A 56163-nucleotide genomic window follows, 5' to 3' on the forward strand; every position below is an offset into this window, starting at 1 on the left:
CACTCAAAACTCGACTCTTGGTCACATCACTGCTGATACCTCTTGAATGGTATCTTCAATCTCCGTTCCTCGGCGAGGGCGTTCCCGCCCTTCGCCTCGCAGTATCCGGTTCTGAAGGTTCCCGCCGTCCGGCCCCTCGCTTCCAGCTCGGCGCCGCGCGGCAGGGAGATATACTGCCACACGCCCCGGGCCCCGGGAAGGGGCGGATCCGGTCTCCACGGTTTGCACACAAGTCGCATTTGAGATCCGCTGTCATCCTCGGGGTCTTCCCTTGCTAATATGGACCCGCTCCCCTCTCTGTCAGATAAGGCTCGAAATCCTAAATTACGGGTTTTCGAGCCTTATCTGACATGAGGCTATTTTATTGATTGACCAGATAAGGGCCGAACGTGCCGAAATTGGACTTTTCGACCCTTACCTGACATGTCGTCTCCCGAAACCGGGCTAGTCGCGCGTCAGCTTGCGGTGGATACGGTGCGGACGGGCGGCGTCCTCGCCCAGGCGCGCCACGCGATTCTCCTGATAGGCCTCGAAGTTACCCTCGAACCAGTACCAGTTGCCCGGATTCTCGTCCGTGCCCTCCCAGGCCAGGATGTGCGTGGCCACGCGATCGAGGAACATACGATCGTGGCTGATGACCACGGAACAGCCGGGAAACTCCAGCAGCGCGCTCTCCAGCGAGGAAAGGGTCTCCACGTCCAGGTCGTTGGTCGGCTCGTCCAGAAGCAGCAGGTTACCGCCCTGCTTGAGGGTGAGCGCCAAGTTCAGGCGATTGCGCTCGCCGCCGGAGAGCACCCCCGCGCGCTTCTGCTGGTCGGAACCCTTGAAGCCAAAGCTTGCCACGTACGCGCGGCTGGGGACCTCGCTCTCCCCCACCTGCATGACGTCGAGCCCGTCGGAGACGACCTCCCACAGGTTCTTGTCTGGATCGATACCCGAGCGCATCTGGTCGACGTAGCTGATCTTCACCGTCTCGCCGATCTCCAGCTCGCCCGAGGTGAGCGGCTCCAGGCCGGTGATGCACTTGAAGAGCGTCGTCTTGCCCACGCCGTTGGGACCGATCACGCCCACGATGCCGTTGCGCGGCAGGCTGAACGAGAGGTCGTCGATGAGCACGCGGCCGTCGAACTCCTTGTGCAGGTGATGCGCCTCGAGCACCTTGGAACCCAGACGCGGGCCCACGGGGATACGGATGTCCGTGTAGTCGAGCTTCTGGCTGGCGCGCGCCTCGGCCTCCATCTCCTCGTAGCGAGCCAGACGGGCCTTGTTCTTGGCCTGGCGGGCCTTGGGCGAGCTGCGCACCCAGTCGAGCTCGGCCCGCATGCGCTTGGCCAGGCGCTCGTCGCGCTGACCCTGGGCTTCGATACGCGCGGCCTTGGTGTCCAGATACGTTGAGTAGTTGCCCTTGTACGGATAGAGGTGACCGCGGTCCACCTCGCAGATCCAATCGGCAACGTTGTCCAGGAAGTAGCGGTCGTGGGTGACGGCGAGCACCGCGCCGGGGTACGTGTGCAGGAAGTGCTCGAGCCAGAGCACGGACTCGGCGTCCAGATGGTTGGTCGGCTCGTCAAGCAACAGCAGGTCGGGAGCCTCGAGCAGCAGCTTGCAGAGGGCGACGCGGCGACGCTCGCCACCGGAGAGCACGTTCACCGGCGTGTCGGAGTCGGGCAGCTGCAAGGCGTCCATGGCAACGGAAAGCTTGGAGTCGATATCCCAGCCGTCGGCGGCGTCGATCTCGTCCTGGAGCTTGCCCATCTCGGCCATGAGCGCGTCCATGTCCGCATCCGGATCGCACATCTCCTCGCCGATCTTGTTGAAGCGGTCGACCTTGGCGAGGATGTCGCCGAAGGCCTGGCGCACGTTCTCGATGACGGTGGCGTCGTCATCCAGCGGCGGCTCCTGCTGCAGAATGCCCACGGTGTAGCCGGGAGTGAGGCGAGCATCGCCGTTGGAGACCTCCTCTAAGCCGGCCATGATCTTGAGCAAGGTGGACTTGCCCATGCCGTTGGGACCCACGACGCCGATCTTTGCGCCGGGATAGAAGGAGAGGGTCACGTCGTCGAGGATGACCTTGTCACCGTGCGCCTTGCGCGCTTGGTACATCTGGTAGATAAACTCTGCCACTGTTCTTTTCTCCTTATCTAACTGCGGAAAGCCATTCTCATTTGCATTCTGAAGAAAAGCAGAGAAGTAAATCCGCGCGTTCTAATAGAAAGGGGCAGGTTGCCCACCCCCCCCTAATACTACCTGGGAAAAGTCCCCCAGAGCATATTTTGACCTGCGTACGCTAGTTTTCCGCAACCTTAGCGAACGGCCCGCTGAGATTTACGCCACAACAGGTACGAGTAGACATACGAAGCCCCGGCAGACCCAAACGCCAGCACCGCAATCACTGCGGCCGTGACCTCACTCGAAAGCGCGCCGCCGGCAACGCCCATCACAATGAGGCCGACGCCCAGCACCATAAAGCAGGCGCCACCAAAACGCTGCGTGCGACGCCAGTTCTCGGGATCGGAAAGCGCCCAGGGTGTCTTGATGCCAAGCGTGTAGTTTTGCTTCACGCGCGGCAGATAGTTGCCCACGCCAATGAATAGCAATCCGACCGCACCGGACACCAGCAGGTTAACCGCGCCGGCCGCAGGCATAACACCCCACACCGTGAGCTCCCCCAGCCAGCTTATGCCGCACATGAACAGCGTAAAAGCGATCACGAAGCCCTGATAGAACCCGCCCGAGGTCCGATACGCCTCTCCCTTGGGGTCGATGCGCGGCACCACATAGAACAACGCGAGGAGCACTAGGGGCAACGCACCAAGCGCCGATGCCATCCAGCTAGGGCCCCAATCGTTAACGACGCCGTTCGCTCCCCAGTGCGTGGGAATCTGCGCGGGCAGACTCGGCATCACCAGGAGGTGCGCCGCAACGTTAACCACGCACAGCGCAGCAAGCACGACCCACACGCGAGGCGATACTCCCGTGCAGTGAATGCCCCTGTTTTCGCTATTCATTCTTATCACCTTCAGTGTTGGTAAACCCCATAAACCAGCCGATCAAATCCTGCATGACGGTGGTGTTTAAGCTGTATACGATATTTTGACCATGACGCTCATCGGTCACCAGGCCAGCATTCTTAAGCGTCGCCAAATGGTGGCTTAAAGACGGCTTGCTGATATCGAAATGCTCAGCAAGCTCCCCCGCCGTGCAATTGCCCTCTCGCAGCAGCTCCAAAATACGTCGTCGCGTTGGGTCAGCCAGCGCCTTAAAACCCTCCCCCGGCATAGAACCTCCTTTCGCAATCACCTACGACGCGCACACTATACTCGATATTTAGATGTCTGTCTAATTATCTAATCTTAAAGTCATAATAGTAGCCGCCCCCGCGTAATGCGAAGACGACCACTTCTCACGCTACAAACGTGTTTTGGAGTTGGCCAACCCACCGCAACGGGTGCCCTCTGCTTCGATCTTATGCGAATGCCAGCATCATTTAACAAGCCCCTCGGCCTCAAACGGAATCGTGACAATACCTATAAAGGCGATAGCTAAAACACGATTCGCTTCCCCATCGGAGGATCAACATAACCGAAAACGCAGATGCCGCCCCTGTCGAGACGCGCGACAGCAAGCTTGAAATCACCATGGGCCGCGAAGCCCTCGACAGGCTCGCCGATGCCACGGTACTCGTACTCGGCTGCGGCGGCATGGGCTCCAACTGCTGCGAGGCGCGCCCGCAGCAGAATCGGCCATTATATAATTCTGGACAAAGACGTCATCGCGCCTAGCAATATCAACCGCCAGGCCATCGCCTTCCGAAGCACCATCGGCAAGCGCAAAGTGGACGTCATGGAAGCCATGATCCACGACATCAACCCCGCCGCTTCCGTCATCAAACGCACCGAATACCTGTTCACTGATAACATCGACGAGTTCTTCGCCAGCGTTTTGGAGCAGCCGGGCGGCAAGCTCGACACGTCGTCTTGGGGCGAGGTTCAGAGATCGAGCAGGCGGAAGCTGGTTTGTGCGATGAGGGCGGCGAGTTCGGCGCGCTCGCTGCCGCGAAGCCCCGCAAGCTGGTCGAGGGTCCGCTCGAGCGCGAAGGCGATCTGGTCGGCCGGGCAGGGCGTATCGAGCTTGGGCGGGTAGTCGGTCTCGAGCAGCAGGCGGTCCTCGGGCAGCTGGCGCGCATACTCCCGACCTTTGCGCGTGGCGAGCATCATCTCGTTCACCGAGAAATAGCAGCCGAGTCGTCGTGCCCGGGCAAGCTCATCGCTTGTACCGGAAAACCAATGGAAGACGCAAGCAGCATGGCCTGTCAGCCCGAAGCGCTCGAGCACGTCGAGTACCTCGCCCGCGGCATGAACGGCATGGATGGAGAAAACGCGACCGTCCACCGCGCGCTCGGCACAGGTCTGGCAGATCCACTTGAACGCCTCGAACTGCTCGGCACGCGAACCTGTGTGGACGCGGCCGAAGTCCAGCCCTACTTCGCCGACCCAGCGGCTGCGCGCCGCCATGCTCGCCGCACGGGCAGCATCCTCCGCATTGCAGCTTCCATCGTCGATCCACCAGGGATGCAGGCCCGCTCCTATGCGCACGTTGGGACACGTGTCCAGGATCCGTTTCGCCCGCTCGGAGTCGTCGGGGCAGACTGGCGCGCAGAACAGCGCCAAGCCGAGGGCCTCGGCATCGCGCGCCACGAACGCGGCATCTGCGATGCGGTCCAGATGGCAGTGCATGTCGTACAAGCGATAGCGCGGCGTGCGTTCCCCGGACTGCGCCCTGCCCGCCACGGTAATCACCGCCTGCCGGCCCGCGAGCCTTGCAGCGCCACGCCGTCGCTGCGCACGGAATCGGCTCCCACGCCCGTGATCTGACGGATCACGTAACCGGCGATGGTCTGCCCCATGATAGGCGGCATGTAGGGCATGGTCCCCATCCCGCTGCGCTCGCGCCGCTCCGTTCCCGGCTTGGAGGTGGCAGCCTTCACTTCCTCGCAGGAATAGAGCACCGTCAGATGGCGGATGCCCCGGCGGCGGCACTCCTTGCGCATGATGCGGGAGAGCCGGCAGTTCACCGTATCGTAGATGTCGGCCACGCGCAGGCACTCCGGATGCAGCTTCATCGCCCCGCCCATGCTGCTGATGAGGCTGAAGCCGCGCTCCTCGGCGAGTTGCGCCAGGGCGAGCTTGGTGGAGATGGTGTCGATCGCGTCCACCACGAAGTCAACGCGCCCGCCAAGTTCGGCGATGACGCCGTCAACCACCTCGGCCACGTTCTCGGCCAAGACGAAGTCGTCGCGGATAATCACGCGGGCGGAGGGGTTGATGTCGAGCACCATGCCGCGCATGACATCGGCTTTCTTTTTGCCGATGGTACTCGTGAAGGCGATTGCCTGACGGTTGAGGTTGCTCGGCGAAACCACATCGCGGTCCACGAGCGCGAGCGTCCCCACGCCGCCGCGCGCGAGCGCCTCCACGCACGAGGAGCCGACGCCGCCACAGCCGAGCACCAGCACGCGGGCCTGGGCCAAACGGTCCACGCCCTCCTCCCCCAACACGGGAATGAGCTTGGTCGTGGGGGTGTCTTCTGCCATGGGCGTCCTTTCAACGCTGAACGGTACATTGGGACTGTCCCACTGTACCAGTTACAGGAGTTTCTCCAGTGCGGCGGCGACGCCCTCGTCGTTGTTGGAGAGGGTCACCATGTCGGCTGCTTGCTTGAGTTCGGGAATCGCGTTGCCCATGGCCACGCCCGTACCCGCGAAGCGGATCATCGCCAAATCGTTCTGACCGTCGCCGAAGGCCACGAGCTCGGAGGCATCGATTCCCCGGCGAGGCAGCGCGCCCGCGAGCGCGCGACCCTTGTCGATACCAGGCGCGGTGAACTCAAAGTAGAAATCCGCCGTGAACATGCCCGAGAGCCTGCCCTTGAACGGCTCGTACATCTCGCGCCAATGCTCCTGAAGATAGGTATCGGTGCCGGCGGTGAGGATCTTGCTCTCCGGCCCGTGGCAGAACTCCGCCAAATCGCCCACCTCGCGCACGAGCAGGTCGCAGGCACGCGCCTCGTAGCGGATGATGTTCACCGGCTTGCCGCGGTGGTAGATGGGGCCGGCGAAGGCGTCGGTCACGCAGAGCTCGCGGCCGTGCGTCACCATGGGGATGACGTCGAAGCGCTTCATGTGGGAGAGCACCGAGCGTACCTCGTCCGCTGTCATGGCCTGGTCGAAGAGGATCTCGTCCGTGGTGGCATCGATGACGCGGGCACCGTTGAACGAGATGAGCAGGCCGTGGTGCCGGTCGAGTTCGAGCTCGGCCGCCAGGCCCTTGAGCCCATAGGCGGGCCGGCCGCTCGCGAGGATGACGGTGATGCCGGCCTCCTGCGCCGCGAGCAGCACCTGCTTCGTGCGCCGGGGGATCACCTTCTTGTCCGTGGTCAGCGTGCCGTCTATGTCGAGCGCTATCGCCTTGATAGCCATGCGAATCATCCCCTCACCCGCGGTGCGCGGGAGCCCTCTCCCCGCACCATAAGCAAATCCGGAATCTGGTCGATGATACTATCCGCCCCGGCTTGGCTGAACCCAAATCGCTCCTCGCGCTTGGCGATGACCGTGAGGCCCGCTCGCTTGCCGGCCGTGATGCCGGGCACGGAATCCTCTACGCAGCAGCAAACGCTCGCGGGCAGGCCGAGTACCTCTAGGGTGTGCAGATAGATCTCGGGATCGGGCTTGCTCTCGCGGAACTGCTCGCCCGAGGTGACCACCTCGAAGCGGTCGAGGATGCCGCAGGCCGCAAGCACCTCGTGAATGTTCTTCAGCTGCGACGACGACGCTACTGCGAGCCGGACGCCCCGGGCTGCCAGAACGTCGAGTGTCTCGGGCACGCTGGGATTCATCAGCGCGGCGTAGTCGATGGACCGCTTGTCCTCCCACGCGCGCTCCCGCGCCAGCGCCTCGTCCTCGGAGAGGTCAACGCCCACGCGCCGCCACCAATCGCGCATACTCGCGCGAAACACCTGATGCGAGGCACCGACCATGCCGTGAATCTCCTCAAGGGGCACCGGCATGCCGTGCTCCGCCGCGTAATCCACGAGCATCTGCGCATAGTAGAACTCGGTATCCACCAGCACGCCATCCATATCGAAGATGACGGCGGCGAAGGGGAACGTCTCCGATGACTGGTCGGTCATAATATCCTTCCCGGCGCGAGTCCGCGCCGCACTTCACGCATCGGGCGAATCAATCGAGCGCGAGGCCCTACTCCCCGCGCTGGATCTCGAGCTCGATCTCGGGGATGCGGGCAAGGTCCGCGAGCGTCACGCTATCCACGTAGGTGTCGATGGCATCCTCGAGGCCCGTCCAGAACTTGACGGTGGAGCAGAGGTCAGAGCGCAGGCACGAACCCTCAAGGCCCTCGCATGCCACGGGTGCGGTGTCCCCCTCCGCCGCACGGAGGATGTCGCCGGCGGTCATCTGATCCGCGGGCCGGCTCAGCACGTAGCCGCCGCCCTTGCCGCGCACGCTGTCCAGCAGGCCGGCCTGCATGAGCGGGCGCACGAGCTGCTCCAGGTACTTGAGCGAGATATGCTCGCGCTCGGCAACCTCGCGCAGGCTGATGCGCCCCTCGCGATCGCCGAAAGCAGCGATGTAGATCATGAGCCGAAGGGCATAACGACCCTTGGACGAAACGAGCATCCGAACTCCCACCAAAACGGAACGCGGGACCCTTGCGGCCCCGCCGTCCCCTCGATTGTACCTCGAGACACCCGTACGGGCGCCCCCGCTAAATGGTCTCGAGTGCCTGGCGCAGATCCTCCACCAGGTCGGCCGTATCCTCGATACCGATGGAGAGGCGCACGGTGTTGTCGTAGACACCGGCAGCCGCACGCTCCTCCTTGGTCTGGCTGAAGTGCGTGGACGAGGCCGGGTGTACGGCGAGCGACTTGGCATCGCCCACGTTCACCATGTAGTCGAAGACGCGCAGGTTGGCGAGCAGCTTGAGCGCCGCCTCCTGCCCGCCGGCAACGTCCAGCGAGAGGATGGCGCCCGGACCCTTGGGGAAGTAGCGCTTCGCCAGCTCGTGATAGCGGTTGCTCGGAAGCCCCGGGTAGTTCACGCGCTCCACCTTGGGATGCGCGTCCAAGAACTCTGCCACCGCCTGAGCGTTCGCCACGTGCCGGTCCATGCGCAGCGACAGCGTCTCCATGCCCTGCAGCAGGAAAAACGCGTTCATGGGGCTCATGTGCCCGCCGAAGTCCGTGAGGCTCCGCATGCGCAGGCGCTTGGAGAACATCTCGCGCTTAAGCGCCTCAACCCCGATGGAGCCCTCGAAGTCGCGGTAGAACTGCTCGTACTGCGGGAAGTTGCCGTTCAGCCAGTCGAATCCGCCGCGCTCCACCACGAGTCCCGCGATGATCGTGCCGTGCCCCGCCAGGTACTTGGTGGCGGAGTAGCACACGATATCGGCGCCGAAGTCGAAGGGACGGAACAGATAGGGCGTGGCGAAGGTGTTGTCCACCACGAGCGGCACGCCGTGCGCGTGCGCGATCTTGGAGATGGCCTCGATGTCCACGATGTTCATGCCGGGGTTGCCCAGGCACTCAACGTAGACGGCGCGCGTGCGGTCGGTGAAGGCGGCCTCAAAGGAGGCGGGATCGTCCTCGTTCTCCACCCAGTTGCAGGTGATGCCGTAGTCGGGCAGCACGCTCTCGAGCAGCGAGGTCGAACCGCCGTAGAGGGTCTTCACCGCCACGATCTCGTCGCCCTGCTGACAGATGTTGAAGAACGTGCCCGAGATGGCGGCCATGCCGCTCGCGAACGAGACGGCCGCCACGCCGCCCTCGAGCGAGGAGATGCGCCGCTCCAGCACCGTGTTGGTGGGGTTCGAGAAGCGGACGTAGGAGTGGCCCTCCTCCGAGTAGTCGAAGAGGCGCACGCAGCGGTCGTAGTCGCCCAGCTCGAAGGCGGCCGTCTGATAGATGGGAACCGCCTTGGAGCGATCGTGCTCGGTGGGGTCGTACCCCGCGTGCAGCTGTCGGGTCGTGAACCCGAGCGAATCGTCCTTGAAAGCCTCGTACGTCATGCTAATGCACCGTCCTTTTCACGATGACGCGTTCTACCAACTTCAACAGGCGATCGGCCACCACGGCCACGAGCGCGCAGAGCAGCGTCCCGCCCACGATCTTGTACTGGTTCATGGTCCGAAGACCGGAGAAGAGGATGGTCCCCAAGCCGCCCGCGTTGATGGTGGCGGCGATGGTGGCGATGCCGATGGTGGAGATGGCCGCGAGCCGGATGCCCGCGAGGATCATCGGCGCCGCGAGCGGCAGCTTCACCCGGTAGAGCACCTGCCAGGGACTCATGCCCATGCCCACGGCCGCTTCCACGATGTCCGGATCGATGCCGTCCAGCCCCTCGAGCACGTTGCGGAGCAGGAGGTACTGATTATAGGCCACCATCACGAGGACCGCCGTGGTGGCGCCCAGCCCCGTGACGGGGATGAGCAGCGAGAACAGGGCGAGGCTCGGAATGGAGTAGACCGCCGAGAGCAGCTGGACCGAGATGTGCTCGGCGCGGCGCGAGCGCATGACGGCGAGCGTGAGCACGGCGGCGAGCGCGAGCGACCAGAGGAGCACCATGCCCACGAGCGCGAAGTGCTCGAGCAGGGCCTCGCCGAAGTCGTCCGCGTGGCTCGCCCAGTAGTCCAGGTATTCGTTCAGGGGCGCCATCCTAGATCGCCGCCCCGCCCGTCACGTAGCCGCGACGCTCGAGCCATCCACCGGATTCCAGCAGCGCGCGCACGAACGGCGTGGCCGGGCTCTCCAGCACCTCACGCGGGGTGCCGTACTGCTGCACGCGCCCCTGGTCCAAGACGAGCACCTTGGTGCCGAGCTTAAGCGCCTCGGCGATGTCGTGCGTCACGAAGATGAAGGTCTTGCCGCTCCCGCGGTGGATGCGCAGCAGCTCGTCCTGGAGCGTGGCGCGCGTGATGGCGTCGATAGCGCCGAAGGGCTCGTCGAAGAGCATGAGCGACGGGTTGGCGGCGAGCGCGCGGGCCAGCCCCACGCGCTGCTGCTGGCCGCCGGAGAGCTGACGGGGATAGCGGTCCTTGAACTCGACGGGGTCGAGCCCCACCAGGTTCAGGAGCTCGTCCACGCGCGCGGTGATGCGGGCGCGGTCCCACTTCAGGATCTCCGGCACGCAGGCGATGTTCTCGGCAACGGTCATGTGCGGGAAGAGCCCCGTCTGTTGGATCACGTAGCCGATGCCCCGGCGAAGCTCCACCGGGTCGGCCTGGGCCACGTCGCGCCCCTCTACGAGCACCTGGCCCGCGTCGGGATCGTGCAGGCGGTTGATGAGCTTGATGAGCGTGGTCTTGCCGCCGCCGGAGGTGCCGAGCACGCAAACCAGCTCGCCCTCCTCGATCTTCAGGCTCACGTGGTCGAGCGCCGGGTGCGACATACCCGGGAAGCTCTTGGATACGTCCTTGAACTCCACAGCGGTGCTCATGAGGCGCTCCTCTCGACGAGGGTCAGGGCGGATACGGGACAGGTGTTGGCGCAGATGCCGCAGCCCACGCAGGTCGAGGTGTCAGCTTTGACCACGCGGCGGCGCAGTCGCCTGGGGGCGTCGCCGGCGCTGACAGCGGCTTTAGGGGCATCCACCAGGGTGAACACGCCAAAGTGGCAGCGCTTCACGCAGCGCCCGCAGCCGATGCACGCGTCCGCGTCCAGGTGGATGATGTGCGGGGCGATGGGCCAGATGCCCAGGCTGTCGCGATAGCGCTGGCCGCGGAACAGGTAGCAGCAATCCCCGCAGCAGTTGCAGATGCCGTTGGGGTTCGCCGTGTGCATGAGGCCCGCGCGGTCCGCCTCGCGCACCACGTCCTTGGCCTCCTCTTTGGTGAGCGCCTGGGAGAGCCCGCGCCCGCAGAACGAGTTGGGGCCGTCCTTGTAGGTGAGGCAGGTGCGCGTGGGCAGTCCGCAGTCGCCGGCAAGGCTCCGGCAGTCGCAGGTATTGAGGTAGATCTGGCGCGGGTCGGCGTCGATCTTGGCGAGCGTCTCCTCGAGCGAGAGAACCGCGTCTTCCGTGGGCACCACGGAGCGGTCGGGATCCATGCCCTCCATGTAGGCGTCGAAGTACCACTCGTCCATGGCCCGGCGCGCCTCGCGCGGAATGATCTGCCACAGCTCCTGCTCGGAGATGGCGAAGACATCCAGACGGCTGTAGAACGTTCCGATAGCGTAGCAGGGATCCTCCGCATCGCGTTCGGTGCCATCGGCGTCTGCCAGGTCCACCACGCCGCGATGATGCGCCGCCCGCAGCAGCTCCGCCGCCTGGACCGTAGTCACGGCGTCACCCAGCACGCGGGAGACGTCCTGGGCCGTGAACGGCGCCCCGGGCAGGCGCGCTGCCAACGCGAGCTCCGCCTCGGAGTAGAACACGTCCGCGTACGGGAGTGCGACGGCCGGCACGCCGAGGCACGCAAGGGCGTGCTCGCGTTCCTCGGGCGTCAGGCGCACTTCGCACGCCGGCACCGAGGCCTCCTCCGTCTTCATCGTCTCTGCCATCTCCCCTCTCTCCGCGCGATTCCTACTTGATGCTCTTGTAGAAGTCGGCGGCCACGTCCTCGTAGTCCTCCTTGTCGATGTCCACGCGGGCGTTCAGCTTCACGAGCTCCTCGTTGGTGATCTTGGCGCTCACCGCGTTCAGGACATCGGTCACATCCGGGTACTTGTCGACGATCTTGGCGCGCACCACGGGAATCACGTTGTAGGGCGGCCAGACCTTCTTATCGTCGTCGAGCAGTGTGAAGGCCTTGTCCTTCAGATAGCCCTCGGTGGTGTAGCAAGGCGTCACATCCGCCTCATCGTTGCGCAGCACCTCGTACTTGAGGCCGTTGTCGTAGACGGCGTGCTCCTTCCAGTTAAAGGGGCCGTACGCCTTCTCGAGCGCGGGCATGCCGTCCTCGCGCTCGTCGAACTCTCCCTGCGAGGCGAAGCGCAGGTTGGTAGCGTTGGCCTGGAGCTCGGTGATGTTCGAGATGCCGTACTTCTTGGCGGCCTTGGTGGTGATGGCCAGGCCCTGCGAGTCCGATGCCTTCGCCATGTCGAGCACGTCCAGGTCGAACTGCTTCTTATAGGCGGCCTTCACCGTGTCGTAGACCTCCTGCGAGTCCGTGATCAGGTCCTCCTTCAGGATGGAGAGGAGCGCGGTTCCGGTGTACTCGGGATAGAAGTCGATATCGCCCGAGGTGAGCGCCGTGTGAACCACGGAGCTCGAGATGTCGAAGGAACGCTTGACGGTGAAGCCGGCGTTCTCGAGCGCGAGCGCGTAGACCTCAGAAAGGATCTCGCCCTCGGTGAAGTCCTTGGACCCCACGACGATCGTGCCGGTCGCGGTGCCCTCGGAGCCCGCCCCGGAGCCGCCGCCGCTGCAGGCGGCGAGCGTGGCGGGGACGACGAGGGTGCCAAGGCTCGCGAGCGCCAGGGAGCCCAGGCGACGACGGCTGAGCGGGCGCTGGAGGAGCTGGTTCACGGAAGCGTTGTTCTTGTTGTTCGACATGATGGTTTCCTTCCCCTATGGGTGTTGCCCGAATGGAATCGGTTCTACGTTGTCTCGGTGCGGTTGGGACTGCGGCCGTTCAGGTACGGGCGCGCATGCCGCAGCGTGCTAGGCGCGCTCGTACCGGCGCATTCGCCGATCCACCACAGAGAGCAGCTGGCCCACGGCGAGCGAAAGGATCGCAACGGATGCGCCGCCGATACAGAGCAGGTCCGTGCGCATGAGGCCCATGCCGGTGAAGATGATCTCGCCCAGACCGCCGGCACCGATGTAGGACGCGAGCGTGGCGCTGGCGATGACCTCCACCGCAGCCGTGCGAATTCCCGCGAAAGCGGCCGGGAACGCCAGGGGCACCTTCACCTTGAAGAAGACGCGGGCAGGGCTCATGCCCATGCCCACCGCGGCCTCGAGCACCTCGGCCGGCAGCGTGCTGAACGCCAGCGCCGTGTTGATGAGGATGGGCGGCACCGCGAGGATGCAGAGCGCCACCACGGCGGGCAGCACGCCCGTGCCCAGGATGGGAACCAGAAAGATGAGGATGGCGAGGCTCGGGATGATGCGGAGCACGGTGGCGATGCCCACGGAGATGCGGTCGATCAACGGGCTGCGAGCGCAGAGCACGCCCAGGGGCACCGCGATGACCGCGGCGATGACGAGCGTGAGCGCGCTCACGCCCAGATGCTCCCCTACCATCTGGAGGTACTCGGCGCCATGCGTCGAGAAGTACTCGATGATTGCCCGCATCCCGCCCCTCCTTTAACTCCTATTTTCCCATTAGGTTTATAGGTTTTACTTTGCTAAAGCAGCAGTATGGCCATTTGCCGAGGGATGTCAACCCACATACGAAAAAACCGACCGCTCGAAAAACCAAGCGGTCGGCGTACGTGAGCGACGGCCTGAGCGGCAAGGTGCCGTGCCTCAGGCGGCTACAGCATGGAAGACAGGGTGCGCCAGGCAAGCTCCGCGCACTTGACGCGGGCGGGCATGTGGCTGATGTCCTTCAGCTCGGCAGCCTCGTCCAAATCCTCGTAATCCTGCTCGGACAGCTTCTCGCCGCGGATCATCGCCAGGAAGAGCCCGGCCAGGCGCTTGGCCTCCTCCACCGTCTCACCGGTGATGAGGTCGGCCATGATGTCCGCGCTCGCCTGGCTGATGGCACAGCCGTGGCCGGTAAAGCTGGCCTCCTCGATGACGCCGTTCTCCACGCGCAGCTGCAGGTTGAGCTCGTCGCCGCAGCTGGGGTTCACGCCATCGTGCGTGGCCGTGGGGCGCTCCATCTCGTACTTGTAGTCGGGATGGCTGTTGTGCTCCATGAACGTCGTGGAACTGTACAAACTAGGCATGGAAGGTCTCCCAAACGTGCTCGAGGCCCTCGATGAAGGCGTCGATGTCGTGCTTGTCGTTGTAGAATGCCACGCTCGCGCGGCAGCAGGCAAGGTTCTCCACGCCCAGCCAGGTGAGAAGCGGCTGCGCGCAATGGTGGCCGGCGCGGATGCAGACGTCGTCCATGTCCATGATGCTCGCCACATCGTGCGGGTGGATGCCCTTCACGTTGAAGGAGACGACGCCGTGGTGGTTGTCCCAGTAGATGGAGCCGATGAGCTCCACGTACGGCAGCTGGGTGATGCGGCTCATGAGGTAGTGCACGAGCGCGGCCTCGCGCGCCTGCAGGGCCTCGTAGCCCACGTGGTTCACCAGGTAGTCGAGTGCCACGCCCGTGGCGTAGATGCCCGCGGCATCCTGCGTGCCGGCCTCGAACTTCTCGGGCACGGGCGCCCACACGGCGTCCTGCTCCGACACGGAGTCGATCATCTCGCCGCCCGTGAGCATCGGGGGCATCTGACAGAGGAGCTCGTGGCGACCCCACAGCACGCCCACGCCCATGGGGCCGCACGCCTTGTGGCCTGAGAAGGCCAGGAAGTCGGCACCGAGCGCAGCCACGTCCACCGGCATGTGCGGCACGGACTGGGCGCCGTCCACCACCAGGTAGCCGCCGTGCGCGTGCACCGCGGCCCCGAGCTTCTCGATGGGATTGCGGCAGCCGAGCACGTTGGAGACCTCGGTGGCGGCCACGATCTTGATCTTGGGACCGATCTTGGCGGCGATCTCCTCGTCCGAGAGCGCACCCGTCTTGGTGGGATACAGGTACACGAGCGTGGCGCCGGCCGCGCGACAGGCCTGCTGCCAGGGAATCAGGTTGCTGTGATGCTCCATGATGGTGATGGCCACCTCGTCGCCCGGTGAGAGCACCGTGGACGCGAAGGACTTGGCCACCAGGTTCAGCGACTCGCTCGTGTTGCGCGTGAACACGATGTCGTGGCTGCGCGGGGTGCCGTCGACGGGAGCCGGCGCGTTGATGAGACGCGCGATCTGCTCGCGCACCTGCTCGATGGCCTCGGTGGCCTCAACGGACAGCTTGTACAGGCCGCGGAGCGGGTTGGCGTTCATCGTCTCGTAGAAGCGGCGCTCGGCGTCCAGCACGCAGGCGGGGCGCTGGGCCGTGGCGGCGCTGTCCAGGAAGGCGACCCCAGGATGGCTCGCGAGCAGGGGGAAATCGTGCTTGTAGGGATTCACCTCGATGTCCACGCGGGGCCAGGCGCGCGAGGCCTCGTCGGAGGCGTCGAGCACGCCGGGGGTCGGCGCGGTGCAGGTGTCGCAGGTCACATGCTCGGTATCGATCATGCCAGTTCCTCCTCGAAATCAGGAACGATAGCCTCGCCCAGGCGCACCACGCTCGCGCGGATGCGCTCGTCGGGCGCGGAAAGGGCCGCGTCCTCCAGCTTGGCGGAAACGAAGAGCGCCTCCGCCTGCGCCTCGGAAAGACCGCGGGAACCAAGGTAGAAGAGCTGCTCGGGGCGGACGTGCCCAATCGTGGCGCCGTGGTTGCCCGCCACGTCGTCTTCGTCGCAGAGAATGACGGGCACGGTCTTGTTCTCCACGCCGTCGTTCGCCAGAAGCACGGTCTCGCGCTCCGCACCCTCGGCACCCTTGGCGCCGTGCATGAGGTCGATGGTGCCGCGCAGGATCTTGGACGAGGTACCCGTCAGCACGCCGTTGGCGTCCATGTTGCTGACGGTCCTCTTGCCCAGATGGCGAATCTGGTAGTTGAAGTCGTGCAGCTGCTCGCGCGCGCCCAGGTAGCTGGTATCCACGTCGATGCGGGAGGCGTCGCCGCGCAGGTCGGCGGCAAGGCCGGTATAGCTCCTACCCGCGCCCAGCACGGTGTGGGAGACCTCCACGCGAGCGCCCTCGTCGGCAAAGACACCCATGTCGTCGATGACCAGGAAGGCGTCGTCGGCCGTCTGAACGCTCGCGACGTTCACGCGGGCGCCGCGGGCGGCGAACACGCGCGCCGCAAAACCCACCACGCCGGCGACCGCGTCCGGGTCGGCCGCGCCGTCGAGGGCGAGCGTGAGGTCCAGGGTCGCGTTCGCGCGGACCACCACGTCCAGGCTCGCCGCCGCAGCGGCGCCCGGGCGCCCGTCAACGCGCACCGTCACGGCGGCGCGCACGCCACCGGGCACGTCGATGACGCTCGGCTTGCCGGAAAGCCCGCGCAGGTAGGCGTAGGCCTCGCGCCCGCAGCCGGTCAGGAAGGCCTCTGCCGCGGAGAGCTCCTCCTCGGCGCGGACGGCGCCCCGCTGATAAGCGGAGAGCGCGGGCACGTCCATGGTGTCCAGCTCGCCGGCGGCCAGCTTGGCGCGTTCGGCGGCATCCCCCGGCGCCGCGGCGCGGGAGCGGGCGGCGTAGCGCTTGGAGGCGGCGACCATCTCGGTGTCGAAGGCCTCCACGTTACCGGTCACCACGTTCTCGGAACCCGGCGCGGGCTCCACGGAGACCGCATCCCGGGCAGGCGCCAGGCCAGCCGGAACCTCCACCTCCGCCGCATTCATCTTGAGCCAGCTCCACGTGGGCGCCGGCATGGCGTTCACGTTCGTGAGCTTCTTCGTCTCGCCCATTAGCCGATCGCCCCTTCCATCTCGAGCTTGATCAGGTTGTTCATCTCAACGGCGTACTCCAGCGGCAGCTCCTTGGAGACCGGGTTGGCAAAGCCGTTCACGATCATGGTACGGGCCTCCTCCTCGGAGATGCCGCGGCTCATGAGGTAGAAGATCTTGTCGTCGCCGATGCGGCCGATCGTGGCCTCGTGACCCACGTCCACGTTCTTGGCGCGGATGTCCATGGAGGGGATGGTGTCCGAACGGGACTGGTCGTCGAGCATCAGGCTCTGGCACGACACGCTCGCGCGCGAACCCGTGGCGGCAGGCGTGGCCACGATGGAGCTACGGAAGGTTTGCACGCCGCCGGACTTGCTGATGCCCTTGGTCTCTACCGAGGCCGAGGTCTCGGGAGCGCCCAGCACCACCTTGCAGCCGGTGTCCAGGTTCTGCCCCGCGCCGGCGAAGGTGATGCCGGTGAACGAGCAGCGGGCCTTGCGGCCGGCGAGAATGCTCATCGGGTACAGGTAGCCCACGTGGCTGCCGAAGGAGCCCGAGATCCACTCCACCTCGCCGCCCTCGTCCACGCGGGCGCGCTTGGTGTTCAGGTTGTACATGTTCTTAGACCAGTTCTCGATGGTCGAGTAGCGCAGGTGCGCGTGCTTCCCCACGAAGAGCTCGACCGCGCCAGCGTGCAGGTTGGCCACGTTGTACTTGGGTGCGGAGCAGCCCTCGATGAAGTGCAGGTCGGCGTCGTCCTCCACGATGATGAGCGTATGCTCGAACTGGCCCGCGCCCTTGGCGTTCAGGCGGAAGTAGCTCTGCAGCGGAAAGTCCAGCTTGGTACCCTTCGGCACGTAGACGAAGCTGCCGCCGCTCCAGACCGCGCCGTGGAGCGCGGCGAACTTATGGTCCGTGGGCGGGATGAGCGTCATGAACTTCTCGCGGATCATCGCCTCCCACTTAGGCTCGTGGAGCGCTTCCTCGATGCCGGAGTAGACGATGCCCATCTTGGAGGCCGTGTCCTGCATGTTGTGGTACACGAGCTCGGAGTCGTACTGCGCGCCCACGCCGGCCAGGTAGCTGCGCTCGGCCTCGGGGATGCCCAGGCGCTCGAAAGTGTTCTTCACGTCGTCGGGCAGGCTCTCCCAATCGGACTTCTGGTCCGTGTTGGGCTTCACATAGGTGACGATGTTGTCCATATCGAGCCCGGAGATGTCCGGACCCCACGTGGGCGTGTGCATGCGCTTGTAGATGTCCAGCGACTTCAGGCGAAACTCGAGCATCCAGTCGGGCTCGTCCTTCTTAGCGGAGATCTCGCGAACGATGTCCGGCGTGAGGCCCGCGTCCAGACGCTCGAATCCCTCCTCACCATAGGTGAAGTCGTAGAGGCTGCGGTCGATGTCCGCAACCTCGGTCCTCTTCTTCTCGGCCATGGGCTATTCCCCCTGCGAGGCCGCGACGGCCTGGGGGTCTGCGGCGGCGCCATGGCCGGCGACCTGCTCGAAGGACTCGAAGCCGTGCTCGTCGATCCAGGGGATGAGGTCGGCGCCGCCCTCCTTGACGATGCGGCCGGCGACCATCACATGCACGCGGTCCACGTGCAGGTGCTCCAGGATGCGCGTGTTGTGGGTGATGATGACGAGCGTGCCGTCGGTGGCCTTCTTGTAGGCGTCGATGCCGCGCGAGACCACGCCGAGCGCGTCGACGTCCAGGCCGGAGTCGGTCTCGTCCAGGATGGCGAGCTTGGGCTGGAGCAGCAGCAGCTGCAGCATCTCGACCTTCTTCTTCTCGCCGCCCGAGAAGCCCACGCCCAGCTCGCGGTTGAGGTAGGCGGTGTCCATGTCGAGCTGGCCGGCGAGCTCCTTCACGCGGCGGCGGAACTCCTTGCCCTTCATCTCGAGGCCGGGGCGGCCGGCGATCTCGGCGCGCAGGAAGCTGGAGAGCGGCACGCCCGGGATCTCGACCGGCGCCTGGAAGGACAGGAAGAGGCCAGCGCGCGAGCGTTTATCGGGCGTGAGCTCGGTGATGTCCCGGCCGTCGAAGCTGATGGACCCCGACTGCACCGTGTAGGTGGGGTCGCCCATGATAACGTGGCCCATGGTGGACTTGCCGGCGCCGTTGGGGCCCATGAGGACGTGTGTCTCGCCCGCGGTGACGGCAAGGTCAATGCCGTGAAGGATGGTCTTCTCGTCGGCCGCGGCCGTGACGCCGCGCAGCTCGAGCAGCGGGGCGGCTGCAGTGGTATCGGTCATATGCTCCCTCTTTCAAAATACAGGCACCCGGGCGTCGGGTCCGGGTTAAACCCTAGCTTTTCACTCGGGTTAACGATACCCACTTGCACCGGCCGGTCAAGCGAAATCCGACCGATTCACTAAGATTTGGGATAGCTGGGAAACCGGGGGCCGGCAGCGGCTCAAACGCCCGGGCGGGAGGCCTTCGCGCGCAAAACGCCGCACGAACGAAGGTGTGAAACGAGAAATGCGTTTTAGTCGTTCGATGGTGCGGCGTTTAGAAGTCGAACGCCGCCGCGATGTCACAGGAGATGAGCAGGTCGGCGTCTGCATCCTGCGGCGTGGGATCGCGATTGACGATGCAGAGCTCATCGCCCGAGAAGTACCGGATAAGGCCTGCCGCTGGATACACCACGAGCGAGGTTCCGCCCACGATGAGTGCGTCGGCCGAAGCGATATCCCCCACGGCACCCTCGTTCACCCGCTCGGAGAGCGGCTCCTCGTAGAGCACCACGTCTGGCTTGATGCGGCCGCCGCACGTCGGGCAGAACGGCACGCCGTCCTCGTTATCGTGGCTGCGGTCGAGCACCCAGGCGGCGTCGTAGACAGCCCCACAACGCTGGCAGATATTCCGATGCACCGAGCCATGAAGCTCCCACACTCGCTCGCTTCCTGCCATTTGGTGCAGGCCGTCAATGTTCTGCGTCACCACCGAGAGCAGCGTGCCCGCATGCTCCAGCTCCGCGAGTTTCTCGTGGCAGCGGTTGGACCGGACCGCGGGCACGATCATGCGTGTGCGGTAGAACTCGAAGAACTCTGCCGGGTGCTCCACATAGAAGGAGTGAGAGAGCATCGTCTCCGGAGGATACTTGAAGTGCTGGTGGTAGAGCCCGTCCACACTGCGGAAATCCGGGATACCGCTCGCCGTGGACACCCCGGCCCCGCCAAAGAAGACCACGCGGTGATGGGTGTCGAAAAGCCGCTTCAGCGCCCGTTGAGCGGCAGTCGTATCCGTTATCGCAGCAGCCATAGCAACCGCACCGTTCTCCCGTAGTCCCTACACCAGGCGCGCGTAGTCCTGGCTCTGATGGAACAAATGGGCGATGACCGACTCATCGCCCTCGTAGAAATAAAGCATCACATAGTTGTTGACCTGGCAGGTATGATAACCCCGCTCCGCGAATTCGGGTAGGCGCGAGAGGCCGTAGTCGACGGTACCGAACGCAATGAGCTGAACCTGGCTGCGAAGCTTGCCGGTAAAGGTGCCGACCGTCTGAATGCCGTACTTCCCCAGGTAGCTGGCAATCGATTCGATGTCCTCCTGTGCCGTCGAAAGCACGCCCACCTTATATGCCGTGGCGCGCCTCTATCTCATCCATGAACTCAGAGAAGTCCCGCCCCGCGTGCTCCGCCCGTTCGCGCTCCGCCACGGCCATCCGCTCCCGCAGATGCGTCAGCGCTTGGACATCCGCCAGGGCATCGTAGTCGGCAGCGCGCATGACCACGAACTTGCTGTAGCCGTTCTTCGTCACCGTCACGGGGCCGGGCGCGGTCTCCACGAGTTCGGCGAACTTCGCGGTGTCGCGCATATCTTTGATGGGAACGCATACGGGCATGATGGGCCTCCTTTGCAAAATTGTGTACATGATTATTCGAGCGCGTTCAAGAGTGTCCAAGCGCGCCGAGCGCACCCTCCTCACCTGAAGTTCACCCTGGTAAACATGCCGTTTATCGAATACCCCTTGCTAGATGAGCGCTATCATGGGAGCGCATGTCAGTGCCCGGAGGGACGTTTTCGCCTGCGCCCCCCTCGGGATTGCTACGACAGAGAGGAGAGGCATGCAGTACTCAGCAGAAGTGGAACACATGTGCCCGGTCGCCAAGGGCGCATACCACGGCCCCGCGCCCATCCCCGAGGAGGGCAAGTGGGTCCAGGCCAAGGAGGTCTCCGACATCTCCGGCCTCACCCACGGTGTGGGTTGGTGCGCCCCCCAGCAGGGCGCCTGCAAGCTCACGCTGAACGTCAAGGACGGCATCATCGAGGAGGCGCTGATCGAAACCATCGGCTGCTCCGGCATGACGCACTCCGCCGCCATGGCTTCCGAGATCCTTCCCGGTAAGACCATCCTCGAGGCGCTGAACACCGACCTCGTCTGCGACGCCATCAACGTGGCCATGCGCGAGATCTTCCTGCAGATCGTCTACGGCCGCACCCAGACCGCGTTCTCCGAGGGCGGCCTGCCCGTGGGCGCCTCCCTGGACGACCTGGGCAAGGGCCTGCGCTCCCAGGTGGGCACCATGTTCGGCACCAAGGCCAAGGGTGCTCGCTACCTGGAGCTCGCCCAGGGCTACGTCACCCGCATGGCGCTGAACGAGCATGACGAGATCATCGCCTTCGAGTTCCTGAACCTCGGCAAGTTCACCGACGCCATCAAGGCCGGCAAGAAGCCCGAGGAGGCCATCGCCGGCGCCATGGGTCACTACGGCCAGTGGGAGAACGCTGCCAAGTACATCGACCCGCGCACGGACGAGGAGACCCACTCCGTCGCCAGCACGTTCCCGGTCAACGAGTAGAAAGGGAGGGAAACAAACATGGCTGTTACGTTTGAGGGCTACGAGCGCCGCATCGACAAGATCAACGCGTGCCTCGCTGAGAACGGCATCTCCTCCCTCGAGGAAGCCGAGCAGATCTGCCTGGACAAGGGCGTCAACCCCCGCGAGATCGTGAACGGCGTTCAGTCCATCGCGTTCGAGAACGCCAAGTGGGCCTACACGCTGGGCTGCGCGCTCGCCATCAAGCAGGGTGCCAAGAACGCCTCCGAGGCCGCGGCCATCATCGGCCAGGGCATCCAGGCCTTCACCGTGCCGGGCTCCGTCGCCGAGGACCGCAAGGTCGGTCTCGGCCACGGCAACCTGGGCGCCATGCTGCTCGGTGACGACACCGAGTGCTTCGCCTTCCTGGCCGGCCACGAGTCCTTCGCCGCCGCCGAGGGCGCCATCGGCATCGCGCTGAATGCCAACAAGGCCCGCAAGAAGCCGCTGCGCGTCATCCTGAACGGCCTTGGCAAGGACGCCGCCCAGATCATCTCCCGCATCAACGGCTTCACCTACGTGAAGACCCAGTTCGACTACTACACGGGCGAGCTGAAGATCGTGGAGACCATCCCCTACTCCGACGGCCCGCGCGCTTCCGTGAACTGCTACGGCGCCGACGACGTCCGCGAGGGCGTGGCCATCATGTGGCACGAGAACGTGGACATCTCCATCACCGGTAACTCCACCAACCCCACGCGCTTCCAGCACCCCGTGGCGGGCACCTACAAGAAGGAGCGCCTCGAGGCCGGCAAGAAGTACTTCTCCGTGGCCTCCGGTGGCGGCACCGGCCGTACCCTGCACCCGGACAACATGGCTGCCGGCCCCGCCTCCTACGGCATGACCGACACCATGGGCCGTATGCACTCCGACGCGCAGTTCGCCGGCTCCTCCTCCGTGCCGGCGCACGTGGACATGATGGGTCTCATCGGCATGGGCAACAACCCCATGGTCGGTGCCACCGTGGCCTGCGCCGTGGCCGTGGAAGAGGCTCTGAACAAGTAGTTCGACCCTCCTTCGCGAGCATCTTTGGTTGAAGAGAACCGCCGTCCGGTTTTTCCCGGGCGGCGGTTTTTCATGGGCTGGTGCGGTGCGGGTGCCGTGTAAGGGGCGGACGCGCAGATGCGAAGCCCCTTATCCCCGATGCGGTATCTTCTCGTGGATCGTCTTCAGGTTCTCGAGCGCCGCGCGCAGGGTCTCGTCGCGCTTCGCGAAGTGCAGGCGCACGTAGCGGTTCTCGGGCTCCTTGAAGAAGCTCGAGCCCGGTACCGCGCCCACGCCCACCAGGCGCGCCATATCTTCGCAGAAGGCCAGGTCGCTCTCGTAGCCGAATTCGGAGATGTCGACCATCACGTAGTAGGCGCCCTGCGGCACGCTGTGGGCAAGGCCGATCTGGTCGAGCCCCTGGCAGAGCAGGTCGCGCTTGGCCGCGTAGAGCTCGCGCAGCTCATCGTAGTACGAATCCGGAAAGCGCAGCGCCACCGTCACGGCCTCCTGCAGAGGAGCCGACGCCCCCACCGTCAGGAAATCGTGCACCTTCTTGATGCGCTCGGTTACCTCGGGCGAGGCGATCGTGTAGCCCAGGCGCCATCCGGTGATGGAATAGGTCTTGGAAAGCGAGCTGCAGCTGATGGTCCGCTCGAACATCCCCGGCAGGCTGGCGATGTAGGTGTGCCGATACGGCTCGTAGACGATGTGCTCGTACACCTCGTCGGTGATCACGTAGGCGTCATACTTCCGGGCGAGCTCCGCGATGAACTCCAGCTCCTCGCGTGTGAACACCTTGCCGCAGGGGTTCGAGGGATTGCAGAGGATGAGTGCCTTGGGGTGGTTCTCGGCAAAGGCGCGCTCGAGCTCGGCACGATCGAAATCGTAGGTGGGCGGCACGAGCGGCACGTAGACGGGATCGGCGCCGGCAAGGATAGTGTCGGCACCGTAGTTCTCGTAGAACGGACTGAAGATGATCACCTTGTCGCCGGGGTTGGTGACGGTCATCATGGCCGCCATCATCGCCTCGGTTGATCCGCAGGTGATGACGATGTTTCCCTGCGGGTCAATCGGAATCCCCATGAAGCGGCTCTGCTTCTCGGCGAGCGCGTCGCGCATAGACTGAGCGCCCCAGGTGATGGAATACTGGTGATAGAGCGGGTTCGGATCCCCGGCGATGCGCGTCAGCTCGGCAAGGAGCGGCGCCGGCGGATCGAAATCCGGGAACCCCTGCGAGAGGTTGACGGCTCCATAGCGGTTGGAGATGCGCGTCATACGGCGGATGACGGAATCGGTGAAGGAATCGGTGCGCGTGGAAAGCGGTTGCATGGGACCTCCCGGGCTCGGCTGCATCGCTCCCATCCTAGTACGACCGAGTGCCGGCGCGCACGTGGTCGCCCGTCCGTTCGGGATTGTTCACGGTGCCGCGGCCGAGAGACCGTGGGGGCATCAGCGCGCGTGCGCCCGCCATATCGTGAAGCCTGCCAGCACCAACGCGTAGAAGCCGATGATCGCCCAGCGCACGGGCTCCATCAAGCCGGAACTCGCCACGAACACGCAGCCGAGCGCCGCGATGACGGGAGCCACGCGCCCGCGCAGGGCGCCCACCTCGCCCACGGGAAGCCCCAGCACGCGGAGGAGCAAGACGGCGGTCAGCAACATGTTGAACGAGACGGCGAGCTCGGAGATATCCCCGTTGGGAAGGAGCCCCAGCATCGTCACGGCGGCGTGCGCGGCCATCCAGAAGAGCGAGAGCGCCACGCCCACGATGGCACTCGCCACCGGAAAACCCAGGCGCCCGTTCACCCGGCCCACCGCGGCGGCGCCGGGGATGTCTCCCCGCTGTGCGAGTGCGTAGGGCATGCGCATGGCAGAGAGCACCACGCCGTTCACCGTTCCCATGACCGAGATGAGCGCGACCACGTTGGGCAGCGTCTGCGCCCCCGACCCGAAGAGACGCGCGAAGAAGAGCCCGAGCGAGGCGTCGCCCGCCTCCATGACGGCGGCGGGACCTAGCATCGTGGAAAGGCCGATGAAGTAGAGCAGGTAGAGGGCGAGGATGACAAGCGGCGCCACGCTGAGCGCGATGGGCAGGTTCCGGCGCGCGTTCTTGAGCTCGGGGGCGATGCTCGCGCTGATGGTCCAACCGTCGAAGGAGAAGGCGATGGGCGCCGCCGCGAGCAGCCAGCCCAGATGCGTCGGCGCCGCGGTCGCTACGGTCGCCGCAGCCGTGGCCGTGGCCCCCGTCCAGCCCAGGCCCAGGCCGGGCGCGGTACCGCCCCAGCCCGCAACGCCGAACACCACGCCCGCCGCTCCCACGGCCAGGAGCGGCAGGATTTTGATGAACGTCGTGACGTTTTGGAACCAGCCGGCTAGCCGCGGGGCGAGCACGTTCCACGCGGCACAGAAGAGCAGGTACACAACGCCGATGAGCATCTGCTGCGCAAAGGAACCGGCAAGGCCGAACACCATGCAGGCGTACACGCCCACCACCCAGCAGAGCACCGCCGCGATGCCCGGCAGGTACAGGATGGCGAAGTTCCAAGAGAAGATGCGCGCGAGGGGGCGCGGCAGGTACTCGTCCGCGAAGGCGAGCACCCCGCCCGTCCCCTCGCTACGCGCGGCGTAGACCGAGAGCGCGAGCCCGCCGAACACGATGACCGCGCTTGCGATGCAGAACATGGCGACACCGAGCTCCACGCTGCCGCCCGTGGCGATGAGCACGTTGTCGGCCTTGAAGTAGATGCCCGACCCGATGCAGATGCCGATGATCATGCAGAGCGCCGTCACGAGCGAGTAGCGCTTCTGGTGCATGGCCTCCGCAGCAGAGGTTGGGAAGACGCCCGCCGCGCCCTTCGTCGTATCTTCGTTCAAGGAACACTCCGCCCTGTCAACTCACAAAGATTGCCATCATAGCAGCTCGGCGAGAGGACAGGGCGGGCGAGTCCCCCGCTACCTGCGCCACGTGGCGGCAAAGATAATGGGAAGCCCGACAAGGCACACCACAAAGGCGACGGCCGCGATTGCAAGCACGATGGCCACGTTCACGAAGACATAGGCCACGGCAATGAAGACCAGCGCTAACATGCAGGCCAATAGCTCGGCCACGTAGCACAAGACCAGGTTCGAGCTCGGTCGTCTTCCAGCCGCGGTTGAGTCTGTGCCCGTCGGTCTTTCCGCTGGAGGCGGGAATGGGAGCTGCGCCGCGGATCGAAGCGAGCTTTGCTTCGTTCGGAATTTAAGTGCACTGCACTTACAGTTATTGTGTTCCCCGAACCAGTCTGAAAGCAAGCGTATCAAGCTACAACTTGTTAAACCGGAGACGGCCCCAAAGCCCAGGACAATAACATATCCCTCAGAAGCAATGAATGATTAGGCTAAAGAAGCGTTGCGTAAATTAGCAGGCAAATTATCGCCCGCCAACCTACTCCAGCCCTTGCCCGCTGTACTTCCCTGTCTCCGAGTCGTAGCTCAGTACGGCGACCTCGCCGTACTCCATCACGTTGCCGTCGATGAAGTAGTGGCTCACACCGTCGCTCCAGATTCCGCGGTAGCCTGCGATGCCCGAGACGGCCTCGGTATTGATGTGCCCGGCGATAACATCCAGACAGAACTCGCGCCCCACATAGTCAGGCATCATCATGGTAAACGACTCGGTAGACGTGCCCATCTTCCAGTAGTCCCCGGCCTCCTCTTCAATGCCGGCGTGCACAAATACCTGGCCAAAAGGACTCTCGTAAAAGTACGGGAGCTTGCGGACCCACGTGATGACGTCCGCATGCTCGGCCTTCATATGCTCAACCGTAAAAGCATAGGCCTCCTCGAACTTCCTAAGCCTCAGCAGTTGTTTAACGTGTCTGAATGCCTCGCCATCCAAGAAACTCTTGGCCGTTGCCAAATTGCTGTCGGCAAGTATCCAAGCCTGCGTGAAATTAGGGTTCTTCACCTCGTCGATGTACTCCAGGAACATCTCCTCGTGGTTGCCGCGCAGTGCCACGACGCGATCGCCGTAACGCTTTTGCAGTTCCATGACGAGCTCGAAGACACCGAGCGAGTCGGGGCCTCGGTCGCAGTAGTCACCCAGAAGGACCAGCTTAGAATCCTCGGCATCGAGATCGATGGTGGAGAGCGATGCCTTAAAAGCATCAAGGCATCCGTGAATGTCACTCATAGCGAAGATATGCACTTATGACCCCCTGTTTGCGCGGGGCCTCGCCCGTTTGCGCCCGTGCGCTGCTGCGGCCCCTCTAATCTCGCGGGCGACGGACACCCTTGCCCGTCACGCCCCCCAGTATCTTAAAAGTAAATCTCGCCGTGCGGACACACATTAACCTTGGATCCCGGCCGCTCGGTCCACGGACGCCCCAAAGGCACGCCCCCCTTCCACGCACACCCAAAAACTCATCCAACATTAATCTTGGCTCAAGAATCGCTTAATCTATAACCTGCACTATAGAGTTCGACCAAGGGCGGGGCGGCACCGCGCAATGCAGGCCGCCGAACGCAACGCTCGCGCCCGGGCAGATTGCCCAGCGTCACGCCCATCGAACGAAAGGACAGGTCATGGACGACCTCGAAAAAGTTGAAACCATCCGCACTAAGTGCAACGTGAGCTACACCGACGCCAAGGCCGCGCTCGACGCCACCGACGGCAACGTTCTGGATGCCATCATTTGGCTCGAGTCGCAGGGCAAGACGCAGGCCACGTCGGCGCACGTCGCCACCGAGTCCGCGCCGGTCGATGAGCCTTCGGCCGAGATGGTCGCCGCGCAAGCCGCCTATGAGAAGTCGAGCGAAAAGACCGACTTCTCCAAGAAAATGGACAGCGTGTGGGAGTACCTCAAAAAGCTCTTCCGTCTGAGCCTGGACACCAAGTTTATCGCCACGCGCCGCGATGCGATCGTCCTCAACATCCCCATCCTGATTCCCATCATTGCGCTGTTTGCCTGGGGCGCTACGATTTGGCTGATGCTGATTGGCCTGTTCTTTGGCATGCGCTACCGCATCGATAGCGACGGCGACGTGCCCGGCAGCATCAACAACCTGATGAATCACGCCGCCGACGCCGCGGACGGCATCAAGCAGAATCTGAACGACGATAAGTAATCGCAGGCGGGGGCACGTATGGCACGAATCCTGATCGTAGAGGACGAGGAGAAAATCGCGCGCTTTGTGACACTCGAGCTGGAGCACGAGGGCTACCAGGTGGAGTACGCAGCCGACGGCCGCACCGCCGTGGACCTGGCGCTGGAGCGCGACTACGATCTGGTTCTGCTCGACGTGCTGTTGCCGCAGCTCAACGGTGTGGAGGTGCTGCGGCGCATCCGCAAGCACAAAGATGTGCCGGTGATCATGGTCACCGCGCGCGACGCCGTGATGGACAAGGTGGCCGGGCTCGATGCCGGCGCCGACGATTACCTGACCAAGCCATTTGCAATTGAGGAGCTGTTCGCACGGATCCGCGTGGCGCTAAAGCGCGCGGAAGTCGTGCGGGCGGCTTCGGGCGCTGGCGGCGTCGGCGCCGGGGCGGGCATGGCGGGCGGCGCGGCCGGGAATGCCGCTGCGATGTCCCCGACCAGCGACACGGCCCAGGCCCTCGCCTCGCCCTCCCCCGCCACGCTCACCGTGGGCTCGGTCGCACTCGATCCCGACCGCCGCGAGGTCACGGTCGCGGGCTCGCCCGTCGTGCTCACGGCCCGCGAGTTTGACGTGCTCGCCCTGCTTATGATGCACGCCGGCACCGTGCTCACGCGCGAGCGCATCGCGCACGAGGCGCTGGGCTACGAATACGTGGGCGACACCAACAACGTCGATGTCCACATCGCGCACCTGCGTGCCAAGATCGAGGACGCCGGTGGCGCCCGCATTATCCAGACCGTGCGCGGGGTGGGCTATGCCTGCCGCGCGTAACGCCGAAACCAAACGCGTCACCTCCATCGCTCGCGCCATCAACTGGAGCTACCTGTGGCGCCGCCTGGTGAGCTACGTCTGGCTCGACCTGCTGCTGCTGGTTGTTGCGGCGGCGATCCTCGTCTATGGCTACAACCAGACGCTGCCCGACGGCGCGTTTACCGCAGGCTGGATCCCCGGCGCTGCCGTTCACGGCATGTCGCTGACGCCCGTGCGCGGCTGGGACCTGGCCACGCTCACCTATACCGTCGAGCTTGCGCGCGGCGCCAAGACCTTCCCCCTCGGGCAGGACCTCATCGCGCTGTGGCCCCTCTATCTCGTCGTTGCGGGCGGGCAAGTCATCAGCGTGCTCGATATGCTCGGCGGCGCCCGTCGCGTGCGCCGCACCATGGCGCCGCTCAACGACCTGGCCCTGCGCGTGGACGAACTCGGCCGCATGCAGCTTGCCGGCGGCAAGATGGAAACGCTGGAGCAGGCCATCGAGCGTGCGAGCGTCGACTCGCCGAGCGTCACCACCGGCGACGCCGACCTGGCGAGCATCGAGGTCGCGCTCAACCGTCTGCTGCGTCAGATGCAAGAGGCCAAGTTGCAGCAGATGCGTTTTGTCAACGATGCAAGCCACGAGCTGCGCACGCCCATCGCGGTGATTCGGGGCTACGTGAACATGCTCGACCGCTGGGGCAAGGACGACCCGGACGTGCTGGCGGAATCCATCGCCTCGCTCAAGGCCGAAAGCGAGCACATGCAAGAGCTCGTGGAGCAGCTGCTGTTTTTGGCGCGTGGCGATGCCGGCCGCACCGTGCTACGGCGCGCAAATACCAACCTGGCCGCACTGGTTGGCGAGGTATGCGAGGAATCGCAGATGATCGATACCGAGCACACGTATCGGCTGGCGTACGACACCGTGCTTGCCAGCGACGCGCGCTGCGACGCGCCTATCGACGTGGCGCTCGCAAAGCAGGCGCTGCGCGTGATCGTGCAAAACGCCGCCAAGTATTCGGACGCGGGAACGGCCATCACATTTGGCGTAGCGCCGGATACAGGCGCGGGCGCGATCGAAATAAGTGTTGAGGACGAGGGTATCGGCATGAACCAGGAATCCGCAGCTCGCGCGTTCGAGCGGTTCTATCGCGCCGACAATGCGCGCGACGCCGGCGCGCAGGGTTCGGGCCTGGGGCTTGCCATTGCCAAGTGGATCGTCGATAGCCATGGCGGCGTCATCGACGTGACCTCGGTCGAAGGCGTCGGCAGCCGCTTTACCATTCGCCTGCCACGGTAGTGGTGCTCCGCGCGAATCGAAGGTGAATGGTTTCCCTAAAAGTGAACGACTTATTTTGCCCATTACAGCCAGAGATGAGCTATTCGATACCCCGTTGATGCATTTCCCCGGTGTCGGATACGATGCAGGCAAGCCCGTCTGGGCCGCCGATCGGGCGCCTGCGTACGGCCGTCTGCCCCTGCCCCGAAGAGGGCCCGGGGGGTGGTGCCGACGCGGGCGTCGCCGTTTCAGACGACTGATAGGAAACTGCCGGACCTCGGGGAGGATGTCCACGGCCGGGTGATGCGGGTGTCGCGGGAAACGGCTTCCGATCGACCGACTATTGGAGGACGCCATGGCCGACAACGCAGCGCCCGCGGGGAGGGCCGTCCTCGGGCTCGACGTCGGGAAGGCCTCCCGCTGGGCCTGCATGCTCACCCGGGACGGGGAGGTCGCCGCCAACCGCCCCGTCGCGAGCTCCGAGCATGGGCTCGACAGGCTGCTCTCGCAGGCCGGAGAGGGGACCCCGGTCGTCGTGGGCCAGGTCCGCAACATCGGCGCCCTGCCCATATCCAGGGCCGGGAGGGCCGGGCCCGACGTCGCCTACCCGCCCGGCATGGCGGCGCACCAGGCCTCCAGGATGTTCGCCGGCGACGCCAAGACCGACGAGCGAGACGCCCGCGTGATCGCCAGGACCGCCATGGGCCTGCGCGACGCGCTGCCGCCGGTCCCGGAACGCGACGGGGACCTCGAGGCCGCGAGGCCGCTCGCCTCGCAGCGCGACCGCATGGTGACGTGCGCCACGAGGGACAAGAACCGGCCGCGCCCCATCCTCTTGGAATCCCGCCCGGCGCTCGAGGCCCTGGCGGGCCCCTCGGACCCGAGGTGGCCGCGCGTCCTCGCCCGCCTCGGCGGCGCCCGGGGCGCGGCGGACGCGGGGAGGGCGTCGCTCTCTGCGCTCATGCGGGGCGCGGGCGGATCGGCGCGCGCGGACGCCTGGACGGCGATAAACTCGTCGACCAGGCCTCCCGAGGTCATGGTGAGGGCCGAGAACCCGCAGGTGAAGATGCTTGCGAGGCGTATATCGGAGGCGATGGGGGAGGCATCGCGCCTTGACGCCGAGATCGCGTCCCCGCCCGAGTCGGACGACACCTACGCGTGCCTGCTGACGATCCCGGGCACAGCCCGAGGACGGCGTCGGAGCTGACGATAGCGATCGACATATCGTCGTTCCCCGACCACGACCACCTGGCCTCGTACCGCGGCATCGCCCCGAGGAACCGCAGGTCCGGGACCCCGATAGCGTCGGTGGCGGCGTCGAGGCAGGGAAACAAGAGGCTGAAGAACCTGCTCATATTCTCATGCAACTCGCTGACGAGAAGCGCGGACAGGTTCGGCGAGTACTACCGCGCGTGCAGGGGCCGCGGGATGTGCCACGGCGAGGCGCTGAAGGCGGTCGCGAGGAAGAGCCCGAAGGTGATCTACGCGGTCATGCGGGACAAGGCCCCCTACGCGGCCTAGCGAGCCGGGAGACAGAAAGGCGAACAGGCCCCCAGAGGGGCCCGCGCCAGCATTGCCAAAAGCCCCGGAACTAGGGCAAGAAACTAGTTGGCAAAACTATAGGAACACCCTATCCCTGGCGAAACATCGATTCCCAGCCATTACACAAACTGTTGAAGTACCTGTTGATAATACGCCTCGGAGTCGACGATAGCACCATCCATATCGAAGATAACGGCCTTGAACGGATAAACAACGCCCATGTTCAAACGGTCCTTTCACGTCCACCAAAAGCGGGCGCACCGGGAAACCGGCATCACATAGTGAAGGTGTAGCGCGATCCGATGATATACTGCCTGCCCACATACAAGGGTTTTCCAAACTGATCGTGATAATGACCGAGCAGGTAGAAAAGCGGCTCCCCGATCGCAACATCAAGGAGCTCGGCAAGATGCTCATCGGCGAGCATGATGCTGAGGGACTGAGTGCTCCCACGCACCGCATGCCGCCCCGTTTTCTCCACAATCAGGCTGAAAAACGATACATTGTCCAGAGGAGCACTCTCCAGAAACTCCAGACCGGGCGCTGCGAACAAGTTTGACTCGACCATAAGCGGTCGGCCGTCCGCCGTACGCACGCGGCCCACGGCGATCACCCGGTCAACGTCAGGCCCGAAGAAGGCTCTCTCATCCTCGGGCACCGCCGCAACAGACCGAGAAAACAGCACGGCCCCGGGAACCACGCCGTTTGCGCGGCACGACTCCGAGAAGCCCATTACCTTCTTGCTGCGGTCGTCCCGAATCTTGCGGGAGGGACCACTTTGGCAGACAAATGTGCCCTTCCCCTGGAGCTTGGACAGCAGACCGTCCTCCACAAGGAGTTGGATGGCCTTGCGAACGGTGATCCTGCTCACCGCGTACAGCTGACTCAGCTCAGGCTCCGGGGGAATCTTCTGTCCGGCACGATAGACGCCGCGCTCAATCTTTGCCCTCAAATCGTTCGAAACCTGTAGGTACAGAGGTATCGAAGAGTCTTCCCGTAGCTTGACAGCCATACCACTAATATCCCTTCAGATCCCTTCAGCGAGGTGCCGGTTCGCTCATTTTATACACAATAGAATGACATAATACTAATGGCGGCAAGGTTTGTTCTCCGAAGAAAAGACCTTGCCGCCACGTCATCAAAGCCAGTCAGACAGAAGACGAACCGCTACCTGTATCAGGCAAGGACGCCCGTGAAGGCACCGAGCACGCCCACCACCATGGTGATCACGATGAGGACCATGGGGCTCACCTTGTGGCTCAGCGCCCAGTAATACAGCCCGAGCGCCACAAGCGCAAGCGTACCGGGAAGAATGCCGTCGAGAACGCTCTGGATGGTCTGAACGCTCTCACCCTGGCCGAACTCAATCGGAATGGAAACAGAGGTCATGGTCACCGTCATAGCGCCGATCACCATGACGCCGATGATGCCAGCCGCATAGATCACCTTATCCATCAGGCCGCTCTCCTGCGCTTTCGTCAGAAACGACACGCCGAGCTCATAGCCTTTATGGGCACCGATGATACGTGTGAGGAACGTCGGGATGTTGTAAATCAACAGAAACGCGATGGGGCCGAACGGGTTGCCGTTGACGGCAAGACTGATGCCCACGGCTGCGGCGATCACGCGCAGCGTGCCCAAAAAGAGCGAGTCGCCGATACCCGACAACGGACCCATAAGCGCAGCCTTGACTTGGTTGATGGTCTCCGGGGCCATCTCCCCTTTCGCCACGCGCTCTTCCATCGAGGCGACCACGCCGCCCACAAACGGAGCGAAGTACATCGTGATGTTGAAAAATTCAAGATGACGCTGCAGAGCCTCTGAATATCCCTTCGGGTCATCCTTGTAAATCTTCTTCAGAAGGGGGTTGAGCATGAGGCAGAACGGAACGCTCATCTGCTTGGGGTAGTTCCAGGAGTACTCCATTCCCAGGGCACCGGGGTTCACCGCCATGCGCGTGAGGTCTTTCTTGCTGATACTGCCCCGGTACGCATCCTGCAGCGTCTTGTCGGACATCTTAGAAGTCATCATCGTCGCCTCCATCTATGCCTACAGCCGCCCTGGCAACCATCGGGCGCTCATCCAGGAACTCCAGCTTCTCGATTGCAATCACGACCGCAAAAATCGCGACGGCGAGAACGGAAAGGTTAAGGAAGGCCGCCAGCGCGAAGCCCGCAACGAAGAAGGGGATGAGCTTCTTGTTGACGATCATGCGCATGAGCATTGCGAAGCCCATGGCGGGAAGAATACCGGCGGCGATTCCGAGACCGTCGAACACGAAGGACGGAACGGAGTTGAGCGCAGCGGTTACCACATCGGAGCCAAGGAAGAATGCGAAGAACGTAAGCGTGAACGTCCAGATCGTCTTCCCGAAAAGGCCCAACAGCACATACGTAAGCTTGATTTTTCCGTCATCGCCCTCTTGGGCACCATGATCGGCTATGGGCAGGATGAGCGGAAGAATCGCGTAGAAAACGTTCTTGATACCAAGTGCCGCAAGTCCGATGGGCATGGCGAGCGCATAGGCGGCCTCGAGGCCTGAACCCGTTGAAATCGCGAAGGCGGTCGCCAGCACGCCTCCGGTGATGACATCGGGCGGAATATAGGCACCGACCGAGATGGCACCCATGAAAAGGAGCTCAAGGTTTGCCCCGATAATAAGACCCGTTTGAAGGTCTCCCAGCACCAGCCCGACAAGCGGACCGAGCACGATGGGGCGCTGGATATAGCTGGTTCCCAGCGCGGTGTCGAGCGTTCCGAACGCCGCGACGAGGCCAATCAGCAATGCCTGCATCAGCATGATTATCTCCTCTCAGAATGATACAGCTGTCTGTCGTGTGTCGAATAGAGGCGGAAGGCTGCGGGCGGGCACCGAGATGCCGCCAGGCACTCGCCCGCTCAGCCCTAAAGCAAGGGAATCACGTTCGTCTTGAAGTCTGCCGCCATCGGCCGAATCTCGCATTCGACCCCGCGGCCATCGAGCTCCCTCAGCATCTCCATCTCATCGGGCTCAAGGAAAATCTGACGGCTTACCTGTTTTGTAGTCGGGCTCTCCTTCGTGTTGCCCAGGTTGATGCTCGTTATGGAAGGGCATCCGTCAGCCAGGCGCTTCGCGTCGGCAATGGTCTGAACAACGACGATGAGCTTGTATTTATCGGTCACCCCGCTGTTGATGGCCGCGATGGAATCCGCGATGTTCTTCATCACCAGCTTGCAACCCGAGGGCTTGCCGAGCTTGAGCGTGGTCTTCCATACCGGATCGTTCACCACCGTGTCGCTTGCAACGAGAATGCAGTCGGCACCGATACCGCTAACCCACGAGACGGCAACCTGCCCATGAAGAAGTCGATGATCGACACGTACGAGTTTTATCATGAGAAAGCTCCCCTCCGTTTAAAAATCCTCATCCTCACCTGCATCTGTGCGAAGCTCATCGTTGCAGTAGCGGGGCGCTATGTCATCCGAGGCGATCACCGTGCGAATCAGCTTCTCCGTATCCGGCTCAGATGAGAGAAAGAGTGCGATGAGCATCGGCAGATTCATGCCGGCAATCAGGTGGACCTGCGGATTAGCGGGCAGTGCATTGAGGAACTCATTGTTCACGCTGCCCCCCAGAATGTCGGTGCATACTACGATATCAGCACCTTCGGGCTCCGCATCCAAGGCATCTTGAACCAAGGCCTTGATATCGCTTGAACCGTCGACGAACGCGCAAACCGTGGCGATGTTCTCCTGCTCGCCGAAGACCAGCTCGAGGCTCTCCCGAATGCCCGCTGCGAAATGCCCGTGAGTCGCCAAGATAAAACGCCGCATGACGCGAACCTCACTCACGTTTTAGTACGAGAACTGACGATAGTACCGACGATAGGCGAGGTTGTGTTTGGTTTCGCTCTCGTAATGCTTGGACAAGCGCTCGTGAAGCGTCGCCGCGGCAATCATAGGCGAGACGAGGGGGCGGAACTCGGAATCGAGCCCATCGATCGCGTACTCCGCCGTATCGATGACCGCGAACTTATCGGTATATTGACGGCAGAAGGTCTCTACGCGGTTATCAAGCTCGCGGCATTCATCCTCACCCTTGGTAAGAATAACCGGCACACCGGGCTCGACGAGCTCGAGCGTGCCGTGGAAAAACTCTGCCGAGGTGACGGCGCGTGTGCGAATCCACTGCATCTCCTCGAGAACGCACATGGAGAACAGCACGTTCTCGCCCCAAAGCGCACCGGAGGCAATGAAGATGGTGTAGGGCTCGTGCGCGAACTGCCGGGCAATCTCCTCCGCACGCGGCTCAAATTTGATGCGAATGTCCACCAGGTCGTGGAAGATGCTCTTCGTCTGGGCGATGAAGTCATCGTAACGGTCGAAGTCACCGCGAAGGTTGAGCAGGCGCAGCGCGAACGCATCGAAGAGCAGGTAGGTAAAATCGCAGCGACCCGTTGCGACGGGGGCGGCGATCACCTTGGTGGCGAGCTTGCCGAGGGGGGTCTCTTTGCGTGTGAATGCGATGACGCGAATGCCCTGGTTAACGATGGTGTCGACTGCCCGCACGATCTCTTTGGTGTCTCCCGATGCCGACGCCGTCACGACAAGCGAGTTCTTCTTAAGACGGTTGCTGCCGAGCACGTTGAACTCGGCGGCGTTGATGAGGTGGACCTCCACCTCGGAGTACTTGTTCATGAAATAGCGGACCATCTCGAGCTCATCATAAGTTCCCCCGATACCGAGCAAGAAGATGTTGTCATAGCCCTGCTCGTGGATCTCGTCGGCCACAGCCTTCGCGTCGGTGCACGCCGCGACCGTGGCGTCGCCGTCCCGAAGATACTCGTCGATGTCGAACTTCGAGAGCTGGATGGTTTCGGCTTCTGCCATAGTGTTCCCCCTTTGGAACTATCGTTATATGACGATATGGACTATAGCAACTCATTAGTCTAATACGTTGTAGAACATTATATGTTCCGGTAAACGGTATGAAATCGTCTACAGACGTAATATGCCTCCGTGGACCAGCGGCTCGCTCTTAATCCTGACGCCGTCATATCGTCGCTGTTATCGGGCGCTACTTGCGATGTGCTCGATAGAAGGCGATGAGCGAGCGGGTGGGGGCATCCTGTTCCGCCAGCGCCTCTTCGTCGTGGAAGGCCGGGGTGATCTGCTTGGAGAGCTGCTTGCCAAGTGGAGTGGTCAAGGTTTTCTGGACATTTTTTTAGCATCTTCAGGCGGCATCTCGCTCTTAGTCGCAAGGCGCCACATATCCGTTCTAGGAATGCAACCGCCGCCTGTTGTAGTAGAGCTCGATGTATCTGAGCACCTCCCGCCTCGCCTCGTCCCTGGATTCGTGTCTTCTGTCATTTATCAGCTCTCGCTTGAGCGCCTTGAGGAACGACTCGGACAGCGCATCGCCCCGCGGATCTCCAGGCCTTGGCATCGACCGGGCCATCCCGTGTGACTCGAGGCATCCGGCACGTTCGTGCGCGAGAATCCGGAATGGCAAGCGAGCGTATAATCGCATCCAATCAGCTTGACGACCCTGAGCGTGAGGAGCTCGCATGGCATATCTCGACCACACCAAGATCGGTTTCATCGGATTCGGCAACATGGCGTCCGCGCTGGCAGACGGCTTCATCGCGAGCGGCAAGGTTCCCGCGGAGCACCTCTACGCCTGCGCCGGCCACTTCGACGCGCTCAAAACGCGTACCGAGGCCCGTGGCATGCATGCCGCAGGGGACGCCGCCGCACTCGTGGATGCAGCTGACCTCGTGGTCATCGCCATCAAGCCCGTCATGATCGAGCGCGTGCTGGCGCCGCTCGCGGGCGCGCTCGCGAACAAGCCGATGATCTCGGTTGCCGCCGCTTGGGACTGCGCGGCCTACGAGAACCTGCTTCCCGGCACGCGCCACCTCTCGACCGTGCCCAACACGCCCGTCTCCATTGGCGAGGGCGTCATCGCCTGCGAGCGCGAGCACACGCTCACGGCCGACGAGCGCACCCTTGCCGGCGAGCTCCTCGGCAGCGTCGGCACCGTGGTGGAGGTGGAGAACCGCCTGCTCTCCGTGGCGGGCACCGTGGGTGGCTGCGGCCCCGCCTTCATCGCGATGGTGATCGAGGCCCTGGGAGACGCCGCGGTGAAGCACGGCATCCCGCGCGCCGTCGCCTACGAGATGGTGAGCCAGATGGTCGCCGGCACCGCCAAGCTGCAGCTCGCCACCGGCGCGCATCCCGGTGCCATGAAGGACGCCGTCTGCTCGCCGGGCGGCACGACCATCAAGGGCGTGGCGGAGCTCGAGGCCTGCGGGCTCAGAAGCGCGTTCATCCGCGCCATCGACGCGATCGAGGGCTAACCGGGCTTCATTCGAAGGCGCAGCAAGAAGACGCCCCCTGGTGCGAACATCTCTCGTTCGCGCCAGGGGGCGTCGCCATACCACGATCGGAGCAGGTAGCGGCTAGTTCGCGAAGGTGAACGTCGTGACGTCGAACATGCCCTCGGGACGAATGCGCAGCTCGGGAATGACCGGCAGCGGCAGGAAGATCATGCCCATGATGGGATCGAGCGGGGGCTCGATGCCCATCTCGCGGCCCTGCGCGATGAGCGCGTCGTGCTGACGAGCCACCTCTTCGGCATCGCCGTCGGACATGAGGCCGCCGAGCGGTAGGTCGAGGCGCGCGGCGACCTTGCCATCGCGCACGGCTACGAAGCCGCCCTGGCCCACGGCCTCCACCGCGGCAAACATATCCGCCGGGTTGTCTCCCACCACGCACACGTTGTGGGAGTCGTGGCCCACCGTGGAGGCGATGGCGCCGTGGACGGGGAAGCCGCGCACCCAGCCGCAGCCGATGTGATGGCCCACCAGGCTCGCCCCGGGGAAGATCTCATCGTCCGCATCCTTTTGGGCCGCGACGCCGCGCCCGTGACGCTCGATGAGCATGATGCGGCGCAGGCCGTCGGCCGACTCGGGGCGAATCAGACCGGTCACGGCCTTGCCCGGAATCACGTCGATCACCGCCTCGCCGGGACGGAACTCGTAGTCGAACACCTCGGGCGAGAGCTCGGGCAGGTGCACCGAGCCGCGCAGCGACGCCTCGAGCTCGTCCATGCGCTCGCTCGCCGGCGCGATCTTGCCCACGAAGCGGCCTTCCTCGGCCACGAGCGCACCGTCGGCGTACACGGCATGGGGTGCCTTCTGGAACGACAGGTCATCCAGAACCAGCAGGTCGGCACGCTTGCCGGGCGCCACGGCGCCGCGCCGGCCCCACTCCCCCGCCGCGGGACCGTGGTCCAGCCCGAAGCACTCGGCAGTGGAGAGCGTGCCCATGGAGATGGCGACCACCGGGTCGATGCCGGCCTCGATGGCCACCCGCACGGCGTTGTCGATCATGCCGAGCGCGAGGGCGTCCGAGGGGGCGCGGTCGTCGGTGGCGAGGCAGCAGCGGCTCGCGCGGGCCGGGTTCTCGCGCAGCATGGGCGCGAGGTTGGCGAGGTCGTGGCTGCAGGTACCCTCGCGGAGCATCACGTACATGCCGCGGGAGAGCTTGTCGAGTGCCTCCTCGGGCAGCGTGGACTCGTGGTCGGCGATGATGCCCGCGGCCGCGTAGGCGTTGAGGTCGCGCCCCGCCACGAGTGGCGCGTGCCCGTCCACCAGGCCGGACACCGTGGAGCGCGCGGCGTCGATGCGCGCGCAGGTCTCCGGATCCGCCATGAAGACACCGGGCAGGTTCATCATCTCACCCAGGCCGAAGACGTCGCCCTTGTGCGCCCGGAAGAAGGCACGCATGTCCTTGGCGGTGATCTGGGCACCGGCCTGCTCATCGGGGAGCGCCGGCACGCAGGACGGCATCATGAACTTGAACGAGATGGGCGCACGACGGCCATCCTCGATCATGAACTCCAGGCCGTCCAGGCCGCAGACGTTCGAGATCTCATGGCTGTCGGCGATGGCCGTGGTGGTACCGCGCGCGAGCGCCATCCGCGCGTACTCGACGGGGCGCACGTTGGAGCTCTCGATGTGCAGGTGGCCGTCGATGAGGCCGGGGGCGAGGTAGCGCCCGCCGCAGTCGATGACCTCGGCGGCCTCGTAGCCGGCGGCGCGGTCGGGCTCGCGGTCACCGAAGAGCACGCCCACGATGAGACCGTCCTTCACCGCCACCTGGCCGGGGACCACCCGAAGCCCGTAGACGTCCACGATCTGCGCGTTGACGAACAGCTTGTCCGCGGGCACGCGGCCCTCGGCAGCGTCGATGACGGCGCGAAGCTTCTTGGTTGACATAGCGCTCCTCCCTCTAGGGAATATCGTCCGTGTCGAACAGTCAGAGAACCATCTTACCCGCACCGGCACCACCGGCAAAGCCGCGGCGGCATCTTTGGCAAAGGTATGGGGGTCCGGTAAAGGTTCGGGTAGGAAACGGACCCCGTTGATTAGCTTAGCTGCCCGCACGGGTATGCTCGTCGCGAGCGCAAGCTGCGGCACCCCCGATTCGTGAAACCACCTGCGCGGGCTGCCGCCGAACGACAAGACAAGGAGTTTCATGATCAAGCTCATCGCATCTGATATGGACGGCACGCTGCTGAACGAGCGCGGCGAGGTGCCGCCCGAGACCTTCGACCTCATCCGCGCGCTCCGCGTGCACGGCGTCCACTTCGCCGCCTCATCCGGTCGCCGCTACGACCGCCTCTGCCAGTTCTTCGAGCCCGTGCGCAACGAGATGGACTTCGTGGCCAGCAACGGGGCGCAGGTGTACGCCGACGGCGAGCTCATCGACCGCGAGGTGTACTCGCACCTGGCGGTGAAGCGGCTCGCGAGCACCATCGCCCTCTTCGACAACATGCACCTGGCCCTCTTCGACCGCACCAAGTCCTACCTCCTGGACGACGAGGACAAGTTCGTGCGCGAGGTCGACAAGGACCTTCCCAACGCCGAACGCATCTGGGACCTTCCCGCTCCGACCGTCAGTATCGTCAAGGCGTCCATCTACTGCGACGACGGCAACGTCATGGACAACGCCTACGTGCTCCAGCGCGAGCTGGGCGACCTCTTCACCTTCGCCCCCTCGGGCAACAACTGGATCGACTCCATGCAACCCGGCATCACCAAGGCATCCGGCGTCTCCCAGCTCATGGAGCTCTACGGCATCGAGCCCGAGGAGGTCATGGCGTTCGGTGACTCCATGAACGACTACGAGGTCATCCGCCTCGCCGGCACGGGCTGCGCCATGGCCAACGGCCGCCCCGCCCTGCAAGCCGTGGCCGACCGCGTGATCGGCTACAACCACGAGCAAGCCGTGCAGGCCGAGATGCGCCGCGTGCTGGAAGGGCTGTCCTGATTCGACAGGGCGGGACGGGCGCACCTCAGATGCATCTCGAACGTACCCGAACAGCCACCATGACCCCTGCCACAGGGCAGTTGCTAAGCAGAATTGCCACGAAGAACACGTTGCTAAGCTAAGAGGACGCTAAGAGCCTGAAAACAGGTCCTTCGCGTCCTCTTTGCTTAGCAACTACCCCTTGGTGGCGCATCTGCTTAGCAACCGCCCCTCAGCGTCGAGTCTGCTTAGGGGCGGCCCCGCAACGGTCCGCAAGAGGGGGCGGCAGCGTCCCGTCTACGCCAGGCGCGCGAAGTGGCGCTTGCCCACCTGGAGCACGGCGCCCACCTTGAGCAGCGCGGGATCGACGTTGTAGCTCTTGGGCGCCAGCGCCTCGCCGTCGATCTTCACGCCACCGCCGTCGATATCGCGACGGGCCTGGCCGGCGGAGGTGGAGAGTCCGGCCGCCACGAGCACGCGCGGCAGGTAGACGAGGCCGTCCTCGTTCACCTCGATCGAAACGGCCACCTCTTCCACGTCCTCGGGGATCTCGCGGTTCCGGTGCACGAGCAGGAACTCCTCCTGTGCGCTCCAGCCCGCACCGGCCCCATGGTAGAGGTCCACGATATTGCGGGCGAGCGCCTGCTTGAGCGCGTACGGGTCGGCGGTGCCGGCGGCGAGCTCGGCGTCGATGGCGTCCACCTCGTCGATGGTGAGCGTGCTCGCCAGACGATAGTACTTGCCGATCATCTCGTCGGGGATGCTCATGAGCTTGCCGAACATATCGGCCGGCTCATCGGTGAGACCAACGTAGTTGCCGTAGCTCTTGGACATCTTGCGCACGCCATCGGTGCCCTCGAGCAGCGGCATCGTGAGCGCCACCTGCGGCTCCATGCCCATCTTGTCCATGAGGTCGCGTCCGGCGAGCAGGTTGAAGAGCTGGTCGGTACCGCCCATCTCGACGTCGGCCTTGATCTCGACGGAGTCGTACGCCTGCATCACGGGGTAGAGGAACTCGTGCAGCGCGATGGGCGTCTGGCTCTGGTAGCGGTTATGGAAGTCGTCGCGCTCGAGGATGCGCGCCACGGTGAACTTGCTGCAGAGTTCCAGCAGGCCCTTGAGGTCGAGTGAGAGGATCCAATCGCCGTTGTGGACGATGGTGGTCTTCTCGGGGTCCAGAATCTTCATGGCCTGGGAGACGTAGGTCCGCGCGTTGGCCTCCACCTGCTCCTGCGTGAGCTGCGGGCGCGTGGAGTTCTTGCCGGAGGGGTCTCCGATGAGCGCGGTCCCGTTACCGATGATGAGCGTGACCTTATGGCCGAGGTCCTGGAACTGGCGCATCTTGCGCAGCGGCACCGCATGGCCCAGGTGCAGGTCGGGGCTGGTGGGGTCCACGCCCAGCTTGATGTTGAGCGGCACGCCCCGCTCGAGCTTCTTTCGGAGCTCGGCCTCGGGAACGATCTGCGCCGCCCCGCTCGAGATGATGCGCATCTGCTCGTCAACTGATAGCACTGCCATCTTCCTTTCGTGTGTATAGCGCCCTCGCCGAATCCGCCGCAACCAGGCAGGAGGCGGTGCTTGTTTTCGCAACCCTTATATAGTAGCGAAGTCCCGCGCGCGTGTCCCCCGGGAACCGCCGCCGCCCCGCCCGTCCGCGCCCGGCCCCGGTTGCCCCCACCGACTTTCTGAGCGAGCTGAGGAAACACCGCGCCGAATGCCTGGAACGAAGCGCGGCTCCGTCCGGGCTGAAAGTGCGGGGACATCTTCGTTCGCTTCGTTCCAGCGCGTTCGGCGCCGTGTTTTCCAGCTTCGCGAAGATGAGGTGAGGGGCAACCGGGGCCGGGCGCGGGCGGGCGGGGCGGCGGCGGTTCCCCAGGCGCAGCATGGAACTTTACCGCAGGCACGGGCACCAGACCCGCGCCCTGCGCTCTTTGCGCTAAGGTGTTGGCATCTATTGTGTTTTCGCACCTACGTTGGAGGTTCTCATGGGCCCTCGCGAACGCCGCAAGCATTCTCGCTCTAAAACGCACACCGTTCCCATCATCATCGCTTCCTTCTTCGGCTTCATCTTGCTCGCCGGCATCGCGTTCGGCGTGGGCATGCTCGCAAACGTGAGCCGCTGGCTCTCCGACCTGCCAAATTACACCGATAAGAACCAATATCTGGTGAGCGAGCCCTCGACCATCCTCGACGCCAACGGCAACGAGATCGCCACGCTCTACGTCCAGAATCGCCAGAACGTCGCCCTCGACCAGGTGTCGCAGTACGTGCGCAACGGAACCGTCGCCACCGAGGACGAGCGCTACTACGAGCACGGTGGCATCGACCTCGTGGGTATCGCCCGCGCCGTGGTGGTGCAGCTCACCGGCGGCTCCGAGGGTGCCTCAACCATCACACAGCAGCTCGTGCGCAACACCATCCTCTCCGAGGAGCAGTTCGACCAGACCATCGAACGCAAGGTCCGCGAGGCCTGGATCGCCATCAAGATGGAGGAGATCTTCTCCAAGGACGACATCCTCGAGATGTACCTCAACACCATCTACTACGGACACGGCGCCTACGGCATCCAGGCGGCGGCGCACACCTACTTCAGCAAGAACTGCTCCGACCTCACCCTGGCGGAGGCCGCGCTCCTGGTGGGCATTCCCAACGCTCCGAGCACCTACGACCCCACGGTGAACCCCGATCTTGCCAAGCAGCGCCGCAACATCGTGCTCGACCGCATGCTTAGCAACGGCTGCATCACCCAGGAGGAGCACGACGCCGCGCAGGCCGAGGACATCGTCCTGAACGTGACCGAGACGCCCGAGAACGGCACGCTCGCCTATCCTTACTTCGTGGACTACGTGAAGTCCGTCCTGCAGGAGGAGTTCTCCACAGACATGATCTTCAAGGGCGGGCTCACGGTGAAGACCACCATCGACCCCACCATGCAGGCCGCGGCGGAGCAGGCGGTCGACGAGACCTATACCGCCCAGCGGGCCGACGAACTCGATTGCGGCGCGGTCGCGATCGATCCCAAGACCGGATACATCAAGGTCATGTACGGCGGGCGCAACTACAACGACGCCGCGGGGGCGCACACGAACCATGCGCTCGCGCGTCGCTCCGTGGGCTCCACCTTCAAGGGCATCACGCTCGCGGCAGCCATCAAGGCCGGCATGGACCCCAGCGTGACGCTGAACTGCTCCTCGCCCATGACCATCAAGACCTATAGCGGCGGGACCGTCACGATCAAGAACGCCGGCAACCACAACTACGGCGTGCGCACCCTGGCGAGCGCCACGGCCGTCTCCTCCAACACGGCATACGTGCAGGTGCAGGCTGCCATCGGTTACAACGCGCTGAAGACCATGGCGTCCGACCTGGGCATCGACACCGAAAACGAGACGGCGGAGTTCCGCGGCCAGGACAACCTGACCCTCGGCACCTGCTACCTCACCCCGCTCGAGATGGCCGAGGCGTACGCAACCTTCGCGAACGGCGGCTACCATCGCGATGCCGTGGCCATCACCGAGGTACTCTCGCGCGACGGCTCCCAGCTCTACGCGCACCAGGACAACCCCACCCAGGTGCTCACAACCGGCCAGGCCGAAGCCGTGACCAACGTGCTCGAGACGGTCATCAAGAGCGGCACCGGCACCGGTGCCCGCCTTTCCGTCGACCAGCCCGTGGCAGGAAAGACCGGCACGGCGTCCAATGGCGACGACCGGACCACCGATGTCTGGTTCGTGGGCTACACACCGCAGCTGTGCACCGCCGTCTGGTCCGGCCGCTCCAGCTCGAACGAGCCGATCGGCTACGGCACGACCCAGCTCCCCATTCCCATCTTCCGTAAATTCATGAACGCGGCGCTCAAGGACGCGGAGCACGAGAACTTCCCCACCGGCGAGAAACCTACCTTCAAGCAAAACAGCTCTTGGAACTTCTCGGGCGGCGGTGGCGACACCGACAGCTCTAGCAAGTCGGAGAACACCGAGAGCACGGACAGCACGGTCACCGAGGAGGGGGCGACCGAGGGCGGCACGACGACCACCGAGCCCACGCCCAATCCCGGCACGGGCGGCGATACCGGCGGCTCGACCGGCGGGTCGACCGGTGGCGGCGGCTCGACCGGTGGTGGCGGCACGACCGGCGGCGGGTCGACCGGTGACGGCACCGGTGGTGGCGGCACGACCGGTGGCACCGGCGGCGGGTCGACCGGCGGCGGCACCGGCGGCGGCTCGACCGGCGGCTCGACGGGCGGCGGCACGGGCGGCGGCACGGGCGGCGGCGGGACGACCACCACGCCGTAGACAGGGGCCCGTAGGCTATACAGAACAACGAAGAGGGGAGGCTCTGGCCTCCCCTCTTCGTTTCCCTGCCCGGACGCCGCGGCGCCTGGGCGCAATCGACGAATGTACGCGCTCCAGTCCGGTGGCACCGAAACCGGAAGCAGTCCTCGTTCCTAGTTGCTCCTGCTCCTCCGCGACAGTATGAAGTACCACACCAGCAGTGCCACGAGCGCGATCGGCAGCAGCAGTACGAGCGAGATGAGCACGATATGGATGAAAGCTATCATTTGCGAACACTCCTCAACTTGGAAACCATGCCCTCGAAGCGCTCTCCGTCCTCGGGGGTCTGGGCGATGACCAGAATGGTGTCGTTGCCGGCAAGGGACCCCAACACATCGGGCAGCTCGGCCGCATCGATAGCGGCGGCGATACCAGACGCGGTGCCGGGCTGTGCCTTGACGAGCACCAGGTTCTCTGCGCGGTTCACGCCCGTGACGAGCTCGGAAACCATGCGCTGCAGATGCAGGTCCTCGGCGAGCACGTACACGCCCTCGGGAAGCTTGCGCAGACCCATATCGGCGATGTCGCGCGACACCGTCGCCTGCGTGCAGTCAAAGCCACGCGCGCGAAGCTCCTCCACGAGCATCCGCTGCGTTCTCACATCCTCGTTGCGCACGATGTCACGGATCGCATCCTGCCGTCCGTTACGCTTCTTTGCCATCTCACACCGCCTCGATAATCAACTTGTATCAGGATAGCGCGGTGAGGAGCAGCCTTGCCGGGCAAAGGCATCAGTTTACAAACGTGACTCAAATCGATTTGCCAACGGGGAGGATGCCAGCAGTCCTGCATAGTTCAAGGAAAAAGCAACCTTGCCGTGCATATCAGGGAAATCAGCGGCAGGCGGCGCGAGCAGGCGTGAAAGGCGCCAGGGTGCGCTCGACGATGTCCTGGATGCGCGCGCCCATACAGCATGCGGCGGCACTTCTGCGCGCGATGGGCGCGAACATGATGCCAAAATCCCGTGCCTGGGGCCGCAGGGCCTCGATGGAATCACGCGTCGACGGGGCATCGATCATCCCCTGCACGGCGCGACGGCGCTCGATGGGAGAAAGGCTGTGGGAATCGACCGCGACCTCTCCGATGCAGCGGATAACCTCGGAAAGGTGCAGGCGATGCACCTCCTCCATGCTCTCTGCATCGTCGATGAGCCCCCAGCTCCGATACAGGGAGAGCACGCGCTCGTAGTCGCGCTCCACCTGCTTGTAGGACAGCGGGCCCGGACCCGTTCCCCGGCACCAACCCGTCGCGGAGGCGCTCACATGGCAGCAGGGTCCCTGCACCACGCAGACGCGCTCGACGTGGCGCAGATACGATGCCATCAGGTCGAAGTCGCCATTTGCCTGGGAGAATCTCAGGTGCTGGTCGCGCAGGCGAGAGACGCGCATCAGCTTGCCCGCAGTGTTCAGGAAAAGCCGGTCGGCAAGCAAGCGGCCAAAGTCCTTGCGGAACGAGCGTGCATCTCCCCATACCTGCGAAGCCGGGGCGCAGACCATCGAGGTCCGGCTCCCATCCGACCGCGTGGAATCGATCGAAAAAGCCGGGATCGCCAGCTGGGCGGAGGATTCCTCCGCCGCGGCGACCAAGCTGTCCAGGCAGCCGGAAGCAAGCCAATCGCCCTGGTCCATGAACAGGGCAAAGGTACCGTGCGCGGCAGCCAGGGCGGCGTCGCGGCCCGCGGCCACATCGGCGTCATCAAGACGAAGCAGCTCGACACGGATATCGCGCTCGGCATAGCGCTGCAGAATGGTTGCGGTGTAATCCCGTGAGGCGCAGTCGGCGACGATGAGCTCGAGATCACGGTATTCCTGATTGAGGATACTCTCAACCGTTCGCGCCGCTACATCCCTGGCATCGTGAACAGCCAGAAGAATGGATACGCGTGGTTGTCTCGCAGCCTTGTGCGTCACAAGCACCTCCTGCTTCGAATCTGCTTGCATGGTATCCCACGAACAGACCCGGAGGCGGCGTGCAAAAAGGGGCGCACATCAAGAACAGACGGTCAACACGCCCTCGTCATATGTCACGCTCATAAAGCAGAGACCACGCGCCGGAGCGGTCGGTCCGGCGGCGCGGCGATCGCAAGCGGCAAGCGCCTCGGCCATCCAAGCGGGGTCGCGCCGACCGGACCCGACCTCCACCAAGCTGCCCACGATGGTGCGCACCATGGAGTGGAGAAAGGCGTTTCCGGTGATGGTGAACGCGAGCAGCTCCTCGCCCAGCTGCGTCTCCGTGGAGAACCCGACAGCGTGGACATTCCGGCAGGTGGGCTTGCCCACCGCCGAGGCAACCTTGCAGAAGCTCTTGAAGTCGTGCTCCCCCACCAGGCAGCGCGAAGCCTCCTCCATAGCCGCAATGTCGAGCGGGGTGCGATGCCACCAGGCGTACTCCCGGCAGAGCAGGGGACGCGCCTCGCCCGTCCCGATGCGATAGGTATAGGTGCGCGCGCGGGCGTCGAAGCGTGCAGAGAAACCCGGCGCGGCGTGGAAGACCTCCCCCGCCGCCACATCATCGGGAAGCAGGGCCGAAAGCGCGCGCATCCAGCGCGAGCGGGTTATCGCGAGTTCATCGGCCGTGAGCGGCACGCTCACATACTGCGCCCGCGCATGCACGCCGGCATCCGTCCTGCCGGCGCAGGTCAGATCGATGGAACGCCTGAGGAAGGTCTCGAGTGCCCGGCGCGTCTCACCGGCGACCGTCCGCTGACCGGGTTGCTCGGCAAAACCGGAGAACCCGGCCCCGTCGTAGGCAAGGCGCAGCACGAGCGTGCCGTCGAGGGTGTCTATGGGCTGCGTGGGCATGGAACCTCCTAGCGGGCGAGCGTGATCAGCGCGATGCAGACGATGATACCAGCGGCGAGCACCAGCCGCTCGCGCAGAGTGAGCGGGCGGGCGGGCACGTTCCCGCCCCCATCGGTATACAGACGCGCCGCCATGGCATCCCCCAAGCGGTCAGCACACCGGAACAGGCTCACCACGAGCGGGGTGAGCACGGCGGCGTACGCGCGTACCCGGGCGAGCGCGGCCCCCGTGTCGAACCGGGCGCCGCGGGCGCGCTGGGCCAACTGGATGCGCTGGAACTCCTGCGCGGTCACGGGGATGAAGCGCAGCGCGATGGAGAGCACAGTCCCCACATCCCCCACGGGAACGCCCACGTGCGCCAGGGGGCGCAGCAGGCGCACGCATGCCCGGCAGATCTCGGGCGGGGTGGTGGTACGCGCCACGCCCAGGGAGGCGGCGAGCAGCAGCACGATGCGCGCCACAGCCGTGAAACCGCGCAAGCCGCCCGCCGGGTCGAGCCCCACCTGACCGGCAAGGTGCACGCTCGCACGCCCATCGCAGGAGACGAGGTTCGCGAGCAGGGTGAAAGCCAGGATAACGACCACGGGTTTGAGGGCGCGGGCAACGGCACCCGCTCGCAGCCCCATGCGAGGCGCCAAAATGGCGAGCACGGCCGCCCCTGCGGGGATGGCGATAAGCGGGTTCGCGGCGAAAAGGGCCACCGTGGCAGCCAGGAGGAGCACGATCTTCACACGGGCGTCCAGGCCGGGAGCGGAAGGGCCGTCGGCCGCGTGGGCGGGCGCTACCGTCGACGAGGCTGTGGCGACATCCGGAGCATCCGCGGCCACGATCCCATCGCGCAACGCGACCACGCGGTCCGCCTCCCCGCGCCACGTCTCCACGTCGTGCGTGATGAGGAGCACGGCCTTGCCTTCGGCCCGAAGCCTCCCGATCAGGCCGCTCAGGGAGCGGGCACCGTCCGCATCGAGGCCGGCGGTCGGCTCGTCGAGGATGTACGCCGGCGCATCGAGCGCGAGCACGCCGGCAAGTCCCACGCGGCGTTGCTGCCCGCCCGAGAGCTCAAAGGGATAGCGGTCGAGCAGGGCGGAGTCGATGCCGGTCAGTTCCGCCGCGGCGCGCACGCGCCGATCGACCTCGCCCGCATCGAGCCCGGCGTTCCGGGGCGCGTAGGCCAGCTCGTCGTAGACGGTATCCTGGAATATCTGGTCCTCGGGGCGCTGGAACGCAAGGCCGACCATACCGGGCCGCACGGAGGTGCCGTCGAGCTCGACGGTTCCCCCACCCGGCTCGATGAGGCCGGCGGCGATGCACGCGAGCGTGGACTTCCCCGCACCCGAGGAGCCACGCAGGAGCACCACCTCTCCCGGACGCACGGTCAGGGACGCGCCCCGCAGCACCGATCGCGCCGCGGCGCCATCTGCCGCCTGAAGCGGCGTGGCCCCCGCGGCGGGATACGCGTAGGAAACGTCCCGCAGGCAGAGTCCGCCGGATGCGCGAGGCACGCGCGGCCGGGCATCGGCCACGGAAGTCCGAAGATCGGTTGACCGGTGCTCACCGCATGGCGCCGAGCATGGGCGCTCCCGAAGCACGCCGTGCTCCAAGAGCAGCACGCGATCGGCCAGCGCAAGGTCAGCCGGATCGTGGCTCACGAGCACCACGCCCAGACCTTCTTCATGTGCAAGATGCACGAAGAAGTTCCGCAGGCGCGGGCGCAGGTCGGGGTCGAGATAGGCGAGCACCTCATCGAGCACGAGGTAGCGCGGCTCCATGGCGAGCACGCCCGCAAGGGCCAGGCGCTGGAGCTCGCCGCCGGAAAGCTCCGAGACATCGCGCGCCTCGAATCCAGTAAGCTCGGCGCGTGTGAGGGAGGATGTCACGCGCCGGCGAACCTCGGACTCCGAGAGTCCGAGGTTCCTCGGTCCAAACGCTACCCCATCGAAAACCTGCGTGGAGACGATCTGATCGACCGGATCCTGCCCCACGAACCCCACGCGGCTCCGTACGAGGCGGCGGGCATGCGGACCAGCTGCAGGATCCTCGTCGTCCACCCGCACCATGCCGGGCTCTGCGAGGTCGGACGCGCAGAGCAGGCGGGCGAGCGTGGACTTGCCCGCGCCGTTCCCGCCCACAAGCATCACCAGTTCGCCGGGGCGCACCGCGCACGAGGCCCCGGCAAGAACTGACACGCCCCCGCGCGTTACGCGCACGTCGCGTGCCTCGATCATGCCGTCTCCTCTTTTCCCGTGAGGCCTCGCCCCACGACCCGAAAAGCCCTCGCTACCAGCATGCTAGAGGGGGCGAATCGAGACTTGCGCCGGGTCGAAGGCGCGTTCCTCACCCGTGCCGTCGTCCAGGCGCACGAGCGCGCGCCCCCACAGGTCGATACCCGTGAGCGTGCCCGCGGCGTACGCGTTACCGGAACGGTCGATCAGTCCCACGTAGGAGCCCATGAAGGCCATGCGGTCGTAGAGCTCGCTGCCCAGGCGCCCGAGCGGCGTGGCCGCGGTGCCGGCCCGCTTGACATCGGCCGCCCACTCCTCGACGGTGCCGGCGATGCCCGCGCGCAGCGCGTCGGCGAGCACGCCAAGGTCCCGCGCAGGGGCATCCCCGGCCAGAAGGGTCTCCAGTCCGGTAGCGGGAAGGGCGCGGGGAGAAGGGTCCTTCACCTGCGGGGAGGTCATGTTCACGCCGATGCCGCACACGGCGTAGACGCCCTCGGGCGACCAGCCCGCCTCGGTCAGCATGCCCCCGAGCTTCGCGGCACCGGCCACGAGGTCGTTCGGCCATTTGATCTTGACGTCGGTGATACCAAGGCCCTCCAGGGCGCGCGCCGCCCCGATACCGCATACGAGCGGCACGCCCGTCATCAGATGCTGGGGCACCCCGGGCTTCAGCACCACGGATAGGTAAAGCCCACCCGCGGGCGAGGTCCACCCGTGCCCGCGCTGCCCGCGCCCCGCGGTCTGCACATCGGCGCGAACGGCCCACCCATGCGGCACCGAAGCGGCGCGCTCACGCGCCACATCGTTGGTGGACGAGACCTCACCAAGATGCTCAATAGGAACGCCGGAGTAATCGGCCATGGCCACCCCTCAAATCAATCACCACACACAACCGTTTTACCCTATCAGGTTGAGTTTTCTTTTTAAAGTGCGGGAAGCGGCCCTACACCCCAGGTCCCCGGCACACCATGCCGCGCGCAGTTACGCAGAAGGGCGGCCTACGGCCGCCCTTCGAGTATGGTTGAGCACGGGAGGGATGGTGCGCCGGGGACCATAGGTCTCGAGGCGTGACTACTTCCCAATCGCCTCGCGGACGCCCGCGGCCACCCCGGCCCCATCGAGCCCGTAGTGCGCCATGAGCTCCATTCCGGCACCAGACTGGCCAAAGGTCGTCATGCCCAGGCGCTTCACGCGCACGGGCTGGCGCTCGGCCAGCAGCTCGGCCACGGCGGAACCCATGCCGCCGTAGATGCTGTGCTCCTCGACGGTTACCACGAGACCCGTCTTGGCGGCGGAGGCGAGGATGACGTCCTCGGCCAGGGGCTTCACGCTCATGACATCGATGACCTCGGCGGAGATGCCCTCGGCGGCAAGCGTCTCGGCGGCCTCGAGCGCGGGCGCGACCTCCACGCCGCAAGCGCAGATCGTCACATCGGAGCCCTCGCGGAGCACGCTCGCGTACGCCTCGCCGTCCAGGTCGAAAGGCTCGGTGTACACGTCGGCCGGGGTCTCGCGGCCCAGGCGCACGTAGAAGGGACCGGGGGTCTTGGCGGCAAAGCGAATGGCGGCCTTGGCAGCCTGATAGTCGGCGGGCACGAGCACACGCATGTGCGGCAGCACGCGCATGAGCGCGATGTCCTCCAAGCCCTGGTGTGTCTCGCCGTCGGCGCCCACGGTAATACCCGCGTGCGTGGGACACACCTTCACGTTGAGGTTGGAGATGCAGACGGTGTTCCTGATCTGCTCCCAGCAGCGGCCGGCACCGAAGACGGCGAACGAGCCGGTGAAGACCGTGCGGCCCGTGAGCGCCAGGCCGGAGGCCACGCCGATCATGTTCTGCTCGGCGATGCCCACGTCCACCAGACGGTTGGGATGGGCGGCGCCCAGCTTGCCGAGCGTGGTGGAACCCGCTAGGTCTGCATCCACGGCCATGACGTCCAGGCCCTCGTCCACCAGCTCAACAAGCGTCTCGCCGAACGCGGCGCGCGTTGCCTTAGCCATCGTCTACTCCCCCTTCACCGCGGCCGCGAGCTGCTCGCCCACCGCGTCGATCTCTGCCAGAGCCTCGGCGGCCTGCTCAGCCGAAGGCGCGTTTCCGTGCCAGCTTGCCTTGTCCTCCATGAACGAGACGCCCTTGCCCTTGATGGTCTTGGCGATGATGACGACGGGGCCGGCGCTGTACGCCACGGCCTCCTGGAGCGCGGCGCGCACGGCGCGAACGTCGTGCCCGTTCACCTGGATGACGTGCCACTTGAAGGCCTCGAACTTGGCCGCCAGCGGCTGCACGTCGTTGACGTCGCTCACGTGGCCGTCGATCTGCAGGTTGTTGTTGTCCACGATCGCCACGAGGTTGTTCAGATCGTGGTTGCCGGCGAACATGAGGGCCTCCCAGTTCTGACCCTCCTGCAGCTCGCCGTCGCCCGTCAGGGCGAACACGCGGCGGCAGGGCTCGCCGGTGGCGGCGGCGTCCTGCTTGAAGCCGAGTGCGATGCCGGCGGCGATGGAGAGGCCCTGGCCCAGCGAGCCGGTGCCCACCTCAACGCCCGGGCAGATGTTGCTGTCGGGGTGCCCCTGCAGACGGCTGCCGAGCTTGCGAAGCGTCAGCAGCTCCTCGCGGGACAGGAAGCCCGCCTGCGCCAGCACGGCGTAGAGCGCCGGCGCGATGTGGCCCTTGGAGAGCACGAATCGGTCGCGGTCGGGATTCTTGGGATCGTCGGCGTCCCAGCCCATCACGCCCGAGAAGTACAGCGTGGCGAGGATATCCGCAGACGAGAGCGAGCCGCCCGGATGACCCGTTCCCGCCGCCTCGAGCATCGCGATGATGTCGTGCCGCATATGGTTGGCGATGAGGGCGATCTCATCATCCGTGCGCACGTGTGCGTCCCTGAGCTGTCCTGTTGTCATGACCATCCCTTCACGCGAAGCATTGGAACCATTGGATCCGCAGGCGCGAAACAGATGGTGGAACCCGCCGCGGAGACCATCCAAGCATACAACGCGCCAGGGCGGCACGCTTGCTCGTTTCCAAATATGCGCAGCTTTGGAAGGATTTCGGCACGGGCCGAACGGAGGCGCGCCAGCCGCCTACCCCGCCAGCTTCTCGATCTGGTCGAGCGCGTGGTTGAGCTTCTTCTTCGCCTCGGCCTTGGTGCGCTCGGCTTCCTCGTGGGCGCGCTTGGCGTCCGCGGCCTTCTTCTCGGCCTCGGGATCGGGCACCACCAGGGCGGCGGCATCGTGCTCCTCGAGCGAGAGCGCATGGTTCGGGCACACCTCCGTGCAGAGCCCGCAGCCGATGCAGTACTGGGCCTCCACCTTGAAGCGGCCTGCCCCCACCAAGTCGCACGCGTGCACGGGGCACTGGCGCACGCACTCGCCGCACATGGTGCAGAGTGCGTAATCGCAGGTAGGCGTTCGAACCGCCAGGTTCTCGGCAAGCTCGGGGTGCTGCTGCAGCGCGGTGAGCACCAACTGGCGGCGCTGCATGAGGATGCGCCGGCGCTTCTGCTGGTTGGTGCCGCACGCCACCGAGAGCATGCGGTCGAGGTCCGAGATGCGGTTCGAGTGCTCCTTCAGGCGCTGAGACACGCTCGCGACGGCCGCCGTGGCGGGGTTCAGTTTGCTCACCGCGAGGCCTGTGGTGCGGACGATGTTGTCCATGAATTCCTTGCGCTCGTACTCGCGGCGTTTATGGCACACGAGGTCGCGCGGCTCCACCTCGAGGCCCATGCTCCAGCCCGACCACTCCTCCGCCGTGGCGATGGCCTCGCCGAGTATCTCCTCGCCGCCGGCGTTCCGGCAATGCGTGCAGATGTCGAGCGGCAGGTAGACGCTCACGTTGGGGTAGTCCACCATCACGGAGAACCAGACCTCGGCGGGAACGTCGCCCACGCAAGCGAGCAGCACCTCGTTCTCGCGCGGCAGGCGCTTGAGCGCGCGCGTGCACGTCACGTAGGCGGTCTCGTGCGCGGCGGCGGCGCCGGCGATCTTCTCGTAGAGCTTCTTGGGCTGGATGCGCGGGGACACGAAGGCCTCGGTGGGACAGACGGCCGCGCAGAGACCGCACTTGCGGCAGGAATCCTTGATGTCAATGCCGCCGTCCTCGATCTCGATCGCGTTCACGGGGCACACGTCCTGGCAGGCCCTGCAGGAACTCTTCTCGTACTTGCAGGCCAGGCAGGGAATGGTGTTGGCGCGCGGCTTCTCCTTGTAATCCGCCGGGTTCCACGTGGGCGTCTCGCTCGTGGCCACGCCCATGAGCGAATCGGTGATGCCGCCAAACGGGTCCTTGAGCGCGCCCAGGCCCTTGCTGATATCGATGATGTCATCGAAGAAGTCGTGCTGCTGTGCCACGAAAACCCTCCCCGGATTCGACGGTGCAACTTGTTTATTTTACCGTGACATGGCGAAGGGTATGAAAAGGGCACGATTCATGCCCAGGGTTGCGCACGACAAACGATGCGGGCATCAGCGCTCGGTCTTCACCACGAACCCGAAGTAGATGAGATGCCCCGCCCACACGACGGCGATAACCGCGCGAAGCACGGGTATGCGCGCGGTGAAGACGAAGCCCAGGGCCATGAGGATGGTGACGGGTACCAGCAGGCGGAGCTTGGCCTTGACGCTCATGGCGCGGCGCTCCATATAGCTCGAAAAGACGAGCTGGTAGAGACGGGTGGACTGGAACCATGCATCCAGGCGCTCGGAGCTACGGGCAAAGCAGAACGCGGCGAGCAGGATGAACGGCGTGGTGGGAAGCACCGGCAGCACCGCACCGGCGGCGCCGAGGCCGAACGCGGTGAGGCCGCCCACGGCCCAAAGCTTGCGTGCGATCGTCCCGCTCCGGCGGGCGACGGGCTTGGCGCGCATGGTCGCCGCGGCGAGGCCGGCGGGAACGTTTGAGGTGTTGGAATCGGCGGCCGGGCGGTCGGTCATGGGTCTCCTCGAGGGGGTGCGATCTGGGTAAACCGGTCTGGCGAATAAGTTAGCTATATCTTACCGTATTTCTCGCGTAAGACGGCTTGAGGCGATCAGGAACGGCCCGAGCCCCGCTAAACGTATGGAATAGTTCGACCATAGCCAGAGGGTGTCGGGGCAGGCGCGTATCATGAGATGCTAAAAGGCAGACACCGGAGGAGCCTATGAGCGACATCAGCACCGTGTCCGAATCGCTTCTGGAGCAGAAGCTCTTTGGAACCATCCAGATCGGCGACCTCATCTGGGCTGTGATCCTCGCTGCCGCCACCCTCATCCTCGCCCGGCTCGCCACCAAGGCGCTCCGGCATCTCCTCAACCGCGATGCCAACTCGCTCCCCTCCGCGAGCATCATCGTCAACATCGTCCGCGCGGCGATTCTGATCGCCGGCTGCTCGATCATCTTGGACAGCTGCTTCGGCGTGAATACGAACTCCCTCGTCGCCGCTCTCGGCGTCGGCGGTATCGCCGTCTCCCTCGGCTTCCAGGACACGCTCTCCAACCTCATCGGCGGCCTGCAGGTCACCTTCATGGGCATCGTCTCCCCCGGCGACAACATCGAGGTCGGCGGCAACTCCGGCGTCGTTCAGGACATCACCTGGCGCCACACCACCATCCAAGACTCCCTCGGCCAGACCGTCGTGATCCCCAACTCCATCATCTCGAAAACGGCTCTTGTGCACCTCCTTCCCGCCAACCGCGTCTCCGTGCCCTTCTCCGTGGCCCGCTACCCCCAAGACACCACCTCTGACCTCGACGAGCTGGCGGCCAAGATCATCGCTACGACCAAGCAGGCCGTCACCCAGGTTTCCCCCATCGTCGAGGGCCCCAAGGTGCTTTTCATCGAGATCTCCGAGCTCGGCATCAAGGGCAAAGTCATCTTCAAGGTGGAGGATGCGAACGCCACCTTCACCGCCGCCGACGCCACCGTCCGCGCCATCGCGACCCTCGTCGGCTAGCCCCTCTGCCACAGCGGTCGAAGCCCGCTTTGTGCCGACGATTCGCTACCATAACCTCCTCCTCGCGGCTCGCGCAGCGAGCACCGCACCGACGAGCGTCAACCCCGTCACCCCCTCCCACGAGGGCGTGAACGCAGGGAGCCCCGGCACGGTCCCCTCGCGACATTCCGCAGCGAACTGAGAAAACCCCGGAACGGGGCGCGCAGCGCGTCCGTTCCGGGGTTTTCCAGTCTCGCGAGGACGTCGCGAGGGGACCGTGCCGGGACTCCCGGTTAGGGAAGTTCCAGCCCGCGTCTTAGTACATGCCGCCACCCTGCTGGCCGGCAGTCGCGGCCGCAATGGCATCCTCAAGCTGCGTGTTCTTCGGCACGTCGGTAACCGTGGCCTCGGTGATGAGGATCAGGCTGGACACGGAAGCAGCGTTCTGCAGCGTGGTGCGGGTGACCTTCACAGGATCCAGCACGCCCATCTCGATCATGTCGCCCCACTCGCCGTTGGCGGAGTTCAGGCCCTGGCCGGCGGGCAGCGTGCGCACCTTGTCGACCACGACGGCGCCCTC

Annotated in this window: 58 protein-coding genes and 1 pseudogene (1 of these 59 only partly in view); 13 read left to right on the forward strand and 46 right to left on the reverse strand. The window is 64.8% G+C overall.

The window, feature by feature from the left end; translation table 11 throughout:
• Window positions 1-444 precede the first annotated feature (444 nt).
• The 3 genes from ettA to GDJ97_RS00830 all read right to left on the reverse strand — a co-directional run bounded on the left by ettA (window position 445) and on the right by GDJ97_RS00830 (window position 3279).
• Window positions 445-2124 (reverse strand): energy-dependent translational throttle protein EttA, encoded by a 1680-nt coding sequence (gene ettA / locus GDJ97_RS00820; protein WP_152069345.1) that lies wholly within the window; start codon window positions 2122-2124, stop codon window positions 445-447.
• A 179-nt stretch (window positions 2125-2303) separates the two neighbouring features.
• On the reverse strand, window positions 2304-3008 hold the full coding sequence (locus tag GDJ97_RS00825; protein WP_152069346.1) for an SdpI family protein: 705 nt from the start codon (window positions 3006-3008) through the stop codon (window positions 2304-2306).
• Window positions 3001-3279 (reverse strand): autorepressor SdpR family transcription factor, encoded by a 279-nt coding sequence (locus tag GDJ97_RS00830; protein ID WP_152069347.1) that lies wholly within the window; start codon window positions 3277-3279, stop codon window positions 3001-3003. Before GDJ97_RS00830 ends, GDJ97_RS00825 begins: the two co-directional genes overlap by 8 nt.
• 359 nt (window positions 3280-3638) lie before the next feature.
• Between GDJ97_RS00830 and GDJ97_RS09450 the strand changes: the two genes are divergently transcribed.
• Window positions 3639-3782 (forward strand): hypothetical protein, encoded by a 144-nt coding sequence (locus tag GDJ97_RS09450; RefSeq protein WP_226808694.1) that lies wholly within the window; start codon window positions 3639-3641, stop codon window positions 3780-3782.
• A gap of 4 nt (window positions 3783-3786) precedes the next feature.
• Window positions 3787-3879, forward strand: a pseudogene (locus GDJ97_RS09735) (tRNA threonylcarbamoyladenosine dehydratase); the annotation flags it as partial.
• 110 nt (window positions 3880-3989) lie between these two features.
• Here the strand turns inward: GDJ97_RS09735 and GDJ97_RS00840 are convergent.
• The 19 genes from GDJ97_RS00840 to GDJ97_RS00930 form a co-directional block, all read right to left on the reverse strand.
• A complete protein-coding gene (locus GDJ97_RS00840; protein WP_226808670.1) occupies window positions 3990-4790 on the reverse strand; it encodes a TatD family hydrolase in 801 nt (266 codons plus the stop codon).
• Window positions 4791-4795: 5 nt separating this feature from the next.
• Window positions 4796-5593 carry a ThiF family adenylyltransferase gene (locus GDJ97_RS00845; protein ID WP_152069348.1) on the reverse strand — a complete coding sequence of 266 codons (798 nt, stop codon included), beginning with the start codon at window positions 5591-5593 and terminating at the stop codon, window positions 4796-4798.
• Between the two features lie 51 nt (window positions 5594-5644).
• Complete coding sequence (locus GDJ97_RS00850) at window positions 5645-6478, reverse strand: Cof-type HAD-IIB family hydrolase (RefSeq protein WP_152069349.1); 834 nt, start codon at window positions 6476-6478, stop codon at window positions 5645-5647.
• Window positions 6479-6483: 5 nt separating this feature from the next.
• On the reverse strand, window positions 6484-7188 hold the full coding sequence (locus GDJ97_RS00855; protein ID WP_152069350.1) for an HAD family phosphatase: 705 nt from the start codon (window positions 7186-7188) through the stop codon (window positions 6484-6486).
• A gap of 67 nt (window positions 7189-7255) precedes the next feature.
• The gene (locus GDJ97_RS00860; RefSeq protein ID WP_152069351.1) at window positions 7256-7693 is read right to left on the reverse strand and encodes an Rrf2 family transcriptional regulator; all 438 of its coding nucleotides are present in this window, start codon (window positions 7691-7693) and stop codon (window positions 7256-7258) included.
• 88 nt (window positions 7694-7781) lie between these two features.
• Window positions 7782-9080 (reverse strand): O-acetylhomoserine aminocarboxypropyltransferase/cysteine synthase family protein, encoded by a 1299-nt coding sequence (locus tag GDJ97_RS00865; RefSeq protein ID WP_152069352.1) that lies wholly within the window; start codon window positions 9078-9080, stop codon window positions 7782-7784.
• 1 nt (window position 9081) lies between these two features.
• Window positions 9082-9726, reverse strand: coding sequence for an ABC transporter permease (locus GDJ97_RS00870; RefSeq protein WP_152069353.1), 645 nt, complete (start codon window positions 9724-9726; stop codon window positions 9082-9084).
• A gap of 1 nt (window position 9727) precedes the next feature.
• Window positions 9728-10507, reverse strand: coding sequence for an ABC transporter ATP-binding protein (locus GDJ97_RS00875; RefSeq protein ID WP_152069354.1), 780 nt, complete (start codon window positions 10505-10507; stop codon window positions 9728-9730).
• Window positions 10504-11568 carry an ATP-binding protein gene (locus GDJ97_RS00880; RefSeq protein WP_226808672.1) on the reverse strand — a complete coding sequence of 355 codons (1065 nt, stop codon included), beginning with the start codon at window positions 11566-11568 and terminating at the stop codon, window positions 10504-10506. The genes GDJ97_RS00875 and GDJ97_RS00880 overlap by 4 nt, the downstream gene beginning before the upstream one ends.
• 22 nt (window positions 11569-11590) lie before the next feature.
• Window positions 11591-12562: a glycine betaine ABC transporter substrate-binding protein gene (locus tag GDJ97_RS00885; protein ID WP_152069355.1), complete on the reverse strand. Its 972-nt coding sequence runs from the start codon at window positions 12560-12562 to the stop codon at window positions 11591-11593.
• A 108-nt stretch (window positions 12563-12670) separates the two neighbouring features.
• A complete protein-coding gene (locus GDJ97_RS00890; RefSeq protein ID WP_226808674.1) occupies window positions 12671-13306 on the reverse strand; it encodes an ABC transporter permease in 636 nt (211 codons plus the stop codon).
• 182 nt (window positions 13307-13488) lie between these two features.
• Window positions 13489-13905: a Fe-S cluster assembly sulfur transfer protein SufU gene (sufU, locus tag GDJ97_RS00895; RefSeq protein WP_152069356.1), complete on the reverse strand. Its 417-nt coding sequence runs from the start codon at window positions 13903-13905 to the stop codon at window positions 13489-13491.
• Window positions 13898-15244 (reverse strand): aminotransferase class V-fold PLP-dependent enzyme, encoded by a 1347-nt coding sequence (locus GDJ97_RS00900; RefSeq protein WP_152069357.1) that lies wholly within the window; start codon window positions 15242-15244, stop codon window positions 13898-13900. The genes sufU and GDJ97_RS00900 overlap by 8 nt, the downstream gene beginning before the upstream one ends.
• Window positions 15241-16521, reverse strand: coding sequence for a SufD family Fe-S cluster assembly protein (locus GDJ97_RS00905; RefSeq protein WP_152069358.1), 1281 nt, complete (start codon window positions 16519-16521; stop codon window positions 15241-15243). The genes GDJ97_RS00900 and GDJ97_RS00905 overlap by 4 nt, the downstream gene beginning before the upstream one ends.
• Window positions 16521-17936, reverse strand: a complete 1416-nt coding sequence (gene sufB / locus GDJ97_RS00910) for a Fe-S cluster assembly protein SufB (protein WP_152069359.1) — start codon at window positions 17934-17936, stop codon at window positions 16521-16523. The genes GDJ97_RS00905 and sufB overlap by 1 nt, the downstream gene beginning before the upstream one ends.
• A gap of 3 nt (window positions 17937-17939) precedes the next feature.
• Entirely contained in the window at window positions 17940-18755 is an 816-nt protein-coding gene (sufC, locus tag GDJ97_RS00915; protein ID WP_152069360.1) for a Fe-S cluster assembly ATPase SufC, read from the reverse strand.
• 256 nt (window positions 18756-19011) lie between these two features.
• Window positions 19012-19764 (reverse strand): NAD-dependent protein deacylase, encoded by a 753-nt coding sequence (locus GDJ97_RS00920; protein WP_152069361.1) that lies wholly within the window; start codon window positions 19762-19764, stop codon window positions 19012-19014.
• Window positions 19765-19791: 27 nt separating this feature from the next.
• Entirely contained in the window at window positions 19792-20073 is a 282-nt protein-coding gene (locus tag GDJ97_RS00925; protein WP_193221249.1) for a type II toxin-antitoxin system RelE/ParE family toxin, read from the reverse strand.
• A gap of 7 nt (window positions 20074-20080) precedes the next feature.
• Window positions 20081-20350: a type II toxin-antitoxin system prevent-host-death family antitoxin gene (locus tag GDJ97_RS00930; RefSeq protein ID WP_152069363.1), complete on the reverse strand. Its 270-nt coding sequence runs from the start codon at window positions 20348-20350 to the stop codon at window positions 20081-20083.
• 223 nt (window positions 20351-20573) lie between these two features.
• Between GDJ97_RS00930 and GDJ97_RS00935 the strand changes: the two genes are divergently transcribed.
• Both GDJ97_RS00935 and GDJ97_RS00940 read left to right on the forward strand, forming a co-directional pair.
• Complete coding sequence (locus GDJ97_RS00935; RefSeq protein WP_152069364.1) at window positions 20574-21308, forward strand: iron-sulfur cluster assembly scaffold protein; 735 nt, start codon at window positions 20574-20576, stop codon at window positions 21306-21308.
• Window positions 21309-21326: 18 nt separating this feature from the next.
• A complete protein-coding gene (locus GDJ97_RS00940) occupies window positions 21327-22331 on the forward strand; it encodes a GGGtGRT protein (RefSeq protein ID WP_152069365.1) in 1005 nt (334 codons plus the stop codon).
• 129 nt (window positions 22332-22460) lie between these two features.
• Here the strand turns inward: GDJ97_RS00940 and GDJ97_RS00945 are convergent, their stop codons facing one another.
• From GDJ97_RS00945 to GDJ97_RS00955, 4 genes are all read right to left on the reverse strand, one after another.
• Window positions 22461-23642, reverse strand: a complete 1182-nt coding sequence (locus GDJ97_RS00945; RefSeq protein WP_152069366.1) for a pyridoxal phosphate-dependent aminotransferase — start codon at window positions 23640-23642, stop codon at window positions 22461-22463.
• A gap of 120 nt (window positions 23643-23762) precedes the next feature.
• On the reverse strand, window positions 23763-25187 hold the full coding sequence (locus tag GDJ97_RS00950; RefSeq protein WP_226808676.1) for an APC family permease: 1425 nt from the start codon (window positions 25185-25187) through the stop codon (window positions 23763-23765).
• Window positions 25188-25265: 78 nt separating this feature from the next.
• Complete coding sequence (locus tag GDJ97_RS09625) at window positions 25266-25400, reverse strand: hypothetical protein (RefSeq protein WP_255445712.1); 135 nt, start codon at window positions 25398-25400, stop codon at window positions 25266-25268.
• A gap of 337 nt (window positions 25401-25737) precedes the next feature.
• A complete protein-coding gene (locus GDJ97_RS00955) occupies window positions 25738-26484 on the reverse strand; it encodes a metallophosphoesterase family protein (RefSeq protein WP_226808678.1) in 747 nt (248 codons plus the stop codon).
• Between the two features lie 392 nt (window positions 26485-26876).
• Between GDJ97_RS00955 and GDJ97_RS00960 the strand changes: the two genes are divergently transcribed.
• The 5 genes from GDJ97_RS00960 to GDJ97_RS09460 all read left to right on the forward strand — a co-directional run bounded on the left by GDJ97_RS00960 (window position 26877) and on the right by GDJ97_RS09460 (window position 31002).
• Window positions 26877-27419 (forward strand): DUF4342 domain-containing protein, encoded by a 543-nt coding sequence (locus tag GDJ97_RS00960; protein WP_152069368.1) that lies wholly within the window; start codon window positions 26877-26879, stop codon window positions 27417-27419.
• Between the two features lie 18 nt (window positions 27420-27437).
• Window positions 27438-28223, forward strand: coding sequence for a response regulator transcription factor (locus GDJ97_RS00965; protein WP_152069369.1), 786 nt, complete (start codon window positions 27438-27440; stop codon window positions 28221-28223).
• Window positions 28207-29502 (forward strand): cell wall metabolism sensor histidine kinase WalK, encoded by a 1296-nt coding sequence (locus tag GDJ97_RS00970; protein ID WP_152069370.1) that lies wholly within the window; start codon window positions 28207-28209, stop codon window positions 29500-29502. Before GDJ97_RS00965 ends, GDJ97_RS00970 begins: the two co-directional genes overlap by 17 nt.
• 334 nt (window positions 29503-29836) lie before the next feature.
• Complete coding sequence (locus tag GDJ97_RS00975) at window positions 29837-30688, forward strand: IS110 family transposase (RefSeq protein ID WP_226808680.1); 852 nt, start codon at window positions 29837-29839, stop codon at window positions 30686-30688.
• Complete coding sequence (locus GDJ97_RS09460; protein WP_226808682.1) at window positions 30640-31002, forward strand: IS110 family transposase; 363 nt, start codon at window positions 30640-30642, stop codon at window positions 31000-31002. Before GDJ97_RS00975 ends, GDJ97_RS09460 begins: the two co-directional genes overlap by 49 nt.
• A 295-nt stretch (window positions 31003-31297) precedes the next feature.
• On the opposite strand, the gene GDJ97_RS00985 is transcribed toward GDJ97_RS09460, so the two are convergent.
• The 8 genes from GDJ97_RS00985 to GDJ97_RS09740 form a co-directional block, all read right to left on the reverse strand.
• Window positions 31298-32035 (reverse strand): GntR family transcriptional regulator, encoded by a 738-nt coding sequence (locus GDJ97_RS00985; RefSeq protein ID WP_152069371.1) that lies wholly within the window; start codon window positions 32033-32035, stop codon window positions 31298-31300.
• A gap of 164 nt (window positions 32036-32199) precedes the next feature.
• Window positions 32200-33054: a PTS system mannose/fructose/sorbose family transporter subunit IID gene (locus GDJ97_RS00990; protein WP_193221250.1), complete on the reverse strand. Its 855-nt coding sequence runs from the start codon at window positions 33052-33054 to the stop codon at window positions 32200-32202.
• Window positions 33041-33823, reverse strand: coding sequence for a PTS sugar transporter subunit IIC (locus GDJ97_RS00995; protein ID WP_152069372.1), 783 nt, complete (start codon window positions 33821-33823; stop codon window positions 33041-33043). Before GDJ97_RS00995 ends, GDJ97_RS00990 begins: the two co-directional genes overlap by 14 nt.
• 104 nt (window positions 33824-33927) lie before the next feature.
• The gene (locus tag GDJ97_RS01000; protein WP_152069373.1) at window positions 33928-34398 is read right to left on the reverse strand and encodes a PTS sugar transporter subunit IIB; all 471 of its coding nucleotides are present in this window, start codon (window positions 34396-34398) and stop codon (window positions 33928-33930) included.
• Window positions 34399-34416: 18 nt separating this feature from the next.
• Window positions 34417-34836: a PTS sugar transporter subunit IIA gene (locus GDJ97_RS01005; protein WP_152069374.1), complete on the reverse strand. Its 420-nt coding sequence runs from the start codon at window positions 34834-34836 to the stop codon at window positions 34417-34419.
• 21 nt (window positions 34837-34857) lie between these two features.
• Complete coding sequence (locus GDJ97_RS01010; RefSeq protein ID WP_152069375.1) at window positions 34858-35892, reverse strand: SIS domain-containing protein; 1035 nt, start codon at window positions 35890-35892, stop codon at window positions 34858-34860.
• A gap of 187 nt (window positions 35893-36079) precedes the next feature.
• Window positions 36080-36208, reverse strand: a complete 129-nt coding sequence (locus GDJ97_RS09630; protein WP_255445719.1) for a hypothetical protein — start codon at window positions 36206-36208, stop codon at window positions 36080-36082.
• Window positions 36209-36280: 72 nt separating this feature from the next.
• Entirely contained in the window at window positions 36281-36646 is a 366-nt protein-coding gene (locus tag GDJ97_RS09740; RefSeq protein WP_152069376.1) for an integrase core domain-containing protein, read from the reverse strand.
• Here GDJ97_RS09740 and proC point away from each other — a divergent pair.
• Complete coding sequence (gene proC, locus GDJ97_RS01020; RefSeq protein ID WP_152069377.1) at window positions 36570-37361, forward strand: pyrroline-5-carboxylate reductase; 792 nt, start codon at window positions 36570-36572, stop codon at window positions 37359-37361. The genes GDJ97_RS09740 and proC overlap by 77 nt on opposite strands.
• A 102-nt stretch (window positions 37362-37463) precedes the next feature.
• On the opposite strand, the gene GDJ97_RS01025 is transcribed toward proC, so the two are convergent.
• Entirely contained in the window at window positions 37464-39284 is a 1821-nt protein-coding gene (locus GDJ97_RS01025; protein ID WP_152069378.1) for an adenine deaminase, read from the reverse strand.
• A gap of 259 nt (window positions 39285-39543) precedes the next feature.
• Here GDJ97_RS01025 and GDJ97_RS01030 point away from each other — a divergent pair, with 259 nt between their 5' ends.
• Entirely contained in the window at window positions 39544-40338 is a 795-nt protein-coding gene (locus GDJ97_RS01030) for an HAD family hydrolase (protein ID WP_152069379.1), read from the forward strand.
• Window positions 40339-40614: 276 nt separating this feature from the next.
• On the opposite strand, the gene tyrS is transcribed toward GDJ97_RS01030, so the two are convergent.
• Window positions 40615-41829, reverse strand: a complete 1215-nt coding sequence (gene tyrS / locus GDJ97_RS01035) for a tyrosine--tRNA ligase (protein ID WP_193221254.1) — start codon at window positions 41827-41829, stop codon at window positions 40615-40617.
• A 473-nt stretch (window positions 41830-42302) separates the two neighbouring features.
• Between tyrS and GDJ97_RS01040 the strand changes: the two genes are divergently transcribed.
• A complete protein-coding gene (locus GDJ97_RS01040; RefSeq protein ID WP_152069380.1) occupies window positions 42303-44612 on the forward strand; it encodes a transglycosylase domain-containing protein in 2310 nt (769 codons plus the stop codon).
• A gap of 262 nt (window positions 44613-44874) precedes the next feature.
• Here the strand turns inward: GDJ97_RS01040 and GDJ97_RS01045 are convergent, their stop codons facing one another.
• The 9 genes from GDJ97_RS01045 to GDJ97_RS01085 form a co-directional block, all read right to left on the reverse strand.
• A complete protein-coding gene (locus GDJ97_RS01045) occupies window positions 44875-45312 on the reverse strand; it encodes an arginine repressor (protein WP_152069381.1) in 438 nt (145 codons plus the stop codon).
• Window positions 45313-45484: 172 nt separating this feature from the next.
• Window positions 45485-46591 carry a glycosyltransferase gene (locus tag GDJ97_RS01050; protein ID WP_152069382.1) on the reverse strand — a complete coding sequence of 369 codons (1107 nt, stop codon included), beginning with the start codon at window positions 46589-46591 and terminating at the stop codon, window positions 45485-45487.
• 48 nt (window positions 46592-46639) lie between these two features.
• Complete coding sequence (truA, locus tag GDJ97_RS01055; protein ID WP_152069383.1) at window positions 46640-47452, reverse strand: tRNA pseudouridine(38-40) synthase TruA; 813 nt, start codon at window positions 47450-47452, stop codon at window positions 46640-46642.
• A gap of 8 nt (window positions 47453-47460) precedes the next feature.
• Complete coding sequence (locus tag GDJ97_RS01060) at window positions 47461-49677, reverse strand: ATP-binding cassette domain-containing protein (protein ID WP_152069384.1); 2217 nt, start codon at window positions 49675-49677, stop codon at window positions 47461-47463.
• A 63-nt stretch (window positions 49678-49740) separates the two neighbouring features.
• A complete protein-coding gene (locus tag GDJ97_RS01065; RefSeq protein ID WP_152069385.1) occupies window positions 49741-50535 on the reverse strand; it encodes a biotin--[acetyl-CoA-carboxylase] ligase in 795 nt (264 codons plus the stop codon).
• A gap of 210 nt (window positions 50536-50745) precedes the next feature.
• Window positions 50746-51675, reverse strand: coding sequence for a transketolase family protein (locus tag GDJ97_RS01070; RefSeq protein ID WP_152069386.1), 930 nt, complete (start codon window positions 51673-51675; stop codon window positions 50746-50748).
• A gap of 3 nt (window positions 51676-51678) precedes the next feature.
• Window positions 51679-52578: a transketolase gene (locus tag GDJ97_RS01075; protein ID WP_152069387.1), complete on the reverse strand. Its 900-nt coding sequence runs from the start codon at window positions 52576-52578 to the stop codon at window positions 51679-51681.
• A gap of 180 nt (window positions 52579-52758) precedes the next feature.
• Window positions 52759-54024 carry a 4Fe-4S binding protein gene (locus GDJ97_RS01080; RefSeq protein WP_193221252.1) on the reverse strand — a complete coding sequence of 422 codons (1266 nt, stop codon included), beginning with the start codon at window positions 54022-54024 and terminating at the stop codon, window positions 52759-52761.
• 114 nt (window positions 54025-54138) lie between these two features.
• Entirely contained in the window at window positions 54139-54606 is a 468-nt protein-coding gene (locus tag GDJ97_RS01085) for a YbaN family protein (RefSeq protein WP_226808686.1), read from the reverse strand.
• A 206-nt stretch (window positions 54607-54812) separates the two neighbouring features.
• Here GDJ97_RS01085 and GDJ97_RS01090 point away from each other — a divergent pair, with 206 nt between their 5' ends.
• On the forward strand, window positions 54813-55604 hold the full coding sequence (locus GDJ97_RS01090) for a mechanosensitive ion channel family protein (protein WP_152069388.1): 792 nt from the start codon (window positions 54813-54815) through the stop codon (window positions 55602-55604).
• 295 nt (window positions 55605-55899) lie between these two features.
• On the opposite strand, the gene groL is transcribed toward GDJ97_RS01090, so the two are convergent.
• A protein-coding gene (groL, locus tag GDJ97_RS01095; protein ID WP_152069389.1) for a chaperonin GroEL crosses the window boundary here: on the reverse strand, window positions 55900-56163 show its final stretch. Its footprint extends 1374 nt past the window's final position; 264 of the gene's 1638 nt are visible here — the last part of the coding sequence; its start codon lies off the right edge, out of view; it ends in the stop codon at window positions 55900-55902.

Source organism: Collinsella sp. AK_207A (genome assembly GCF_902501965.1).
GTDB lineage: Bacteria > Actinomycetota > Coriobacteriia > Coriobacteriales > Coriobacteriaceae > Collinsella.

Coding starts and splice junctions, on each gene's coding strand:
- GDJ97_RS00825 (WP_152069346.1), bottom strand. CDS start 3,008: ATGAATAGCGAAAACAGGGGCATTCACTGCACGGGAGTATCGCCTCGC.
- GDJ97_RS00830 (WP_152069347.1), bottom strand. CDS start 3,279: ATGCCGGGGGAGGGTTTTAAGGCGCTGGCTGACCCAACGCGACGACGT.
- GDJ97_RS09450 (WP_226808694.1), top strand. CDS start 3,639: ATGGGCCGCGAAGCCCTCGACAGGCTCGCCGATGCCACGGTACTCGTA.
- GDJ97_RS00845 (WP_152069348.1), bottom strand. CDS start 5,593: ATGGCAGAAGACACCCCCACGACCAAGCTCATTCCCGTGTTGGGGGAG.
- GDJ97_RS00850 (WP_152069349.1), bottom strand. CDS start 6,478: ATGGCTATCAAGGCGATAGCGCTCGACATAGACGGCACGCTGACCACG.
- GDJ97_RS00855 (WP_152069350.1), bottom strand. CDS start 7,188: ATGACCGACCAGTCATCGGAGACGTTCCCCTTCGCCGCCGTCATCTTC.
- GDJ97_RS00860 (WP_152069351.1), bottom strand. CDS start 7,693: ATGCTCGTTTCGTCCAAGGGTCGTTATGCCCTTCGGCTCATGATCTAC.
- GDJ97_RS00865 (WP_152069352.1), bottom strand. CDS start 9,080: ATGACGTACGAGGCTTTCAAGGACGATTCGCTCGGGTTCACGACCCGA.
- GDJ97_RS00870 (WP_152069353.1), bottom strand. CDS start 9,726: ATGGCGCCCCTGAACGAATACCTGGACTACTGGGCGAGCCACGCGGAC.
- GDJ97_RS00875 (WP_152069354.1), bottom strand. CDS start 10,507: ATGAGCACCGCTGTGGAGTTCAAGGACGTATCCAAGAGCTTCCCGGGT.
- GDJ97_RS00880 (WP_226808672.1), bottom strand. CDS start 11,568: ATGGCAGAGACGATGAAGACGGAGGAGGCCTCGGTGCCGGCGTGCGAA.
- GDJ97_RS00885 (WP_152069355.1), bottom strand. CDS start 12,562: ATGTCGAACAACAAGAACAACGCTTCCGTGAACCAGCTCCTCCAGCGC.
- GDJ97_RS00890 (WP_226808674.1), bottom strand. CDS start 13,306: ATGCGGGCAATCATCGAGTACTTCTCGACGCATGGCGCCGAGTACCTC.
- sufU (WP_152069356.1), bottom strand. CDS start 13,905: ATGCCTAGTTTGTACAGTTCCACGACGTTCATGGAGCACAACAGCCAT.
- GDJ97_RS00900 (WP_152069357.1), bottom strand. CDS start 15,244: ATGATCGATACCGAGCATGTGACCTGCGACACCTGCACCGCGCCGACC.
- GDJ97_RS00905 (WP_152069358.1), bottom strand. CDS start 16,521: ATGGGCGAGACGAAGAAGCTCACGAACGTGAACGCCATGCCGGCGCCC.
- sufB (WP_152069359.1), bottom strand. CDS start 17,936: ATGGCCGAGAAGAAGAGGACCGAGGTTGCGGACATCGACCGCAGCCTC.
- sufC (WP_152069360.1), bottom strand. CDS start 18,755: ATGACCGATACCACTGCAGCCGCCCCGCTGCTCGAGCTGCGCGGCGTC.
- GDJ97_RS00920 (WP_152069361.1), bottom strand. CDS start 19,764: ATGGCTGCTGCGATAACGGATACGACTGCCGCTCAACGGGCGCTGAAG.
- GDJ97_RS00930 (WP_152069363.1), bottom strand. CDS start 20,350: ATGCCCGTATGCGTTCCCATCAAAGATATGCGCGACACCGCGAAGTTC.
- GDJ97_RS00935 (WP_152069364.1), top strand. CDS start 20,574: ATGCAGTACTCAGCAGAAGTGGAACACATGTGCCCGGTCGCCAAGGGC.
- GDJ97_RS00940 (WP_152069365.1), top strand. CDS start 21,327: ATGGCTGTTACGTTTGAGGGCTACGAGCGCCGCATCGACAAGATCAAC.
- GDJ97_RS00945 (WP_152069366.1), bottom strand. CDS start 23,642: ATGCAACCGCTTTCCACGCGCACCGATTCCTTCACCGATTCCGTCATC.
- GDJ97_RS09625 (WP_255445712.1), bottom strand. CDS start 25,400: ATGTTAGCGCTGGTCTTCATTGCCGTGGCCTATGTCTTCGTGAACGTG.
- GDJ97_RS00955 (WP_226808678.1), bottom strand. CDS start 26,484: ATGAGTGACATTCACGGATGCCTTGATGCTTTTAAGGCATCGCTCTCC.
- GDJ97_RS00960 (WP_152069368.1), top strand. CDS start 26,877: ATGGACGACCTCGAAAAAGTTGAAACCATCCGCACTAAGTGCAACGTG.
- GDJ97_RS00965 (WP_152069369.1), top strand. CDS start 27,438: ATGGCACGAATCCTGATCGTAGAGGACGAGGAGAAAATCGCGCGCTTT.
- GDJ97_RS00970 (WP_152069370.1), top strand. CDS start 28,207: ATGCCTGCCGCGCGTAACGCCGAAACCAAACGCGTCACCTCCATCGCT.
- GDJ97_RS00975 (WP_226808680.1), top strand. CDS start 29,837: ATGGCCGACAACGCAGCGCCCGCGGGGAGGGCCGTCCTCGGGCTCGAC.
- GDJ97_RS00985 (WP_152069371.1), bottom strand. CDS start 32,035: ATGGCTGTCAAGCTACGGGAAGACTCTTCGATACCTCTGTACCTACAG.
- GDJ97_RS00990 (WP_193221250.1), bottom strand. CDS start 33,054: ATGATGACTTCTAAGATGTCCGACAAGACGCTGCAGGATGCGTACCGG.
- GDJ97_RS00995 (WP_152069372.1), bottom strand. CDS start 33,823: ATGCTGATGCAGGCATTGCTGATTGGCCTCGTCGCGGCGTTCGGAACG.
- GDJ97_RS01000 (WP_152069373.1), bottom strand. CDS start 34,398: ATGATAAAACTCGTACGTGTCGATCATCGACTTCTTCATGGGCAGGTT.
- GDJ97_RS01005 (WP_152069374.1), bottom strand. CDS start 34,836: ATGCGGCGTTTTATCTTGGCGACTCACGGGCATTTCGCAGCGGGCATT.
- GDJ97_RS01010 (WP_152069375.1), bottom strand. CDS start 35,892: ATGGCAGAAGCCGAAACCATCCAGCTCTCGAAGTTCGACATCGACGAG.
- proC (WP_152069377.1), top strand. CDS start 36,570: ATGGCATATCTCGACCACACCAAGATCGGTTTCATCGGATTCGGCAAC.
- GDJ97_RS09740 (WP_152069376.1), bottom strand. CDS start 36,646: ATGAAGCCGTCTGCCAGCGCGGACGCCATGTTGCCGAATCCGATGAAA.
- GDJ97_RS01025 (WP_152069378.1), bottom strand. CDS start 39,284: ATGTCAACCAAGAAGCTTCGCGCCGTCATCGACGCTGCCGAGGGCCGC.
- GDJ97_RS01030 (WP_152069379.1), top strand. CDS start 39,544: ATGATCAAGCTCATCGCATCTGATATGGACGGCACGCTGCTGAACGAG.
- GDJ97_RS01040 (WP_152069380.1), top strand. CDS start 42,303: ATGGGCCCTCGCGAACGCCGCAAGCATTCTCGCTCTAAAACGCACACC.
- GDJ97_RS01045 (WP_152069381.1), bottom strand. CDS start 45,312: ATGGCAAAGAAGCGTAACGGACGGCAGGATGCGATCCGTGACATCGTG.
- GDJ97_RS01050 (WP_152069382.1), bottom strand. CDS start 46,591: ATGCAAGCAGATTCGAAGCAGGAGGTGCTTGTGACGCACAAGGCTGCG.
- truA (WP_152069383.1), bottom strand. CDS start 47,452: ATGCCCACGCAGCCCATAGACACCCTCGACGGCACGCTCGTGCTGCGC.
- GDJ97_RS01060 (WP_152069384.1), bottom strand. CDS start 49,677: ATGATCGAGGCACGCGACGTGCGCGTAACGCGCGGGGGCGTGTCAGTT.
- GDJ97_RS01065 (WP_152069385.1), bottom strand. CDS start 50,535: ATGGCCGATTACTCCGGCGTTCCTATTGAGCATCTTGGTGAGGTCTCG.
- GDJ97_RS01070 (WP_152069386.1), bottom strand. CDS start 51,675: ATGGCTAAGGCAACGCGCGCCGCGTTCGGCGAGACGCTTGTTGAGCTG.
- GDJ97_RS01075 (WP_152069387.1), bottom strand. CDS start 52,578: ATGACAACAGGACAGCTCAGGGACGCACACGTGCGCACGGATGATGAG.
- GDJ97_RS01085 (WP_226808686.1), bottom strand. CDS start 54,606: ATGACCGACCGCCCGGCCGCCGATTCCAACACCTCAAACGTTCCCGCC.
- GDJ97_RS01090 (WP_152069388.1), top strand. CDS start 54,813: ATGAGCGACATCAGCACCGTGTCCGAATCGCTTCTGGAGCAGAAGCTC.